This window comes from Coleofasciculus sp. H7-1 (assembly GCF_057473865.1).
Map to the genome: position 1 here is coordinate 80,675 of NZ_JBYCCT010000026.1, position 57,149 is coordinate 137,823.

The following is a 57,149-nucleotide window of genomic DNA, read 5'->3' on the forward strand; positions in this document are numbered from 1 at the left end:
TCTCCCCTGCTACCGGACTAGAATCGCTAAAGCGTCGAATCGCTTCCCAAGTAATGCCGCCCATCGCCACGAGGAGGATAATCGCGTTTAACAGAGCAATCAAAATAGAGGAACGACGCAGCCCGTAAGTATAGCGTTGGGATGCCCGACGACGGGTCAAAATGCTTGCTCCCCAAGCTAGCACCAGACCCAGGACATCGCTTAAGTTGTGACTCGAATCGGCAAGAAGCGCCAGAGAATGAGCAAGAACCCCATAAACTGCCTCAACAATTACGAAACCCAGATTCAGAATTATGCCAATCGCAAAGGCTCGATTGTAATTGGCGACACCATGCTCGTGCCCGTGATGTCCGTGTTCGTGGCTGTGTGCCATCAGTTTATACTCACTATTTGGCAGAACGTAGCACATAGATAGCATTCTGCATTTTAGTACATACTTTTTTAACCTATGAACATAGGTTCAGATATTGCCTTAACTCAAATGAGAGCCAACGGTTGTATTCGCACGCTTAAGGCGAGGAGTTGCAACCATCTTCATGCCTTCCGGTGCTGCTAAAGTCAAACCCCGACGCACCGGAATAACCGGACGCTTATTAACTAGCGACACTTGAAAACGCGACAGAATTGTTGCCAGCACCAATTTCATTTCATACATCGCAAATGCCATCCCAATACAGCGACGATTCCCGCCACCAAAGGGCAAATATTCATAAGGAGAAAATTGCCGTTCCAAAAAGCGCTCTGGCTTGAATTGCTTCGGCTGTGGGAAAGTTTCCTGCCGATGGTGGGCTAAATAGATACTGGGGACGATTACTGTTCCTGGCTCTAATTTGTAGCCTGTTATCTCGATTGGCGATCGCACAACCCGAATAAAGGTATTGGCAGCAATTGGGTAAATGCGAAGCGTTTCAGAGCAAACCGCCGTTAGATAGGGTAGTTTGGCAATGACACTCGGATCTGGATCGGCATCAAGAGAGTCTAACTCTTGGAGCAGTTTGTCGCACACCTGCGGTAATTGGTCAACCCAGTACAAAGCCCACGTCAGCGCAGAAGCCGTGGTTTCATGTCCGGCGACTAGCAGAGTCATTAACTCATCGCGTAACTCTACATCCGTCATCGGTTGACCCGCTTCATCACGAGCAGACATCATTAAGCTGAGGATATCTTGCCGATTCGGGTTAGCTTCCGCCCGACGTTCCCCGATCTGAGCATAAATCAGTTCGTCAATTTGTTTGAGTTGGCGCAGCATTCGACCCCAAGGACTCCAAGCGCCTAAATCTTGTTGGAGAAACTCAAAAAAGAAGGCGCTGGAGTTGAAGCGGGAACTCATCAAGTCCAGCGTTGAACCGACTAAGCGGCGTAGTTTTTCCAAACGCAGTCCCTCATCCAGTCCAAACACCACCCGTAAGATGACGCGCAGGGTGATTTCTTGCATCGACGCACGGACGTTGAAGGATTTGCCCATCGTCCACTGATTCATCACCTGCTCGGCGATTTCAGAGATAATCTGACCGTAAGCCCGCATTCGATCCCCGTGAAAGGGAGGGGTTAAAAGTTGTCGTTGGCGCTGATGGCGATCGCCATCCAGTAGTAGCAGAGAATTTTCTCCCAATAAAAACTCTAAACCGCTGTTCCCCCTCCCGGCGTCTAAGTGAGTAGAATCGGCAGTGAAAATCGTTTGCAGTGCTTGTGGTTGGCTGAAATACACAATGGGAGTACCTTTGCTTCCCTGGATGGTGAAGGTGTCACCATAGGCTTTGGCATAATCATCCAGGTACTTTATGGGCTGAAAAATAAATTTCATTAACCGCAGCGATCGCGGAGTGTTTGGCCCTTTAGGTAGGCTGTTAGTGAGTTCCATTGAGGCGTTTCGGGTTCAGAGCTATTCGATTCTATTGTGGCGAGTTTAGAGGGCGGAGTGTTGGCTCAGTTCAACGCCATGTCCTCAGAGGGCGATCGTTCGCTTCGCACGCCAAGCGGTTGACAAAGGTAGCGCCAGTCAAGCCCTATGCTAACGCACAAAAAACTCCTCTCGATCCCATTAAGCGGTATATTCGGTGGAGTCAGCATCACAAGCGAGCAGTGCCAAGAATAATTGCTATTCTCAACGGTAAGGGAGGAGTCGGTAAAACCACTACAGCAGTCAATCTGGCTGCAACCTTCTCCGAAGAAAAACGGGTTCTTCTGGTCGATGCAGATATTCAGGGTTCGGCAACTTGGTGGGTTGAGCGTAGCGAGAAAGGAATGGGCTTCGATCTCGTTCAAGAGACAGATCCAAAACTTTTAGGTCGTTTACGTAAGATAGAAGGCTACGATTTAGTAGTGGTGGATACGCCTCCAGCATTGCGATCGGAAGCATTAGCGGCGGTAGTAGCGATCGCTGATTATCTGGTTTTACCCACGCCCTGTGCGCCGATGGATCTGGCTGTACTCATTGAGACAGTAAGGGAAGCCGTCATGCCAGTTGGAATCGCCCATCGGGTACTTCTGACGAAGGTGGATGCGCGAAGTTTGGGGGAAGCACTGGAGGCTCAAAACACACTTCAAGAGCTAGGAATTCCGGCTTGCCATAGCTTTGTCCGTGCCTACAAAGCCCACGAACGAGCGGCTCTTGAGGGGGTGCCGATTCATCAATGGACGGGGAAAAAGGCACGGGAGGCGGAAGCAGACTACCGCCGCGTGGCTAATGAAATACAGCGTGATTGGAGGAACTAAAAATAATGGCTAAAAAACGTCTTTCAGACTTACTACACGAAGAAGCACAAAAATCGCCAGATTCAGAAGCTGAACCTGTTCTAGAGGCGACCGTTGAGGAAATTATAGAAGTGGAGGCGGAACTCGTAGATGAATCATCAACAGATACGCCCGATAAAACTCCTGCGAAACACTCAAATTCAACGAAGACTGACTTAGAAGCAACTGTGACAGAGTTAAAAACAACTTTGGAGCAAGCACGCCAAAGGGAGGAATCTCTACAGCAGCAAATCACCGATTTGCAATCCAATTTGGATGAGCAAAAATCACTTGTTACCGAGTTGAAAGGTGTTTTGAAGGAAACACGCAAAGTGGAAGCCTCTCTACACCAGCAAATTGCCAATTTGCAGGCAGATTTGGATGAACAAAAAAAACTGCTAAATAAGCACCAAAAAGCTCAAGATCAAGCCAAACAGATGAAGACAGAGCTGGAGCAAACCAAAAAAGCAGCCATGCAACTTGCAGAAGCGAACTCTAAGCTGATTGAAGAAGCCAATGCTCTACACAAAGAGCAGGAATCTCAAGCACCGAAGCACAAAACATCTGAGCGGACATCTAACAACTTCCCTCAACCTCAGCCTCAACCTCAAACCGATGAGCCTGCTGATTTTGCCGCAAAAAGTTGGTTGTTGTAAATACACTCAGTCTGACAATCAAAAGATACGGTTGGTTAATTCGTGAGGGAACTGACCTCTCCCCGACTGTATTCCAGACGCGATATATCGCGTCTGGAACGTTTTCTTTTTACTCGTAATTAAGCTAAGGTCAGCAGCCTTAGTTTGTATAGAAGTAGGGGCAGGTTATCAACCCGCCCCTACTTCTAAGCACACTTGTTATGTTAGTTAGCTGAATTCAAAATCCGAAATTGATTAAGCAGGATTTGCTTGCGCTTTTCTCTGGAGTAAGTTGAGAATCGAAGCTTTTTCCAGAAGTCCGACTAGCACGCCGTTTTCACGAATGACGGTAAGCTGAGTAAGCTTTTCTTGTTCTAGCAGTGTCACCACTTCTAGTAAGGATTGATCGGATTTGACGGTTGTGGAGAATTCGACGGGTTTGGTTAGCTGTGCGACCGATATTTCAGTCCACTGAGAGGTCGGAACGGCTTTGAGATCGTCAACTGCGATCGCGCCCACTAATTGTCCCTCTTCATTGGTGACTAAGAACCGCGACGCTTCGCTTTTGCCAATGATGTACTCGTTAACAAACTCTCTCAGGGAAAGCGACTCAGAAACAATTGGGCTATCGGTCATGACTGCATCTTCTGCGGTCAAAGCGGCTAGTTGTTCTTGCACTCTAGCAGCCTGGGTGGCTCGACCAGCGTTTTGCAGCAAGAACCAACCGATTAACAAGTTCCAGAAGTTAAGACCGCCGCCAAATAGTAGAGGAATCAGACCAGAAGCGATCGCTATCCAACCAATGATTTGACCGGCGCGACCCGCAAACACAACACCTTTATAAGGATTGCCGGTGATCTTCCAAACCAACGCTTTGAGGATATTACCACCATCCAGGGGCAAGCCAGGAATCAGGTTAAATAGCGCCAGCACTAAGTTGACGTAAGCCAGCACTCCGAGAATCGCTGCAAACGGCCCGGAAATGCCCGTGGTAAAGCCAATCGCGCTAATTAGACCAAACAGCGCCAAACTGACTAAAGGTCCGGCGATCGCCAGCCAGAATGCTCCTGCGGGGGTTTTTGATTCTTTTTCTAGGCTGGCTAGACCACCAAACAGAAACAAGTTGATAGATTTAACTTCAATTCCCTGTTTGATAGCGACAAAACTGTGTCCGAGTTCGTGCGCCAAGACGGATGCAAACAACAGCAGCGCCGCAATTAATCCCAGTAGCCAGGGTAATCCCCCGCCTAGTCCGGGAAATTGAGCCGCTAGTCCACTGCCATAGCTCACCGTCACCCAAGCCAGGACAAAGAACCAGGACGGATGTACGTTGAAGGGAATTCCGAATAAATTGCCGACGCGAATCGTGCCGTTCATTACGCCACCTCTGATTTAACATCTGAGAGGCTTAAATTGAACCTCTCTTTCTTGCACCTCTTTATCGTAATGAAATGTAACGAGCATTTTAATCTTTCAGCTACCGTACTATCCGTCCATTAAGGTTCGGTTTTGGAATAGCCTGGTGTGAGGCATTCTGACTATTGCCTCGGCATAATAGAATCAGTACTGCTCTTGAAAGGCTGACTTCTGCATCACGTCCTTGGGGCAGAAAAGCTCTCCCAACCTCGATGACCGCAGGTGCCTCCCTATGCCCGTCTCCGAAACTCAAATCACCCGCTCCTATAATCAAGAAGAGATCCAGCAAATTCTCCAGATAGCGATCGCCCGTCAAACTGACGACACAGAATTTACCCGCGAACAGCTACTAGAAATCGCATCTGAATTAGAAATCTCCCCAGAGTGCCTTCAGGTGGCAGAACAGCAGTGGCTAGCCAAACAGGGAGAAATCCAAAAGCGACAGGATTTTAATCTCTACCGGCGCAGCAAATTACAGAAACAAGCGGGCAAATATACGATCGTCAATTCGTTTTTGATGCTGCTGAATATAGTAAATGTCGGTGAGCTTTCTTGGTCTTTATATATTGCCTTATTCTGGGGATTAGGGCTGGGGCTTAATGCTTGGAATACCTTTCAATCTGGAGGCGAAGATTACGAAAAAGCCTTTCAGAGATGGTATCGTCAGCACCAATTGAAACAATCACTTACTACTGTTTGGGATAAGGTTCTCAAAGCTTGGCAGACCTAAAGCATATCCAGGGCTATTTCATTCTCCTGAAACCCGCCCGTGGACTTAAGTCCACTGCCTAAAAGCCCAAGTCGTCTAAAGACGACTCAAATACTAATGTACAGTCGTCTTTAGACGACTTTAGCTATGAGACAGGGGTTTCAACCCCTGGCAGATTATAGGTTTGAGAGAATGAAACAGCCCTGAAAGCATATCTCTCTAGCGAAGAGGAAGTTGTGGCTACGCAAAGGAAGTGGGTTGAAAATCAGTTTTTATGAGCGAGAATTTTGTGTAGAAACTATGCAACGTCTCTAGATTCGCTAACGCTGATCTTGGCAGATCTGCCAAAGGCGCGATAGCGAAGCGCTGACTTGTCAGTTCGCGAAGCGCTCCAAAAAGTCAGTTCGCATTTTTTCCCCAGTCAGCACATCTCCCACAGGAACAGCTTTCGTTTGCCTTAAAATAATCCTGTCGGCTTGGTTCAACTAACCAGACCATTACGGCTAGACAAGTTCTCTCTGCATTCTTCCTGCATTAGATATGGTTCAGTACACTCTCGCACAAAGCCCAGAAGTCATCTTGACTGTTCCAGGCAAAGATTCAAAAAAAGCCCGTGAGAAAGCGATGGAGCAGCTCATGGAACTCATGGATGCAGACAAGCTACCCACAGAGCTTGAAGATGGATTTAGTCCGCAACAACTGATTGAAGTCAAAGAGCTGGAAGCGGATGGGACTAGCGATGAAGACGCCGTAACCCAAGCTGTACAAGTTCTGAGCAACCTTGCCACACTAAAGCTGAAGGTACAGGAGTCACGCGCCGAGGCGCTCAAGGTTCGCGCTCAAGTAGATATTCTGTTTTCAGAAAAGTCGGTGAGTGAAGAGGAAATCGCTCAACTCAAAGACGGTTTTAAAGTTCTCAAAACCTTTGCACAAGTGAATCTGCGCTATCACGAGGCTCGATCGAAAGCAGAGCAAGCTCGTAGCGTGCTAGATCAAGCTTTAAAATCTCCTGAGAGCTAATTTCTCTGCTAAGGCGCATCTGAGGACAGCGATCGCTTCTGAGAATCCAGACTTGATAAGCGATCGCGCTAGGAGTTTTTCTCTGATTCGCAGCGCCAAATGCATCTGTAACCACCCAAGAAGATAAGCAATGATTCAATTTGGTAAAACTCCTTCTGATTCCGGAGAAAAGAACTGGCGAAACCAGCTCGCTCAATTTGTCAAAGCCAATCAGCAAGAATTGGCAGCATTATCTTGGGGATTGTGGTTAGAAAATGGAGATACTCAGGGGAGTTTGGGGATCGATGTGAAACCGAAGCCGCATTTCGTCTATTGTCCAAAAGAGGCAATAGAAACACTCAATAGTAAAGTCGAAAATCAGCTTCAGGAAATGTTAGGAGTTGTGGATGCTCATAACCCTGAAGTGGAGGTTCTCGTCATTGGAATTGGTGAGGGACAGATAAAGCTGATTCAGTTTCAACCCGAACCTCCACCTCCCGCTTGCTTTGAGCAAGTCGCCGCAGATGTCAATACATTGCTAGAGCGATTAGAGCAGCAGATGGGCGAAGAGATACAAGGCTAAATCCAGAAAGCGATCGCGCATTTCGTATGCACTCTTAGTGCTGTTCGCACGCTTGCTAGTGAGGGGAAACGCGAGCGCACTGGCTACCATCCAAACTCACTGAATGTGAGTAGAAATATCCGTTAGGATGAATTTGTGCCAATATCTACGCCATCAAGCTTTGTAGCCTTTAACTTCGCCATACCATTTAGGTAATTTAATAATTTGCAAACGATCGAACGGGAGTGGAATTAAAATCAGAGAATGGTGAGCTAGTGAAAGATAAGCTATGACAACCATCGAGATTGTTTCAGAAGCCAGCGCCGAGCAAACAATTTATCGGGCAATCTGTGGAGTACAACAGGCTACTGGTGCAACACCCGGTCAGGCACTGGATATGCTTGAGAAGGAACTAGCAACACAAGGGTTTAGAGAGAGTGGTAACACAGTAATCATCGTGCAGCGTTTTCGTCCCGATAATTTCTTTACCGCAGACCAGCAATTACGGCTTGGGGAACTGATGGATCGATTTCACCAAACTAGCGTTGTCGGGGAGGCATTTGCTCCCGCCGAAAAGCAAGAATTGGAGAGATTAGTTGAGGCTGAATGGAACGCTGCGATAGAAAGAGCTAAAGAAATTCTCAAGGGAACTCAAAGTGAAAAACAGTAGCCTTGTATATTTCTTTGAGACGCTGTGAATCCTAACTATCTCCTCGTAGCACAACGGGCCAAACATCAGTGTGAATACTGTCATGCACCAGAAGTTATCTTCAACGTTGCTTTTGAGGTGGATCACATTATTCCTATCTCCAAAGGTGGCTTGGATGAATCCCCAAACTGGGCGCTTGCCTGCCGTGTTTGTAATCTCCGCAAGTTAGATTATGTAGATGGGTTTGACCCAGTTAACCAACAACAGGTACGTTTGTTTAACCCTCGAACCGATAGTTGGTACGAATACTTTGCAGTGCAAGGAGAAGCACCTTTCCTACTAGAAAGCACAACATCTATTGGTCGTGCTACTTTGGATCGGTTACAGATGAATGCACCGTTGCAACTCAGAGCTAGAGCGCAATGGATAACATTAGGAATTTTTGGATAATATTACTATCTCACCAGCTTTTAGGGCTGGGATTCCTGTATAAGCGATCGCGCATTTCGTATGCACTCTTAGTGCTGCTCGCACGCTTGCTAGTGAGGGGAAACGCGATCGCATCTTTCATCAACTAAGCTCGTTAGTTAATCAGAACGCCTAGATGCCATCTGCTCGTCCAAACTCACTGGCCCAGAGCCAACATAGTACACCATGAGCAATCCCCCGATAATGGCTAAGTTCTTCATGAACGCAATCACCTGCATGGAATCATCAAAATTGCTGTGAAAAATTAGCGTAGTCGGAATCATGAAGATAATTAACGCGATCGCTCCCCAACGGGCTTTGTAACCTAGCAATACGGATAATCCGCCAGCCAGTTCAATAATAATTGCCGCGACTAGCAACAGCCCCGTCAGCGCTTCCGGGATGCCCTTGCTTGCCATAAACTGTTGCGTGCCACTGAAGCCGGGAATTTTATCAAAGCCGGACTTCAAAAAAATGGCGGCTAAGAAAGCTCGTGCTATGAGGGGGATGTATTTTTCCATATTGACACCTGCGATCGCTTCGCCTTTAACTTACAACAACATCCGGTGGTAAGCAAAGTAATGGTATAAGCGATCGCTACCGTCACCGCCGATGACATCCTTAGCTTCGACTACCCGAACCTTTAGCCCTGGCGGATTAACAACAGTGCCTTGCTTATAACAACATTCCCGCGATCGCAGCTGTCATAAAACCCGCAAACAAACCGCCTATCATCGCCCTGACACCCATTCTCGCTAAATCTTTCTGACGGTTCGGTGCCATCCCGCCAATCCCACCAATTGTGATGCCAATCGAGCCAATATTGGCAAAGTTGCACAAAGCGTAGGTGGCGATAATTACAGCCCGTTCGGATATCGCCTTCTGCTCAATCAGCGTCTTCAGATCCACATAGGCGATAAAATCATTCAAAATCGTCTTTTTGCCTAACAACACCCCCACCTGGGCGCAGTCAGCCCAAGGCACTCCGAGCAGCCACGCAACGGGGGCCATTAAAAAAGATAACATCCACTCCAACGACAACAAAGGCACGCCGAAAAGTCCCCCCAACCATCCCAGGAGGGCATTGACAAAAGCCAATAACCCCAAAAAGGCAATAATCATCGCCGCTACATTAACTGCCAGTTTCGTCCCTTCAATCGCTCCCCCAGCCGCTGCATCAATCGCATTCACAAAGGTACTCTCCACATCTATCTGTGCCTTGCCAACCGTCTTGGGAACTTCCGTTTCCGGATAAAGCAATTTTGAGGCAACCAGGGAAGTCGGGGCAGTCATGAAGAAAGCGGCAATCAGGTGTGCTGGTGGAATCCCAAAGGAGAGATATGCCCCTAATACGCCACCGGCAATTGTGGCAAAGCCCCCCGTCATCACCGCATGAAGTTCTGATTGCGTCATCGTCGCCACATAAGGCTTAACCAGCAGCGGTGCCTCAGTTGGTCCTAAAAAGATGTTGGCAGCACACGATAAAGACTCAGCCCCCGATGTTCCCATCGTCTTCATCATTACCCACGCCATCACATTCACCACTCGCTGTACAATGCCGTAGTGGTATAGCACCGTGATGAACGAAGAAAAAAAGATAATCGTGGGCAGCACTTTAAAAGCAAAGAAATGATCGACAAATTTATCTCCAAAGACAAATTTGGCACCAACATCAGAGAATTCTAAAAAGCGGCTAACGACATCGCCGAGAAACTTAAATACAGCTAAACCGCCGGGAGTTTTCAGAATCAGCAGTGCAAAAATAAACTCTAACCCTAGCCCCCAGAATACCGGACGCCAACGCACAGCACGCCGGTTCACTGAGAAGGCATAAGATAATCCCACAAAAACAGCCAATCCCAGTGCTGAAATCACCCGCTCCATCGACTCTCTCAGGGCTAAGTTACAATACGGCGTATCATAGCCTGGATGTGTGGGCAAGAAAGTATCGGTTGAGCCTCCGGATTCTATCTTTGTGGGGATGGATCGGAATGAATCACTACAACATTCAAGGCGATTAGAATTCTGGGGAGATTGTAAAATGGTACGGATTTTTCTTTCCGCTGGACATGGTGCTGGCGATCCGGGCGCACAAGCTGGAGGTACTACAGAAGACAGAGAAATGAGGCTTACCCGCGATGCGGCGGTGCAGGAAATGCGATCGCGCGGTTTAGAGGTTTCCTCTGTTCCCGATACGCTGAGTTTGAAGGAAACGATTGCTTGGATCAACGCCTACTCCCGCCGTGGCGATGTCGCTTTAGAAATCCATGCCGATTCTGTCGGAAACACCAGTATCCGGGGTGCCAGCGCCTTCTATACTGACGGCAACGAGCAACGCGAAGCCGATGCCCAGTTGGTGCTGCAATCCTTACTTAAAGCGGTTTCAGGATTGCCGTCTCGTGGAGTTAAATCGGATACCGCTACGGGTGTCGGTAGTTTGGGTTTCTGCCGTCAAGTGGATATTCCCTCGATGCTGATGGAGTTGGGGTTTGTCACGAATCCAGGCGATCGCTCTTTACTTCAAACTAAGCGTCAAGACTTTGCCCGTGGATTGGCTGACGGTCTAGAAGCTTGGAGTCGCAAGGAAGCTCAGAGGCAGGGCTTAACGCCTCCCCCTCCTCCTAGCTACCCAGTTATCAGTGTGAAAATCAACGACCAGATATATAAAAATCAGGGAATTTTGGTCAATGGGAATGCTTCTATTCCTATTGTTTTCCTAAAGTCGTTAGGAATCGATCCAAGTAAAGTCGCTGACTTCCGCACCCTTACTCACCGTAATCTCGAATATATCAAAGCGGTGGATTTACAGCCATTTAGAGTATCCGTTAAATGGGACAATCCAAGCCGGACGGTCATTTTAACCACCCAGTAATTTGCTTTCAAATGAATGCATCCTCGGCTGTATCGGTGACAGCAATTGTTTTGGCAGGTGGACAAAGTTCTCGCATGGGACGCGATAAAGCCTTAATTTCTGTTAACGGCGTTCCCCTGATTCGGCAGGTTTGTGAAGTTGCCCAAGCCTGTGCTTCAAAAGTGTATGTGGTAACGCCGTGGAGCGAACGATACCAAGATATTCTACCTAGCCGTTGCTCTCTGGTTCGAGAAGTTCCTTTTCAAAAGCATGAACCCGAAAAGATGAATGAAGAATTAATTCATCCTAACCTTGGGGAAAGGGAAGTGCCTGCATCCTTCATTCCTCATCCTTCCCACGGGCCACTCATTGGCTTTGCCCAAGGACTCGCGCCAGTACAAACAGAATGGGTGTTGTTACTTGCCTGCGATTTGCCCAATTTGAAAGAGGAAATTTTGCTCAATTGGGTACAGCATTTACCAGAGGTGCCAGAAGATTGTATTGCCTTTCTCCCCCGACACCCCAAAGGCTGGGAACCGCTATGCGGTTTTTATCGCCGCCGCTGTTTGCCTAGCTTGACTGAATTTATTAATAAAGGGGGCAGATCCTTTCAGCAATGGTTGTCTCAACATCCCGTACAAGAACTGCCCCTAACCGAGCGATCGCTCTTATTTAATTGCAACACACCGGCTGACTTGGAAGAATTAAAAATGCAAAATTAAAAATTAAAAAAAGACTCTTAATTTTTAATTTTTAATTTTTAATTTTTAATTTCTTTGGGTTCTGCTTCCAAATTTGGCAAAGGTGCCAACTGAGGGAGAGGTGTCAGTGGCGGCGTAAAGTCAGGCGTCGGCTTCGGGGGTGGCGGTGGCGCAAAGGTGGGGGATAAGTTGCGGGGCAAATCATCTGCCGAAATGCAGGTATCCAGCGCTTTGGCGGCAGAAATCTCCAACTGGCGATTCAAGCCGACAACGCATTCAGCAAAGCGGACTGGTAAAAGGCTACGACGACAGGATTCGAGTACCTCCAGCAGCGGCGGGTTTTTGGCATCTTGGGAAATATTAATCACGCACCTGCCTAACTCGATGGGACGTCGCACCCGGAGACAGGCAGCCAGAGCGTCTCGTGAGGCAATCTGAGTTTCTCGGTTAATATTAAACACGCAAGCTGATAAATCTGTGGGTTTGAGGGCATCCGAACAGGTAGAGGCAGCGAGTTCTGTGGAGATACCAACCGCCCTTAACTCAGCAGCGCAGTATTGAAAGGGGCTGAAATGGGTGGCGGTGGCAGGAACGGTCTCAACAGCGATCGCAAATAATCCTGCGGTAAGGGCTAGCCCAGTAGTGGATAATCGTCGGGAACGAGACAAGGCACGTTCGCTACTTTTGTTTTGCATGATAGTTCTACATAAGTAGGTCACAAGCTATCCTACTTGGACATTGGTAGCAGTTTGCACCTTTGTACTCAGTGCAATGCTATCGGCTGCGACTAAAAATGCGATTGGGGACGCGATCGCTTTTCCAAAAGCTAAAATTATCGAACCCCACATCCGCAACCAAGAAGTTAGCAAGTTGAAATCTAGACAAATAGAGACGTTCCCACAGAACGCCTCTATCGAAGGTTACTAAATTCAAAGCTGCAACCTTTTTAGTATTCAGGCACCGAAGGGTCAATTTCTCGACTCCAAGCGGTAATTCCGCCTTTGACGTTGGTGCCTTCAATTCCAGCTTCTTTCAGAATCCCCAGCGCCTTCGCAGAACGTCCACCCAGCTTGCAGTGGGCAATCAAGCGATGACCGTTGAGCAATTCTTTCACTTGGGCAACACCCGCACCGTTTTCAATATCTGGTAACGGCACCAAAACGGCACCCGGAATTCTAGCAATTTCGTACTCGTTAGGATTGCGAACATCAAGCAGTACAAAATCATCTGCACCGCTATCTAGCAATTCCTTCAATTCCCGAACCGTCATTTCTGACATTTCCATCTGCTGTTTCGCCTCTTCTGCTTTTGCTTGTGGGATACCGCAGAATTCTTCATAATCAATTAACTTTTCAATGACTGGTCTTTCTGGGTTCGGACGCAGTTTCAGTTCCCGGAACTTCATTTGCAAGGCATCATACAGCAACAACCGCCCGCTGAGAGTTTGACCTTGACCGATAATAATTTTGACCGTTTCTGTTGCTTGGATAACGCCAATAATTCCTGGCAAAATTCCCAAAACGCCGCCTTCAGCACAGGAAGGAACCATTCCGGGTGGTGGGGGTTCCGGATAAAGGTCGCGGTAATTTGGGCCATTTTGGTAGTTAAATACCGTCGCTTGCCCTTCAAACCGATAAATGGAACCGTAGACGTTAGGCTTATTTAACAACACGCAAGCATCGTTAACTAGATAGCGCGTAGGGAAGTTATCGGTGCCATCTACTACGATGTCGTAGGGTTCGAGAATTTGTAAGGCATTTTCGGCACTTAGGCGTGTTTCGTACAAGTCAACTTGGCAATAGGGATTTATTTCTAAAATCCTATTTTTTGCCGACTCAATTTTCGGTTTACCTACCCAAGAGGTGCCGTGAATGACTTGGCGTTGCAAGTTGGAATTATCGACGACATCAAAATCAACAATACCAATTCGTCCGATACCAGCAGCGGCGAGATACAGCAGTAGAGGCGAACCCAGTCCACCTGTACCAACACACAGGACGCTTGCTGCTTTGAGGCGTTTTTGCCCTTCCAGTCCTATTTCTGGCAGGATCAGGTGGCGAGAGTAGCGTTCGTATTCTTCTTTGGAAAGCTGGATTTGATCCAGATTGGGATTGAGCATGACCTTTTAGTGAGGGCAGACAGAGTTAACAGCCTATCAAAGATACAATAGTCTTTGGATCTTTGGGTCTTAATCGTTTTTAAAGTTAAGTTCTTAATCTAGGTTATTTCAACAATTATCATTTCTTCAGGCTGAAACTGGTGGGCGTCGTCGAGACTCCAGTTGCGGAGATCGCCAGCTTTGCCTTGTTGAACTGACACAATAATATACGAGTATACTGACCACGCACACGCTCGATCGAATTCAGAAGGAATTGCTGGATGGTCGGGATGGGAGTGGTAGATTCCAATGATATCAAGTTGGCTGGGCGAAGCACTCTCGCGTCCCTGCTTTTGTACTTTAAGCATATCTTCGGGAGCGATCGCGTATCTGTCTCGCTTATCCGAACCCAGTTTCGCGGAACCTTCAATCTCTGGGAACGCTTCTACTGCTTGTGCATCCCAACTGTTCTCGGTTGGCATTACTTCCACCACAGTTTTGCCATCTTCCGCCAATTTACCTAGCAGCAAGCCGCAGCACTCTTCGGGATAGGTGCTTTCGGCATGGGTGCGGATGGCTTGCAAATGCTGAGGGCGGAGTTTTAAAACTGCCACGATGCCAATCATCCTGAGTGAGACGTGGAACTATTGTATGCCACTGAAGTCTCTCATTCTTCTTGTCTGACTATTTTGGTTTTCCTGCACAATAGCATTGCTTCTACAGTAATTTTGAAGAAAATATTTTCTTTTGTAGCTGCTGCCTTTCCTGTCAATTCGTTGAGATTGAAGCCATAGATTTTATAGCGAATTAAATCAAAAATATTTTCAATTTCAGGGGGGTTGGTGTAAGATTTAATAAAGTTAATTGTATTATTGTTGTTTAAAGCAATCTATCTGACAGCACAGATTTCCATTATAAAAGTATAGTACCGGAGCGAACCGGATTTGTCTAGTCCCAATTTCTTTAATTTTTAACAGCGTCAGAGCGATCGCAAAGAGTCAAGGCGTCCGCTCAATGCGTCAGTGGGCTTTACCTGCACCCAGATAGAGTTCTCCCACCTTGGGGTCATTCAAGAGTTCGGAGCCGGGACCTGAGAAGCGATCGCGTCCTGTATCCAGCACATAACCACGGTGTGCCATTCCCAAAGCTTTCCGGGCATTTTGCTCCACCAGCACAATTGCCGTACCCGTTTGATTAATTGCTTGAATCTGCTCAAAAACGTTATTGACCAACAGGGGAGACAGCGCCGCCGAAGGTTCATCCAGCAGCAACAGAGTGGGTTCCAACATCAAAGCCTTTCCCATTGCCAGCATCTGCCGTTCTCCCCCTGACAGAGTTCCAGCCCGCTGATGCCGCCGTTGAGCCAGAACCGGAAACGTGGCAAAGATACGATCCTTGAGCGGTTGCAAAGGGACATTGCGAATAAACGCGCCCATCTCCAGATTCTCTTCCACCGTCAGCGATGGGAACACATTAGAGATTTGCGGCACGTAGCACATCCCCCGCCGAACAATTTGATCCGACTTTAAGCCAGCAATATTCTCGCCTTTGAAAGTAATTTTGCCTTGATGAGAACTTAAGAGTCCAAAGATAGCCTTTGCCAATGTTGATTTCCCGGCACCATTGGGGCCAATTACGGCAACTAATTCACCGGGATATATCTTGAAATTAACACCTTGCAGGATATCCAAATCTTTGACATATCCAGCCCAAACATCTTCAACTTCTAATAAAGGTTCATTAGTCATTCGTTATTAGTTATTAGTTATGGCTCATGATTTATGGCAATTCCTGCATCAACCATGAACCATGAATAATCAACAATTAGGGTGTCTTTTGCAAATCCGGGCGTTCTTCGGGGACAATTGCCCCTTCCACAGGGCAGACTTGTAGGCAGATGCCACAGTCAATACAAGTGGCAAAATCAATCCAGTACCAGCCAGTCCCCTTAACATTCTTACCGGGACCTTCGTGAATACAGGCAACAGGACAAGCATCGACACAATCAGCGACGCCTTCGCAGGTATTGGTAACAATCGTATGCGGCACAGTGTTCTCTCTCTTGGGATTGGCAGACATCTGCTTCTCTAGACTACCAAAGTCTTCCGACTGATAGCTGAAACGAGACATTTTAAATGTAAAAGTACGCAAACTTAAGGTAAAATTTTGCCCAAAAAAGCACCTCTCCTTTGCGTACCTCTGCGCTTCCCTTTGCGTACCTTTGCGTTAAAAAAATCTAACTCAGCATCTCAATTTTAGTAGCACCCTCAGCTTCCACCCAGGCAAGGCGACGGATGTGACGGCTACGGGCATATTCTCGCACATCTTCAGGCGATCGCTCCCCTAAATCCATCTCCACCCGCACCAGATGAATAGAATCTCGCAGGGTTTGGGCGTAGGCAAAAGCTGCCATATAGGCTTGGGGGGATGAAGGAACGACTAACCAATCACTAGCAGGCGTTTCGCGGGGCATCCCAGCCTTCGAGAGCAAGACTTGGTATAAGTCTTCAATGTTAAGAGCAAAGCCAATACTGGGGTAAGTTTGCCCTTGGGGATGATAGAGTCCCAGCAATTGGTCATAGCGTCCCCCCTGAGCTAAAACCCGTGCTTGGGTGTCTGTATCGCTAACGACTTCAAACACAATGCCGGTGTAATAGTTAAAGGTTTGGATCAAGCTAAGATCCAGAGTCACGGGGAAGGTTTGCTGATGGGAGAAGCCTTCGTTTAGAAGATCGATGAGCGATTTCAGATTACTGACTGTTTTGCGCTCAGATTCTGCTAAATCTAGAGTAGAAACTCGTTGCAGCACATCAGCAGGGTGTCCCCGCAGCTCAAATAGAAATAAAGCCCGTTCTCGCAATTCGGGCGAAAGGGGCAGAGTTTCCAAAGTGATACGATCGAGATGCGCGATCGCGCGTCGCACTTTTTCTTGCAGATGAACTGGAAACGGGGAAAAAAGCGATCGCGTTAACCCCGCTTCTCCCAAAATTACCTGCCACTGGCTTAACCCCAGACACTTCAGGCAGTCTCCCAGCAGCAACAGCACCTCTGCATCTGCCAAGACACCACCCGCACCCAACAGCTCTACCCCTGCCTGGTAAAATTCCTGCTGACGCCCGTAATTGCTTCCCTGCGAACGGCGGAATACATTTGCGTTGTAGTAGAGGCGTTGCGGATAAGTAACACCAGCCATGCGCGTCACAGATGCACGGGCGATCGAAGCCGTCAGTTCTGGGCGGAGTCCCAGCGTCCCCTCCTCAGCATCCTGTATTTGAATCACTGTCGAGCGCTGGATTGCTCCGCCTGCCATCAAAGTATCCAACCGCTCTAGAGTGGAGGTGATAATCCGGTGATAGCCCCAGCGGTGATACACCTGCTGCAACCGATCTTCAATCCAGCTTTTTTGAGCGACATCGAGAGGCAGTAAATCCCTCGCGCCTGCCGGGGGTTGATAAACCATTCAGTCGTTGTTTTTTGTTAGTTGACAAGCGATTAGCAAGCGAAGTATTCGCGATTAGCGAGTTGACGGATTGACTCTAGCTCTCACCGACAACTGCCAAACATCTAATAGCCCAGTTGCTAACCGAAGAAATCGCTTTCTTATTTCTTCTTACCAAACATACCAAATAAACCGCCTCCAGACTTATCCTCCGGCTTGCCCTGCCCTGGCTTGCCCTGCCCTGACTTAGGCGGCGTCGTTGTCTTGCCACCCGCAACTTTTTGTGCCAGCTTGTCAAGTGCCTGTTTGCCCTCTAGCCCGATCGGGTCTTGAGGGTTTAATTTCAAAGCTTGGGTTATGTGTACCTTCGCCATTGTCACCTTAGGCGGAGTTTGCTTCAAATAAACCATCCCCAATAAGCTATGGCAATGGCTATTGTTCGGCTCCATTTTCAGGGCTTCCCGCAACTCTATCTCCGCCTTAGCAAACTGGTTCTTCGTTATCAACTCATCAGCGCGACGGAAATATGGCTCCGCGACTGATGTCTGAGCCGGTGACGATGGTGGCGGCGGTGGTGGCGGCGATGATGCATTGGGGCCAGCAGCCCCCGTGACAGGACGTTTATCTGACATCATTGAGGTTGCTACCCCAGAACTCCCCTTCCGCCGCAGGTAAACCATATTCAGTTCGCTGATTTGAGCCGTCACTTCCAGGACTTGGCTCAAAGATTCATACTGCGTTTGTGCTAGCTTTTGCAGTGCCGTTTTATAGGAATGCTCTAAATCGCCGCCAGCCTGAGCTAATTGTTTCGCGGTTTCACCTTGGGGTTGAACGTTCGCCGCTTCCCCAGCCAAGCGCTTACCCATGCGCCCGATCATAACGACGTATTCTGCCCGCGTGCGATCCTGAGATAGTTGTTCGTAGGCAGGATTTACCAATTTTGACAACATCTGGCTGGCACGCTGTTTTTCTGCTTCGTTTTCAGCCTTGCAACTATCCGGATGCAATCTCCGGGCGATTTTGAGATACCGTTTGCGGATGTCATTGACTCCTGCATCTACTGGCACCCCTAAAATTGCGTGGTGGTCTGTGAAATCAAACTTGAACAGTCCACGGTCGATCCGAAATGACATAGCCCGCTGTCCCACCATCAGAGCCGAGTATTGTTTCTAATATACTTCCCTTGCGAAAGCTATGTGTGACCTTGCTTACAGAGAAGCCTAATTTTCAGCACTTTGCCATCTACTTAGAGGTGTAATTTGCAAAAGTTCTTGACTGAGTTGTGAGTGCAGATAACCATTTGTCGCCAAAATCCGACCGGAATGAATCGCTAAAGGACTCCCATCGTAGGCGCTGACTTTGCCCCCGGCTTCCTCTACGATTACCACTCCGGCTGCCAGATCCCAAGGTTGTAAACCCCGTTCCCAGTAGCCATCCAGGCGTCCGCAGGCAACATGAACGAGATCGATGGATGCGGAACCGCTGCGCCTGACGCCCTGGGTGAGATGGGTAAGGTGACAAAATTCAGCGTAGTTATTGTCCGCTGTTTCGCGTCGATCGTAAGCAAAGCCGGTGACGAGCAAGCTTTTGCTCAACTCGGCTGTTTTGGAAACCCGGATACTCCGCCGGTTGCAAGTGGCTCCTAAGCCTTTGGCAGCGCGAAACAACTCATGATGAAATGGATCGTAAACGACACCGACTTGGGGAACTCCGTCAATCAGTAACCCGATTGAGGCGGAGAAAAAGGGATACTGATGAGCATAATTCGTGGTGCCATCCAGGGGATCGATTGCCCAGAGGTATTCGCTATTAGTATCTCCCAGTTGCCCGGATTCTTCTGCCAGGATTTGATGGTGGGGAAAATGGCGATTGATGACTGAAAGAATTGTGGCTTCGGCGGCTTTATCTGCTTCGGTTACGAGGTCGCCTGGGCGTCCTTTTTCTTCAACGGCTTCTAATTTGCCCCAGTAGCTTTGCAAGATGGCACCAGCAGCTAGCGCCGCCTCGGTGGCAATATCTAGAAAAATTTGCAGTTGGTCGGGGGTATGGCGAGTCATATTTTTAGCTAATGGCTAATGGCATTGAACAATGAACAATTAGCCATTCGCAATCAGCTGTTAACGATTTTGACGCCGAAACTCCGCTGGAGTCAAGCGCATGGGTTTTTCTGGGTTCCAAATGCCTTTGCCCATAATTCGAGCATATTCTTGAGCGGTGGTGAGCCGTTGGTCATATTTGTTGTTGAGCGATCGCGGCACAAACACATACCCTTCTACCACCATCTGCTCGTTCAGCAATACCCCATCTTTCCACACATAAGCTAACCGGCGCTCAAACTGGTCTTTGCTTGACCCATCCGACTCTAACAAAACGGATTGCCCACCAATCAACTGCTTGAGCCGCTCTTGAGCCGCCGCTCCCCAAGGCTGCTGTTTCATATCTGGTGCTTCGATTCCCAGCAGCCGCACTCGCTCTACCAAAGCCGATTGCTTGCTGGTATCCAGCACTTCCAGGGTTTGTCCGGTGACAACCCGCTCCACCTTTACGGTTGCGCCTGTCGGAACTTCTTTAGCTTGGCAACCCACCAAGAAAAGGCAAAAGGCAAAAGGCAAAAGGCAAAAGAGAAAATTCTTTTGCCTTTTTATTTTGCGCGATCGCCTTTCGTTAGTCTTCATCCAGAGGTAAACCGAAACGGACTTTGCCTTTGCCAAAATAGCGACCGAACTGGAGTTCGTAAACTTCATCCTCATCCTGAGTTTCCACTTCCAAGTCGGAGCGGGGATAGCTCACGCATAATAGAGCATAGCCTTTGTCGCGCAGTTGTGGAGAAAGCCCCATTGCTTCTGGCTGATGGATTTCCCCTGAGAGGACGCGCACGGCACAGGTGGTACAAGCGCCATTGCGACAGGAAAAAGGCAACTCGACGCTCTGATGCTCGACGCTAGATAGGATATAGCGATCGCTTGGCACCTGAAGGTCGTGATGAGTACCTGTATGGCGATTGTGTATGCGAATGGTGTAGTAATCAGTCATAAAAATAGTGTATTATTAAAAATCGCAGCTTTGAGTTGCACATTTCAAAATAAATAAGCCTCTGGAGAGGTGGCCGAGTGGTTGAAGGCGCAGCACTGGAAATGCTGTTTGGGGGCAACCTCAACGTGGGTTCGAATCCCACCCTCTCCGTTGAAAATCAAGACTACACAATGCTTTGAGACTAATCGCCCCAGAAGAATCTTCTGGGGCGATGGTTATTTTTGGCGATCGCCTGACTATCAGCGAGTGAATACACAGCGCGATCGCCTCGCCATCAAATAAACTTACAATCAAAAGTAAACTATTACTATTAAACAAGAAGAATATCGCATGACCCAACTATCTAATAATTGCACTCCCCGTCTTGGAAGGGTATTTCCAGAACGCCAACTATCTCCAGACGAAAAAGCCAAACTCAGGTCTGAAGACGAAGCCTTTTCTAAGCGTTGTCGCGAAATTTTTGACCGAGTGCAACCAGAGTTAATTAAGGAGCATTACGATTGGTTTATCATCATTGAGCCAGTCAGTGGGGACTATTTCATCGATCCCGATAAAACAGTTGCCAGGGCAAAGGCTCGTGAGAAGCATCCTGATAAAAAGCGCCTTATCATGTGCCTAAACGAAACGGGAACCTGTGGCAGAATATGATTTCAGGCGAGTTTAACAGTAGGGGCGAGTTATTCTTTGAAACCGGTTTAATGGCTGCTGATGGTGATATTATTCCAGTCAAGGCATTATTAGATACAGGATTCACTGGTTGGCTGGCAATTGATAACCAAGATGCCCTTAGTCTAGGGTGGGATCAAGAAGATGAGCCGCAGGAGATGCAGACGGCACAGGGGGACGCGCAGTTTAATCTATATGAAGGAACTGTGCTTCTGGATGGACAGGAGTTCGCAATTGAAGTATTGGGTGGAAATGGACTGGAAAATATTCTCTTAGGTGTACGTTGGCTTCAGACAAAGCGATTGTTAGTTGATTTTGCGGCGGGAGTATTGACGTTGGGGTAAGAGCGATCGCATCTGCAATTGACTAGAGGAGAAAGACGCGATCGCCTAGTTATTGAATACGCTTATAATAAAAAACAAACCATTAATATTAAACAGATATAAAATCATATGACTCAACTATCTAACAACCGCACACCGCGTCGGGGCAGAATATTTCCAGAACGCCAATTACCACCCGAAGAAAAAGCCAGACGTAAAGCTCTTGATGAAGCATTTTATCAGCGTTGTCGGGCGATTTTTGAACGAGTTCAACCAGAACTAATCAAAGATCACTACGACTGGTTTATCGTAATTGAGCCAGACAGCGGGGATTATGTCATCGATCCAGATGAAAAGGTTGCAAGGAAAAAAGCTCGCGAGAAACATCCTAATAAGATGCGCCTCATTGCCTGTATTAATGAAACTGGAACTTGCGGCAGAATATGATTTCAGGCGAGTTTAATCGTAGGGGCGAGTTATTCTTTGAAATTGGATTGATTGCATCTGATGGAGATGTGATTACAGTTAAGGCGCTCTTAGATACAGGTTTCACGGGTTGGCTGGCAGTTGACAACCAAGATGCCGAAAGTTTGGGCTGGGATATTGACAGTAATGAGCGCCGTGATATGCAGACTGCACGGGGAGTAGCACGGTTTAATCTTTATGATGGTAGCGTGCTTTTGGATGGACAAGAGTTCACAGTTGAAGTTTTGGGAGGGGATGAACTGGAAAACATTCTCTTGGGTGTACGTTGGCTTCAGACAAAGCGATTGTTAGTTGATTTTGCGGCGGGAGTGCTGACGTTGGGGTAAGAGCGATCGCGCTGCAATTTGACTATAGGAGAAAGACGCGATCGCCTAGTTATTGAATACGCTTATAATAAAAAACAAACCATTAATATTAAACAGATATAAAATCATATGACTCAACTATCTAACAACCGCACACCGCGTCGGGGCAGAATATTTCCAGAACGCCAACTATCTGAGGAAGAAAAAGCCAGACGTAAAGCTCTTGATGAAGCATTTTATCAGCGTTGTCGGGCGATTTTTGAACGAGTCCGCCCTGAATTTATCGAAAATTACTACGGCTGGTTTATAGTTATTGAGCCAAACAGCGAGGATTATATTATTGATCCTGATAGAGATGCTGCTTTGATAAAATCTCGTCAAAAATTTCCCCAAGGAAGACTGATTATCTTCTGTTTGAATGAGACAGGAGTCTGCGGCAGTATATGATTCAAGGCGAGTTTGGCAGCAAGGGTCAGCTACTAGTTGCGATTGATTTGATTGATGTTGAAGGAGAGCCTATTCAGGTCGATGCACTACTAGATACAGGATTTACCGAGTGGGTGGCAATTAATAACCAAGATATAGAATCATTCGTCCACAAATTTTACGGTTTATACGGATGGACGAGGCTCTACCATCCTCTGTGTCTTTGTTCTAGTGTTTGTACATTCTTATACTACTGGGAGAGTGACAAAACAGGGTTAAAGGCGATCGCATCTATATTTCACCGATTTGTATCTAAATTTTATATCTAGCGATCGCGCCTTTTGCATAAATTAGAACTCTCCATAAAAAATAGGGTGAGCATTGCCCACCCTACGACGAATAAATTAACTAAAAGGAGCGTTTATTTTGCGGGTTGCGCCTTGTTTTGAACCAGCAGGCGCTCAAAACTTAGGGAAAATACTCCCAACGTCACCAGTACGATGCCGAAAATTGATATGGGCTGTAAAGCATTCTGAGCGCTGGGAATAATCAAAAATGCCAAAACTGCTGTTAACACAGGACCACTAGAGGCGATGATCGAGGCTCGTGCGGCACCCAAGAAGCGAACGCCAAAGTTATTTAACAAATAGCCCGCTAGAGTCAATATTCCCAAGACAACGCCGCTGATAATCAAACCCAGCCGCTTATCGGGGATGACCTGAACAGCTAAGTTTTCTGGTAGTGGCAACATCAGACTGATGCTAGCCAGGACAAAGATGGTTGTAAACTGAACCAAGCTGACGGGGACGGGGTGAAGCTTTTGAAAGCCAAGCTGCATAAAAATCAGGTAGAAGGCAAACGCGATTCCTGAGGCGGCGGCGGTGCCAACTCCCACCCCGGAAATGCTCGCCATCCCACTATTAACCGCTGGGAAGATTTTAGGCCAAGCCGCGAGGATAACACCCAAGGAAATCGCGCACATCACTCCAACGCGCAGGAAGGTGGGGCGATCGCCAAAGAACAGCCACGCCAGCGGGACTGTAATAATTGGATACATAAACAGAATTGTCACTGCAACCCCTGGGCCAATTTGCGGGATGGCGATATAAATCAGCACTTGCGACAAAAACAGAAAGAAGCCACTCCCGACTACAGTCAAAAGCCCGCGCCTGTCTGGATCTAATAAAAACTTCTTGATGTCCCTCCATACGTTGGGATAGAGAATGATGGCGAGTAATGCCATCAAAGGCAGCACCACCATCATGCGGAACCACAAAATTAACAGCGAGTTGCCCAAACCCAGCTTGATGAATCCTCCCAAGGGAAACAAGTTAAAGATTTGGCTTTCTCTGCCGATGATCTGGACAACAACGTTGTGAACCGACAGCGCCACTGTGGAAATTAGAATCAACAATAAACCTAACTGACCTTGGGAGCTTGGTTTAGCTTGGCTTGGTAGAGGTAGCGGTGCAGCCGGAACCGCGAACGGGATCTCATTCGCTTCTGGCGGCTGTTTGCGATCGCTATAAGCTTGTCCTCCAACCTCTGATGATGGCTCTACTAATGGCAGCGCACCGCTTTCTGCTTGCAGTTGTTCGTGCAGGCGATTGACAAGAGTTTCTAAAATTGCTTCTCCTTGTTGCTCCAAGCTGTGCATCCGCGACAGCTGCTGGGAGAACGAACTTTGATAGCTGCTAATGTCTTGTTGCAGTGTTTTGAAAGTCGTTCTCAGGGTTGTATCCAAGGAAGAGAGAATTCGGTAGGCACTGTCGTTGTAGTCATTTGCCGAGGGTGGCAAATTGGCACTGCTAGTGCCACTCAGCGGGCGATAGGAGTTGCCTGGTTGCTGGGACAGTCGCTGCATCAGCAGGTCTTGCAGGTGTTCGGCGATCGCTTGGGTGAGTTGCCCGACTAAATATTGCTGCTGATCGATTTGTTCTTGAGGCAGAGGGCTTTGGGACGAGGGTAATTGCTGACGCTGAGCTTGTAAATTGTTGATCTCATCGACCAACCGGGATTTTTCAGCCTGGAGCCGCTCAACGTCTTGATTCAACTGGACGATGAGATTTTGCTTCAGGTTCTCAAGTTCCTGCGTCATCGCCCTCAAAAGAGCCTCTGCTGCCGTAGCATTTCCGGTGTTGTGGTTTTCCGGTAGATTGTCCAGTTGCCCCATTAGCGTATAACCTCGGTGCGATTGGCTATAACGAAGTGTGATTGTAACTTAGTCTACTTAAGCCTTGTTAGTATTTCTGATATTTTGGCAGATCCACTTCAGCAATGGATGTGATTTGGCTCAAATGGGTATTGTTTCTCAGATGAATGATCGGGTTTGATTTTTTGGCATTAATCCTGACAGATTATTCCAAAATTCTGGTGATTTTTAAGAGATTTTTCTGGTGAATTTAATTTTGTTCTAGAGCTGTTGAATCTTGCAGTCACTGCAAGAACAGCCACTTTGACACCATCCTCCAGCAACACATTGAAGAACCAAGAGGCAGTTTCTTCTTCCCCGCAAACTAGAGACTTTATGGGGGGTTTAGACAACTTTTGCCAGAAGTCTAGTGTTTTGATCCCCAAATCTCCGACAAAAGAGGGCAAAAAAGCTCGCGCCACGTTTATAAGCAGAGGTTCGAGCGCGTGCAACACGCGGATGAAACAGCGCCGTGTCCCCCTGCCAGAAAGCCAATTGATCGCTGGCATTTAGGATCGAGTTTTTGGACGCAAACGCATTTTCCGCAACTGGGCAGCAGATGCCGCCTAGAAACTCCTTCCAGAAAGAGTGTATCCCAATCGGGCAACTGGAGAGGGGATGTAAAGTTTTAAATTTAACCAATCAAGTGGAAAATTCCGAATTGTCCCCCTAGCTGACGGGTAACTAGAAAGATAATTGCCCCCAAACCCGCACTAATGGGAAGGGTAATTAGCCAAGCCAGTCCAATCGATTGCAGGGTTTGGAAGCGGATGGATTTCCAGTCTTTAACTGCACCAACGCCAACCACAGCACCGACAAGGGCGTGGGAGGTGGAGACAGGCAAGCCCAGCCGGGAAGCAAGCAAGATGGTAGTGGCGGTTGCGAGTTCGGCGCAGAAGCCACCGCTCGGCTGGAGGGCAATAATGCCTTCTCCAATCGTCGCAATGACTTTTTTGCCCCAGACGGCAAGACCGGCAACGATACCGGCACCGCCCAATACTAGAATCCAGAGGGGAATGCTAAAGCCAGTGATGGGAACGGAACCTGTACGATTAATATAGACGATCGCAGCTAAGGGAGCGATCGCGTTGCCAACATCATTGGAACCGTGGGCAAAGGCAACGAAGCAGGCACTTAATAGCTGAAACCGTGCTAGCTGGCGCTCAATGGGATTTTGGATTTTAGATTTGGAATTTGGGATTTCGCTGTCCTGCTGATTGGCTCCAGCGATAAGCCTTGTGTCTACAAGCTGCTCCTCTGCTTCCTCCTGGGCTAATTGTCGCCAGATGAACCAGGTGAGGGCAACAGAGGCGATCGCGCCAATCAAGAGGGGGATATCGTGGGCAGGGAGGTTGATGCCGAAACTATCTGTCAGCCAAGTGTCTATTGGTTGACTCACAGAGGGTAGAACAATCACCCCAAAGACGCCCAACAACGTCGCACTCAACCAGGGAATCCACTCGCGCAGTTGAAAAAGTGGATTGGGTTGATCGAGAATCCAACGCTTGACAACGCTGTAGAATAACGCGGCAATCGTGCCACTGATTACCGGCGTTATCACCCAGGCGAAGCTGATTAGACCAATTAATGACCAATCGATGGCACCGACACCCGCAGCCACCCAACTAAAACCGGCGATCGCGCCGACTACCGCATGAGATGATGCGACTGGCAAGCCTTTACTTGTGGCAATTTGCAGCCAGACGCCACAGGCTATCAGCACCGAAACCATGCCAATCAGTAGCATCTGAGGTGCGGCAGCGAACAGTTCTGGATTGACAACCCCGGTTGCCAGCGTCTCCGATACGGAACGACCAAACACCACCGCACCTGTAAATTCTAAAACCCCGGCAATGACCAATGCCTGCCGCAGGGTGACAGCCTTCGATCCCACCGACGTTCCCATCGAGTTAGCAACGTCGTTTGCGCCCAGATTCCAGGCAACGTAGAAAGCTAGCAGGGCGACAAAAACAATCATGTCGTAAATATAGATATCGACACGGCTAGTTTAGCCGGTGAAGGATCGCTGAAAACAGGCAACGCTTCAGGTTGTGGATAGTAGATCGGAATTTGAAGCGACAATTTTTACTCTGATCGAGGCAAAATTTGTGTCATTATCGCTGCGGATAAACGCGCCCAACTCTGTATAAGTATCTATTCAACTATTTGGGAAGACCGACTTCTCGATTCGAGCGGTGTGAGTTTAGTAGGGCTAATTTATGCGTTTTCCTAGTGTTGCTGTTTGTACTTTAGCTGCTTTTGTGGCTGGAGGGATGACAGCCCAAGCAAGTGAAAGTCCGAGTTCCGAAGGTTCTCCCCAGGAAGCCGTGACCGATGATGGGAGTGTTGGCACCCCGATGGTGACTCCCAGGAGTATGGCAGCGATCGCGGCACCAGAAATACAACAAGAACCACTATTGATATCCAGGCAGGAAGTTCTGCGATCGCCTTCTCAGAATGCCCCAGGATTAGCTGCAAGGCAACTTCCGGCATTGACAGCCGCCCCCCAAACCGATTTGGCAGAAATCCCAGAAGCTGCGGCGCTTCCCCCAAATAACATCCTCACAGAGTTATCAACAGCTTCTGATGTTAACCAGCCTGCATCCGATGAGTCCGCGAGGAAAGCTTCTGACTTAGCTTCCTTCCGAAATGGGGAAACCGTTAACGAAGTGGCTGTGAATGAACGAACGATACCCAGTGGAGATGCATTCACATTCAAGGCTGAAGCACTCCGCCCAGATCCGGCGATCGCTCACTCGTCAACGGCTACAACCAGCCAGTTAATCGCAAAGACGGAACCGAAAGCCGGAAATACCTGTGCCTCGCAAAGAAACAAGAACGTTAAATCCTTAGATGATGCAACTTATCAGGTTGCACAAGAAGTAACCACACCGGCTACAGAACGCTGTCCGAGTCCGGAACCTGTTGCGCCGCTAGCGTTGCCAGCACCCATCGAGGAATTTGAATCTTCGCCAGCCCTGAGCATTTATATCCCAGTTGGCTATGGTGCAGATAGAAACACCGCCTTTATCAGTGGCACCTATCAACCCACCGTGCGAGAAGATAGCGGTTCTGTGGGCGCTGCGGGGATAGGCATCGGGTTAGGCAATGCCGATAAAGCCGTGGGCGTAGAACTATCCTACGCCTTAGCGACAAATGACAGCTTCGGCGAAGGTGGCTTTAATGGCAAGCTGCATCGTCGATTTGGGGGAGATGTATCCGCAGCATTAGGCTGGAATGGCTTTTTAAATATTGGTCGCAACGACTTTGAACAATCCAAATATGGAGTTGTTACCAAAGTATTCCGAACGCGAGAATCTCTCAATGATGCTTTCAGTCGCGTTGCTTTTACGGTTGGTGTCGGCGATGGACAGTTCCGTTCCGACGGTGCGGTTGATGCTGGTGAAAACAATATCAACGTGTTTGGAAATTTGGCAGTTCGAGTTGTTCGACCTGTTAGTTTGATTGCGGAATGGACAGGACAGGACTTAGCATTAGGTCTTTCCATTGCTCCCTTCAAAAACTTTCCTTTTGTGATTACTCCAGCCTTACGCGACGTTGCGGGTGCGGGTGACGGCTCTCGATTTGTATTAGGTGTTGGGACAGCATTGAAGTTTTAAGGAGGAGTACCCCAAATGCACACCATAAAATCTCTGGGTTGGGTTGTTGGTTTATCAATTGTGGCGCTGGGTATTGCTGCGCCTGCTAGAGCCGACCGTAGTTATTCTGACATCACGGGAACTAATATCTGGAACAACACGGCACCCGTCTTTGATACTGATGACAAGTTAGATCCGGAACTAACTGCAAATATTACTCGGCTCAACCAAGAGTCAGAAGCAGCTTTTCAAGCCTGCGGGGCAGCCCTGACGGAGCAAACTCCCTCTGTCCGCCGGTTTACTCGACAGCCTCAAACACCACCCCCGGTTCCCCAGGCGTGTCAGCGGCTAGAGGAGTTAAGGACAGAAGTAGAAAATTTGAGAACTACTTTGCAGCAAAAAGACATTTCCAGAGCCAACTCCGGTTTGCGGACTTGGTAGAGGTTCGGTTGTCAGTTGCACAGTCATTCTAGTGTGAGCAGGAGCAAGAATACGATGAGGCAGATGAAGCGTAAAAACGGTAGAACCGCCAGGTTCAAGTGGCTACTGGGAGCGATCGCCGCTGGGTTTGTGGGTGCTTTGGCAACGCCCGTTCACGCTGAAGATGTGTTTGGAGAAGCTGTCCAGTTCCCGGTGGATACGACGATTGAATTTGAATTCAAAGAGTCCCACGGAGCTTATCGATCAACGCTTGGCGTTGTCAATTTAGATACGGGTGAACAGACAGTGCTGTTTCAGGAAGTCAAACCCTATGACGGCTTCGGAAGCGAACAGCCTCAGCCTTCCTCGCCCGGTCAAAATAATATTGGCACGGCAATCGATTTTCTGGGGACAGTTGATGGGGGAGCCGTAGAAAACCGACTCAGCGAATATACTTTTAAGGCGAATACCCGGTATGCTTTCTACCTGGAATCTGTTAGCCCTACGGGTCAAACTCGACGCAGCGTCAGATCCACTAGCAACTTGGCAGCTGCGTTTAATGGCAGTTTGGATGGTGGCACGAACGAAGAAATTACTGGCGTTCGCATCGCTTGGGATGATACAGGACTACCCCAACCTGGAAAAGATGAGGATTTCGATGACTTCGTGATTGAGGCGGGAGGGTTCCCACCTGTTCCCTGTCCGCCAATCCGCTAATCGCAATTTCATTATTTTGATCCCCCAGCCCCCCTGAAAAAGAGGGGTAACAGTTGGGGGATTTTGTTTTGAGTAGATTATCAATTAACGAGAGCGATAGCGAAGCGCCGACCTGTCGGTTCGCGCTTTTATAGAGATGGGGATGCGATCGCTCTTATCTATTAACAGATGAATAGAGATACCGAGCGTGAATTTCCGCCTCTGTAGCCAGAAAGTCACTAAATCTTTCATGGCTTCTAATGAAAGAAGTTTGATTTGTTCCTTCGCAGTAGGAGTAAGTCGGCGGATTGTCTCCTTCCGAAAGTCTGAAAAAGCTGAACTGATACCCCTGGTGCATTGAGAAAACAAAGGTATCTTCTGGCAGAGATTCGCAAAAGTTATTTTCCTCTAATAACTCAATTGCCCACTTTTGCAGGTAGGGCAGATGTTCAAAGAAACAGTCCGAACCCCGTAAAAATTTACCTGCACCATACCCCATAGATAAGAGAAATTCCCGATAGGCTTTTGGTAGGGAAATCCCCAACTGCCGCTCAAGCTCAATTACTTCATCTTGGGTACAGCCCACCTGTTCATCTGGCGATGCGATTTTTAGTTCTATCAGTTGTTTTTTTACCTTATCTAGGTACATGGCTATTAACTCTTTGAAGCCTCGCATTTATAATATTAATATCTTTTACTGTTAATCACTCATTACTAAAATTGGGGAAGTAGGAAGGTGGTGCGGGGACATCAAGCCATTACCCCCTCCCCCGTCCCCCTAATAATAAGTGTTCAACCGGAAACGATATAATTAACCATAGTTAACCGTCAGGATAATGTTTGGGAACCGCCTGCGAAATTGCTGAATAACATTGCTACAGGAATCACAGGGCGGTCGTTCTGTGAACAGATTGATAATGCCTTCAACTTCTGGAGTCTGAGCATATCGGGATGCCAGTTCCTCAAGAAGTTTGTATTCACTATCATAGCCTCGTGAATGTCCAGGCGGGACTTCAAAAGTTTCAAATAAAGGCTCCTGAAGTAAACCAACGGTTCCTGAACGATTAGATTGACCGCTAATAGCTATCAGTTCGCCACTGTCACCGTCAATCTGGAAGTCAGCAAAGGCAATATTTTTGAACGGCGACACCTTTAACTGTTGCCGAACTTGATCAACTCGATTGAGTGATTCTGCCGGATTGGCATTATCACTGTCTTCCATATCTTTAAACGGCTCTCTAAATTGAATAGCAGAGCTTTTATGGCTTAGGTTTCCCATTATTATTTCTAGGTAATTAATATAGTAAATAAAAATATATATAGCAGTCCTAAATGATTCGTGAAGGCAAGATCCCCGACTTATTAGAGAAGTCGGGGATCTGAACCGCTGGCATCTCACAATTCAAATAGGATTACTATATATATATTATCTTTTAAAGTTAAAATTGTCAACCTATTTATAAAATTTCAGTCGCGCTCGCATAGGAGAATGTCAGGTGGTAAGTGAAATCGCGCCCAAAAGCCTTGCCAATTAACGATTTGCCCTAAAGTCGTGGCGGCGATTGCCTTCACTTCACCATTCAATAATGATGGTTTTTGTCAAGCGCGATCGCGCTCATTCTGCTAATAGATTGATAGATGTATTTATCTGAATTAAAAAAGCGATCGCATCTCCTATTTCCGCCTCAATTGAAGCGCGATCTCTAACTGCTACCTATTCCAACTGATCTGGATCGATATTCAACTCGCGTAGTTTTGCTGCTAGCCGTTCAGCGCGTTGCTGGGCGGCGGCGGCTTCCGCTTGGGCGGCGGCGACTTCCGCTTGGGCGGCGGCGACTTCCGCTTGGGCGGCGGCGACTTCCTGCTGGACAGCTACAACTTCCTGCTGGGCGACGGCGGCTTGTTGCTGGGCTTCTTCACCCGGAGTTAGAATTAACTCTGCGGATGCTGTAAACCACCTTAACCAAGTTCGTTCAATATTTTCATAACTACCTTGCCACAAACCTAAACTTAGCTCTAACTGAGGAATTAACAAACGTCCATCAGTCAATTCTGTTCGTTCGTAAGCACCAGCCACCAGACGAAATGCTTGCATCTCATTTGTATAGCCGCTGAAAACAATGTAGTAAGGAACCCTCAGAATCTGCTCGTAAACTTGCCATTTAGTGGGTGGTTTTCCTCTCTCGGAAACAGTGCGCCCTAAGTCTTCATCCTCAGTGCTTGGTGACAATAACTCAACGACAACAAACGGACTGGCTTGTTCTTGCCATAGAACATAGCTTAAGCGCAATTTGTCACCATCGTAGAGTCTGGGAACTCCCAAAACGGCAAACCAATCTGGGCGTTTATACCAATTGGGATGGCGAAGCTCGTAATAAATATTCAGATCGGCACCGATGAAAATTTCCTCTGGAGTAAAGTTAGCTGGCTTGAAAGTTTGTCGTAACAGCGACGGCTGATATCCGTGATATTCGTCTGGCAAACCAGGTTCCTCTGGATCTTCGCTAGGTAAATCGTACATCGTCGGCAATGTCAGCCTGGGTGAAAGAGGCGGATCGGTTTGAGGGGGTAGGCGACTTGTGTTAGTCATGGTTCTCTCTTGGGCATATAACTTTAACTTAAATATGCCACAAAGCTAATATTTTTACCCTTAATTTGGGGCGCGATCGCTCTCATCTTCTAATTGATAAGTAGATATATTTAGCTGAATTCCCAAAGCGATCCAGATGAGCTAGCGATCGCCTTTATAGGATAATAAACATAGTATTATTGATGTTGCCGATCTGTCTCCTCGTCCGTACCAGGTGGCAGGGCGAAATTGCCCCAATAAAGTTTCGTTGTCGTATCAATATCTAGCAGAAATAAGGTTAGAGAAGTTTCTGGTTGAGAAATGACAGCAACGTGACTGGCTATCCCCAGCGTGTTAGCGTGACGAAAGGATTCGGGTAAGACTCGGATAGTGGATAAGGGTACATCTATCAAAGCGGGAACGGTTTCTACGGAGATACCATACAATTCGCTTTCTGTATTTTGAATAACGATCAGGTAGGCTCCCTGAAGGTTTTCGTGGGTTGGATTGGATGGAAATAACCGCTGCTGTAGATCCAAAACGGTTACTTCGCGATCGCCTACATGAGCAATTCCTACCCCATTCAGTCCGCTTCCATAAATCTGGGTAGAATTCAACACTTTGTAGATAGATTCAATCCGCAAACCCAAGTTTAAGCTACCAATGCTAAAGACAAGCACTTTGATAGCGGGTACAGCAGCGGAAACATCTAACCGATCAAAATCCGGGGGAGTTGAGTTGATTAAAGTACTGTTCATGCCTTTTTTTCATGGGAAAGTAAGATTCATCCCTCCCCATTCACGGAGAGGGTTGAGGTGGGGTTCTGAACTGAAATTGATGTTTTTAAAAACATTGAGATGCTCCCATTATGATGAGCCAAGAACGGCAGTTGCTCCTAAAGATTCACTTTTGTCAAAGAGGGCTTTGAGTGCTGCTAAAAATTCTTGCTCTAAGTAAGGTTTGCTAAAGTAAGCACTGGCTCCCAAGTGAGTTGCTAATTGTCGATGTTTTTCACTACTGCGGGAAGTAAGCATCGCTACGGGTATTTTCGATAGCTGCGGATCTTGACGACGATGGTTGAGAAATTCAAAGCCATTTAGGTTAGGCATTTCCACATCGCAAACCACCATTTGAATGTTGGAATTTTGCTGTAACTGTTCGATGGCTTCCCGCCCATCTCTTGCTTGTAAGACGCGGTATCCTGCTTTTTGTAGTGTTAAAGCTAAAGTTTGTCGTAGGGTGATCGAGTCATCTACGATTAATATTAAAGGCGATTTGGCAGCGATCGCTAATACTTTAGTTTTGTCAATTAATGCAGTTTTGATGGGAGAAGCAGTTGGCAGATCGGTGAAAGTAGTTGTAGCGATCGCGTTCTTACTTTGCCCCATCATCTGGCTGAGAAGCATTGCACCATCAATCACCGGAATCAGGCTCCCATCTCCTAAAATAGTGCAACCGTAAATATAACTTGGCGGCGCGATCGCAGCACCAAAGGGTTTAATCACCAATTCTTGCTCTGTGACCAAGCGATCGATTTCTAAGGCAAGAATTTGGTTATCTCGGCGGATTAGCAGCATCGGCGGTGCCCAATCTTCGGGAGTAGGAACGGCGACTAAAGCTTGGCTGGGAATTGATTCGGGCAACGGACAACTATAGTCTAGTAATTCTGATAAGTGATAGACAGGAACGATTCGCTTGCGCCAGTGCAAGAATCTCTGTTTTCCAGAGTGCTTCATCTGGTCAGCTTTCGGAATTACGATTTCTTCAATGCTGTCAGCGGGGAAGGCATAAGCGGCGGAACCGACCAAGCAGACGAGTAATTTGGCAATCGTCAACGTCAGCGGGATGCGTAACGTAAAGGTGGTACCTCGTCCGGGAGTGGTGGTGACGGTGATGGTGCCTTTGAGCGATCGCAACTGCGATCGCGCCACATCTAATCCCACACCTCGACCAGACAGTTCGCTGACTTGAGCCGCAGTAGAAAATCCTGGCTCAAATAGCAAATCTAAAAGTCGAGTTGTTGGAGTTGTAGCCACTTGTTCTGGTGAAATCAACCCTAACTCTAGCGCTTTCAAACGGATGCGTTCTAAGTTGGCTCCTTGACCGTCATCCCGCACTTCAATAATCGTGTGACTTCCCTGATGATAAGCCTGAATTTCAATCTGACCTCGCTCCGGTTTCCCTTGCTGACGGCGTATTTCTGGTGGCTCAATGCCATGATCGAAGGCATTTCGGAGCAAGTGCAGTAAAGGGTCGTTGAGTTTTTCTAAAGCTGCTTTATCAACTAAAACTCCCGTCCCACTTAATTTCAGATCGACTGGCTTTTTGTATTTTGTGGAAAGGTCGCGCAATACTCTAGGAAAACGACTCAACACTTCGCGCAGGGGAAGCATCCGCGCCCACATCAAATCATCCCGCAAGTGGGCGATCATTTGACGTTGACCTTCTAGAGTTTGGCTTGACTGTCCAGCTAAGTGTGCCACATCCCCGACGATTTCTTCGAGTTGCACCATTTCTTCAAGACTTTCTTGCAGCATTGAGTGTAATTCTCCATAGCTGTCCATCTCTAGGGAGTCAAAAGAAGAAATTAGGGGTGTATAGTTACTGGAAGAAAGGGTATTTGGCTCTACATTTTCTCCGATTCCAGACGCGGTGAATCGCCTTTCTACACCCGGTTTTCCTGCTCTTTGAGATGCGATTTGTAAGTCTGGCGAAGTAGAATGGCGTTCTGGAGCCACTATCATTTGGTCTGATAAATCGCGCAGATGATTGGCGATTTCCTGAAATTTAGCAAACCGCCGCAGCAGTTCTTGCACAGTTGCTTGCAGTTGTTCGTTTTGTAGGGAAAGACCATTTCGGTTAATGGCAAGTTCCCCCACCAAATTATTCATTCGTTCCAGTCGATCTAGGTCAACTCGAACAGAAAGTTGGGGAGTAGAATTGGTAGTAGCTATGGTTTCTTTTTTGTCTTTGGCAACAGGCGATTTAGCTAGTCTGGAGGCTTTAGACGCTGGTTTTTCGCTTTCACTCTGAATTATCTGAGGCGAATTTTCTTTGTTTCTTATATTGACAGGAAGCTCGGTTACGGAAGGCAAACTGTCAAATACTTGCTCAATTTTCTGAACGATTTCTTGAATATTCTCTGGCGATTTTGTTTCAATTAATTCTGAATGCTGTTTTGGAGTTAGCGGTAAAAATTCTTCAGAAACTAGCTCTAATTCAGGAATTTCCTGAATGATTCCAATCGGCTCCGATACCTCAAAAGAGGATAAGTTTTCAATTTCTAAAGCTGGCGATGAGACAAAGCTACCAAAAATATCATCTAGAGAAGGAGTGGTAGTTAGTATCTCTTCTTGATTCAATAACTCAATTTGTGGATCTTCCTTGGCTGCGGGTAGTGCCGGAAGTTTGAGTCCATCAAAAGAGGAAAAGTTAGCAATTTCTGTTGTTTTCTGATTTGAGTTAGAATCAGGAAAAATTTCATCCAGACAAGAAATTGAAGTGAGTTCCTCTTCTTGGTAAATTAACTTAGTTTCAGGAATTTCTTCAGCTGCGAATAGTGCCGAAACGTCTAGGAAATCTTCATTTATTTCAGATGTGAGGACAGAGCTACCAAAAATATCATCAATAGAAGAAAAGGAGAACGCTGATTCCTCTTCATCTTCAGTCAGTAGCTCTAATTCGGAAGCCGGTTCTATGACTGTAACTGCTGCTACGGGCGTTTGAACCGAAGAAGGAGCGGCAAGTTTTGTTAAAGCGGGGGATGTCGATCCGCCAAGCGAGCGATCGCCTGCGAGTACGCCTTTCCTCCCTGCCAGAAAATCAACTAATGCCAGTTTAGCAATCTGCAAGGCTTGTTCGGGATGAGCATCAAGAGCCACCAAAGTAGTTTGAGCGATCGCTCCAAATCCTGGCAAATTTAATAATTCTGCGATGCCAATAAATACATCGGCGAGTGCCCGCAATTCTCCGGCTACTTGATTGCTTTCAGGATGGGCTAAAACATTGGTGAGACGCTCTAGTTCCTGCGCCACGTCCACTTCAAATATCGATAAGGTTATATCGATTCCCAATTCTACCGAGTTGGGTAAAACTTCCTCTCCGGTGAGGAAATCTCCTAATTGCGCCTCAATTTTAGCAAACACGGGTTCTGCGATCGCCATTGCCTGTTCTGCGTTGAAATGACCCGCCATAATCTGCTCCATTAAAGGGAGGCGAAGACAATCATAAGCTTGCAGCAACAAGCTTTCTAGTTCGGCATCAATCTCTAACTCTTTGTTGTGGAGCGCCTTAAAGATATCTTCGAGGCGGTGAGCGATCATTTTGATCGTTTCCAGTCCCACGCAAGCAGATCCCCCTTTAATCGAGTGAGCCGCACGCATGAGACTGTGAACTTTAGCGGTAGTCCGCTCTGTCTTAAGCGTCAGCAGTTCCGATTCGATGACCTGCAACAGCTCTGGAGCTTCTTGAATGAAGAACTGATAGGCTTGGTCGCGGATATCAGAGTCGAGCGCCATAATACTAAATTGGTAATTGGTAATTGGTAATTGATAATTGGGGAAAAGGCGTATGGGGATTGGTAATTGGTAATTGATAATTGGGGAAAAGGGGTTTGGTAATTGATAATTGGTTGGATTCTTACCCCTTCCCATTACCGATTACCCATTACCGATTACCCATTACCGATTACCCATTACCGATTACCCATTACCCATTACCGATTACCCATTAGCTGACTTTAAATTGCCCCACGTTTGCTTGCAGTTCTTGCGCCAACGCTAGCAATTCCTTAAAGGATGCCGATACATCAGTGGCTCCCGTTGAGGTTTTAGTGGCGATCGCTGCCACGTCGGTCATGGTTTTGGTGACTGCATCGGAAGCTTTGGATTGCACGACAGCCGCTTGGGCGATCGCTTCCACCAAGGCGCTGATCTGGGCGCTGGCAGTCGTAATTTTGTTCAGGCTTTGGCGGGTTTCATCCACCAGTTTCGTACCTGTGACGACCTGCTCGGTGCCTGCTTCCATCGCCGCTACCACCTCATTGGTTTCTGCTTGAATGCCTGCAACCAGCTTTTCGATTTCCGCCGTTGCTGCCGCCGATTGCCGCGCCAGCGATCGCACTTCATCCGCAACTACGGCGAAGCCTCGACCCTCTTCCCCAGCGCGTGCCGCCTCAATTGAAGCATTTAGCGCCAACAAGTTAGTTTGAGCAGCAAATGTGCCAATCAGGTTCACCACTTTGGAAATCTTTTGCGAAGATTCGCCCAAACGCTTGACTTTTTTGGAGGTTTCTGCAACCGTCTCCCGAATCGCTAGAATCCCGTCCACCGTGCGGTTCATGGCAGCATCACCCTCCTTCACAATCTGCGTCGCTTGTTGAACCGCAGCTTCCGCTTGTTCGGCATTGGCAGCAACCGCTCGAATCGAAGTGGACATTTCCTGAATTTGATCCAGCGCCGCTAAAATTTCCTCCGATTGCCGTAAAGCTTCTGCCGATAGCTCTTGGACAGAGACTTCATTGCTGCTGGTGGTTGCCGCCACTTGTTTGGCGGCAGTTTGCACCTGGCTGACAATTTTCCGCAAGCTACCGATCGTGGCATTGTAGGAGTCAGCAATCGTGCCGATTTCATCCTCAGTCACTTGCGCCCGAATGGTGAGGTCTCCTTTACTGACGGGATCGACTTCCAGCAGCAGTTCCAGCGCTCGTTTTTGGAGGGCTTCCTTGGCTGACCTTTGCTGTTCGGCATTTGCAGATTGTTGGCGGGTCGCTTCCTCTTGCGCTGCCAGCAAAGTTTGAATCTGTTCCAGCAGCGTCGCTTGGTTGAGGGCAATCCCCACTTGAGTTGCCAACTGGATGAATAAATCGATTTCACCCTTCTGCCAAATCCGAGTCCCCGAACATTGATGAGCAATCATCAAGCCGAATAGCTGGTTATCTACCACGATGGGCACGACCAAGTTGGCTTTGACTTGAAAGCGCTCCAACATCTTAATGTGACACTCGTTCAGACCCGCTTGATAAATATCGTCAATCGCACGAATGCGCCCTTTGTTGTAGCTTCCCCCTTGGGTCTCTTTCAAGCAGGTATCTTCGATTCTGACCCCTTGAGTTGGCATCCAACCCGTCGCCACAGATTCTGCAATTACCATCCCATCCCAGCTCGCATCGAAGCGATAGACGATCAAGCGATCCGTTTTAAATGCGCGTCGCACCTCTTGGACTGCTGTATTAAGAATGTCTTCCAGCTTCAGAGTTTCCCGGATGCGGAGGGTAATCATTGACAAAAGTTGCGATCTCGTGGCTTGAGCTTCTTTCTGTTCCAGATAGCTGATGCGGTCTATCGCCAAACCAACTTGATTGGACAACTGCGTGCAGATAGCGACTTCAGACTGCTGCCAAGTCCGAGGGGTTGAACACTGCTGGATACACATTAAGCCCAGTAATTTATCACCGCTGACAATCGGGGCGATGACATTGGCTTTGATTTTTAATCGCTCGTACAACTCAACGTGACAAGGGGCGAGATTCGCTTGATAGATGTCATCGATAACAAACACGCGACCTTTGCGGTACAACTCCACCCCCGCCTCTGAGTCGGTGAAATAGGTATCTGCCACTTTCATGTTCATGCAGGTCGGTAATCCGGGCGTCACCGCTTCCGCAACAACATCTCCACTCCAATCTGGGTTGAAGCGATACAAAAACACCCGTTCTGCATTTAGGATTTGTTGAGCGCCAACCACTGCTTTCTCGAAAACCTCTTTAACATCGAGAGATTCACGAGCGCTGTTGGCAATATCTGCAAACAGTTGTGTCAAATTGGCTTCGACTTCTCGCTGTTTTGTTTCCGCTTCCTTCTGTTTGAGGAAACTGATCCGGTCTAAAGCTAAGCCGACTTGAGTAGACAACTGCGAGCAAAAATCGACTTCATACTGCTGCCAAGTCCGAGGATTAGAACACTGCTGCGTACACATCAAACCCAGTAATCTGTCACCGCTGACAATCGGGGTAATCACATTGGCTTTGATTTTTAATCGCTCGTACAACTCAATGTGACAACCTGTAAGATTGGCTTGATAGATGTCATTAATGACAAATACGCGACCCTTACGATACTTTTCTACCCCCACATCCGAGTCGGTGAAGTAGGTATCGGTAACGGTCATTTTTAGGCACGAAGGCAAGCCTGCCGTCACCGCTTCCGCAACAACATCTCCACTCCAATCCGGGTTAAAGCGATACAAAAACACCCGTTCTGCATTCAGGATTTGTTGAGCGCCAACAACAGCTTTCTCAAATATTTCCTTGACATCTAGCGACTCACGAGCGCTAGTAGCAATATCGGCACACAACTGAATGCGTTTGGCTTCAACTTCTTGCTGTTTTGCTTCAGCTTCCTTCTGTTCTAAGAAACTTATTCTGTCTAGAGCTAAGCCGACTTGAGTAGACAACTGCGAGCAAAAATCGACTTCATACTGCTGCCAAGTCCGAGGATTTGAACACTGCTGCGTACACAGCAAGCCCAATAATTTATCACCGCTGACAATCGGGGTAATCACATTGGCTTTAATTTTTAATCGCTCATACAACTCAACGTGGCAATAAGTCAAACCAGCTTGGTAAATATCATTGATGACAAATACGCGACCATTGCGATATCGTTCTACCCCCACATTCGAGTCGGTGAAGTAAGTATCGGTAACGGTCATTTTTAGGCAGGAAGGCCAACCGGGTGCAACTGATTCGGCGACTACATCCCCACTCCAATCCGGGTTAAAGCGATACAAAAACACCCGTTCTGAATTCAGGATTTGTTGAGCGCCAACAACGGCTTTCTCAAATATTTCCTTGACATCTAGCGACTCACGAGCGCTAGTAGCAATATCGGCACACAACTGAATGCGTTTGGCTTCAACTTCTTGCTGTTTTGCTTCAGCTTCCTTCTGTTCTAAGAAACTTATTCTGTCTAGAGCTAAGCCGACTTGAGTAGACAACTGCGAGCAAAAATCGACTTCATACTGCTGCCAAGTCCGAGAATTTGAACACTGCTGCGTACACAGCAAACCCAGCAATCTGTCACCGCTGACAATCGGGGTAATCACATTGGCTTTGATTTTTAATCGTTCATACAACTCAATGTGACAACCCGTAAGATTGGCTTTGTAGATGTCATTGATGACAAACACGCGACCATTGCGGTATCGTTCTACCCCCGTTGGAGAGTCGGTGAAGTAGGTGTCCGTGACGGTCATTTTTAAGCAGGAAGGCCAACCTGGTGCAATTGATTCGGCGACTACATCTCCACTCCAATCTGGGTTGAAGCGATACAAAAACACCCGTTCAGCTTTGAGGATTTGTTGAGTTCCTTGAACTGCTTTCTCAAAAATTTCTTTGACATCTAACGATTCCCTGGCGCTGGTGGCAATATCGGCACACAACTGTAATCGCTTGGCTTCAACTTCTTGTTGTTTAGCTTCAACTTCCCGCTTTTGCAAATAGCCAATCCGGTCTATCGCTAGACCTAATTGAGTGGAAACTTGGGTGCAGAAATCGACTTCAGACTGCTGCCAAGTCCGGGGTGTTGAACACTGTTGCGTACACATCAAGCCGAGTAGTTTGTCGCCGCTAATCAGCGGGGTAATTACATTGGCTTTGATTTTTAATCGCTCATACAACTCAAGGTGACAAGGGGTGAGATTGGCTTTGTAGATGTCATCAATGACAAACACGCGACCCTTCCGATATAGTTCTACTCCCACCTTTGAAGATGTGAAGTAGGTATCAGCCACCTTGATTTTCATGCAGGTTGGCAATCCGGGCGCAACGGCTTCGGCAACAACATAGCCACTCCAGTCAGGGTTGAAGCGATAGATGAATACTCGTTCTGCGTTCAGGATTTGTTGAGTGCCTTGAACTGCTTTCTTGAATACTTCGTGAGTATCTAGAGATTCCCTGGCACTGGTAGCAATATCGGCACACAGTTGTAATCGCTTTCCTTCAACTTCTTGTTTGTTTAACAAGTCTTTAACTCGGGCCACCAAGTTATTAAAGCTGACAGCTAGAGTTTGGGTTTCAGTAGTACCGCGAGGTTCAACGTAGGCATCCAAATTTCCGGCAGCAACCTGCTCTGATGTACCCGTCAATTCTTTCAAAGGAGCGGACCAGCGGCGTGCTAAACTCACCACAATACCTGCACCTACGGCTCCCAAGGAAAGAAAAATTAGGATAAAAATTAGTCCATGCTCATTTCCGGCGGCAGCAATTTCAGAAAGGTCAATTGAGCTGACACTGACCAAATCGATGCCGGGAACTGCGGCAAGGCTATATTTTCTGCCGTCCCGATCGAAGGAGGTACTCAGAACTAATTGTCCCTGTTTGTGAACGTAAGGGATAATGGTGAGTCCCTGGAGCGAACCTGTAGTTGCAACGTAGCTTGGCTTTTTCCCTGGGGTGGGGTTTTCCCTAAAATTAGCCTTTTGTACTTCGAGTTCTGCTAATAGAGCCGTTGCTTTTTGTAAAATCGGATCGCCACCCAGCACTTCTGTCTGAGCGATCGCGCCATTAGATGTAATGGTACTAATAACGGCTTTGCTGACTGGAGCCAAAATCTGAATTTTTTCAGAGTTACTCAGTCCCACATGATCCAACGGCACCGCCAAATCGTCAAAGTTGGCAGCACGAGCAACATTAATAGTTAAGGGATTTTCTGCCAAAGACGACGAAACTCTTAAAGCATCCTTGACTTTTGTGCCAGCCAAATCGGAGGATAGCATCGCGTCATTCCATAATTTCGCCTCCGTGCGCCCAGCTGCTTGATAATTGGTAATCGCCCAGCTCACCATACCAGCGATCGCTAGCGGTGCTAGTACCACAGGTAAGATTGTTCTCAACAATTGGCTGCGGAGCGTGCGGCTTTTGGGTACATTCAGTTGTGGCGACGGCGGGTTAAGGTTGCCTTGCTCTGTTTGCTCTAGTTGACCTTTAACCTTGTTCTCTACCTTTTGCTCAAGATTTTGAGAGCCGTTTAAATCTTGTTGGTTAGGAATGAGCTTAAGAGGAGGGGGTTGATGGCTAACACTTGTCTTTCGACCCCTGAGGCGACGCTTAATATTGGCTTTTGTTGTATTGGATTGAGGATCGGAAGGTGTCTTCATAGCTTTAACTTTGCTAAAGGTAGATGAGTGTGGCGAGTTGAATTGATTAAGGGATATAGAGGTTAAAAAAAATGAAATTCCAGACTGAAAGAAAGAAATCTGGATATTCAAACAGCCATTCAAACTTCTGGCTTAGGCATTTCAGCCATGATGGATTCTCCCTCTAGAACCACCAGTATTTCACCATTTGATTTCAGCCAATATCCACGTAAAAATGGCACCAGTTCCGGGGTGACAAATGATTGTGGGGGAGATTGAATTAAATCTGGAGCGCAACTTTCGATGTCTTCCACTCGATTCACAACCAATCCCAGCATCTTTTTTCCTGTGATTTGGCTACCAGTTCGCTGTTTGCCAAGGATTTGCTGTTCCCCATGAATCACAATGACTGTGTAGGTTGCTCGGTTAATTGCCTGTAAGTATAAGGGAGTAAGCCCTACCAAATGACCGAGATCCGCTATCCATAAAATCTCACCGCGCCAGTTATAAACTCCCATCACCCAAGCTGGCATATGAGGAATGGGGACAATTTGACCAACTGGAATTGTCAGCACCTCTGTCATCTGATGCATGGGGAATAGTGCGGTAATGTCAGGAAAAAGATGAAACCGCAAAAATTGCTCTCCCACTACTGCTTTATGTTCTGCGGTTGGAGTTTCAAATTGTTCAATTAAAGTTTTTCCAGACACAAATTCAGATTCCATTGCTTATCTCTTGACGGTGCTGACGAAGATTTTCCCTAACCTTTAATTAATTGATTAACAGTACGCAGTAGTTCCTCTTGATCGACTGGCTTGGGAATGTAGGCATCTGCTCCTTGTTTCATGCCCCAAAATTTATCCAAATCAGTGCCTTTTGTGGAACACATCACGACTGGAATTTTGCTAGTTTCTGCATCTGCTTTGAGTTCGCGGCAGAGTTCAAAGCCGCTACGACCGGGCAATACAACGTCTAGAATGATTACATCAGGTTTATGATTACTGATTTTTTCTAAGGCTTCTTCTCCGGTATTTGCTGTTAAAACATTTAATCCACCTCGCCGCAAGCAGCTAGCAAAAGTTTCCCTTTCAGTTAAAGTATCTTCAACGATTAAAGCAGTATGCATTGTATTAACCTCCTAGGAAAAACAAAAATCAACTAACCACGAGGGAACTGTTTTTGAGGTGCTTGAGGTACTTGTTTGTTACCGCTAGTACCTTTTCTGCATTGACGGGTTTCCCCATGAAATCTGAAGCTCCGACAACCTTAGCCCGGACTCGGTCAATGATACCGTCATTTCCCGTCAAGATAATAATCGGGGTGTCTCGGAAAGCAGAAACTTTACGCAATTGGGTACAAATTTCATAGCCGTTAGTATTGGGCATTACCAAGTCTAAAAAGATGATGTGGGGTTTGCGGTTTAATAAAGTGGCGATCGCTCGCATCGAATCTGGTATTGCCAAAAATTGATACCCGGCTGACGTAAGGATCTTTTCCATGTTTTTGCAAACCAACGGACTGTCATCCACACAAGCAATCAGCGGTTTCCGAGTCGCCACTTGAGCGGGTGTTATGCCTGAAGAAGTCGGAGGATTTTTAACAGGTAATCCTGAAGAAGTCGGAGCCAGCGGATTTGCTAAATCAGAAATATCACTTAACTCTACTAATCCAGTTTCAATGTAAGGCAATAGGGAACGGGTTACTTCCGCAACATTGCGCTTAGTTTGAACTGCAATATCTCGCAAGGTTCTTTGCCCATCTAATAACAATGTCAGAGATTTATAAACGGTAGGCGATGTTTTTTGCTGGAGTTGTTCTGGTTGCTTGATCGACGGCGCTCGATTGGGAAGCACATCAGAAATTTTGGCGATTTTCCAGGCTTGCCAAATTTCTTGAGTTTTAGCGATCGCTTGTTCGGCATCAATCAATAATAATTGGGGAGCTAAGGGATTTTCTTGCTTGATTTGTAACGCTTTTGGTATCTCTTGAGTGATATCAAACAATACTTCAATAACGATACCTTGAATCATTTTTACAACTTGTTCGCGGGTAATTCGTTGTTGCTTTAACCATAAACACAACAAATAATATTCCCAAGAAGTCTTGCCAGCTTCAGAAGAAAATTTAGAAATATCAGCCGGTAAGTTTAGCTGATTCAGGCTAACATTAGAACAATGAATTCCTAAATGTCTTTGCCACCTTCTAACTGGATGAGTTCCTCCAGTCGCGTACAAAATCCGCCCCAGGTAGAAGTAAAGAGTCCACTCTTGCCCCAAAGTACCTTTCAGGAACAGCCGCCCACTAAAGCGAGCTTGCTTCAAAGCAGTCAGCTTGCTAGCAAAAGCAGTAATCGTCATAGGTTGGGCGGTCATAATTCTGATTCCTTCTTGCAAAAGTTCGCTTTACTTTAGCGAAAACTGGAGTTTACATTTATAAATAGTTTTTATAAAAAAGCCTATTAATTTAATTAATAACACTATATAGAAATAACAAGTCTCAGTATTTTCACTGAAATATTTTTAGAATTCTAGACGATCCGTAAATTTACTAAACCCCCTATTTCAATAACTTTTATTAAGATATTATTAAACAGTTGAATTCCCTTTAATAATGATAAATTAAGCCTTCTTTGAGCAAAAATCAAGTAGTTTACCGAGCGTAAAACGGAATAAAAAATCCCCCTGGTTGCATCAACTAGGGGGAGCTTGCTCCAAAAGCAGGCTGCTACTGGGTATTGGGAATTAGCCTGCCGCAGGGATAGGTTGCTACAGGTTGTTCAGAAGCATTTTCGACAACGGCGGGAATTTCATCGGAGGGTTGAGTTTTAGCTGCTTGATAGTCCGTCCGCAATTTTGAGAACATTTCTTCTCGACGATCGTACAGGCGCTTCAGGGGGCGGGGCTGACATTGGTTCATCACGTAGGCGGCGATGAGGGGCAGAGCTATTGTGCTGTCGGTGTAACAGACAATGGTGCTGGGTAACTCTTCGGGGTCAATCTTGCCCCAGCTAACGGCTTCGCTGGGTGTTGCACCAGAGAGTCCGCCGGTATCAGGACGAGCATCGGTGACTTGTACGAAGTAATCGTGACCTCGTTCCTCTAGTCCCAGCACTTCGTGAAGTTGCGGTTGGGTTTGCAGCAGGAAGTTTTTGGGACTGCCACCGCCAATAATCACGGCGGCGCTTTTGCCCTCTACGTCTGGGTTGCCGGTTTCACGAGCGCAGTAGGCGATCGCTGCTGTCTCATTCACATCGATGGCTGGATCTAGCACTAAGTTTGAGCCTTCCAGGGACAATGCCGCTACGTTCATCCCAATCGAACTATCCCCCGGAGAAGAAGTATAAATGGGGACACCGCATTCATAAGCTGTCGCTAACAAGCAGGAATTTTTCACTCCCAACTGCTTTTCCACTTCCCGGACATACTTGCCGAGCAGGTAGTGAAATTCAGCAGTTCCCATCCGTTTTTGGAACGGTTCTGCTTGCAAAATCTTTCGGATGAAGGCATCAGTTTCCAGCAGCACATCGTAGCCAAAGATAATGTCATAAATGCGAATGGTGCCTTCTTGGCGCAATTTCACATCATCTGCAAACGGATTCCCCGCGTAGAGGTCGAAACCTAACCCGAAATGCATATCGTGGTAAAGATTGGCACCCGTGCTGATCATCCAGTCAATAAAACCGTTGCGAATCAGGGGAGCCAAAATTCCCACACCCATTCCAGCTGGGGTCATCGCGCCTGATAGGCTGACTCCGACTGTGACGCCCTCGCGCATTACCTCACGGCTGAGCAAGTGACACATTTCCCGCAGACGAGCTGAGTTGTAGGCGCTGAAGTAACCATCAATCAGATCGACAACATTAATTGCCGTCGGCATCGGGGCGGGTGCGATTTTGTTACCGGGCAGTTGTGACATTTTTTACTTTTAAAAGAATGAACCGCATTGTCAACTATAACCAGCAAAAGCGAGCGAGAAATCCAACTGGAGCCGGAAAAATATAAGTGTGGGGAAAATATAAATGAGAGCTAGCGCTAGAGCACTCGTTGCATTCTCACGCAGATAATTTTGTAGGGTAAGCAGTGAGCGCGATCGCTCCATCCATTGTCTGACTCAATTCTACTTAGCATAGCCGGGGAGACCCCGTCCTTACAGCACTCAGGATTTTTTCAGGCGATCGCTACCTTGTCTTAAATAATTTCTTTCATCGCAGCCGAGTAAGAATTATAAGCACTATCCCCAAAGCAAACGAAAATCGCCTGCTCTACTGAGGTAGTGCGCTCCAGAAACTTCTTAACCTCAGTTACAGCAATTCTGGTGGCGCGTTCCATCGGGAACCCATAGACACCCGTGCTGATAGCTGGGAAGGCGATGCTGCGTATCTCAGATTGCTCCGCCAAAGCCAGACAGTTGCGATAACATCTGGCTAGCAGCTCATCTTCCTGGCGATCGCCCCCCCGCCAAATTGGGCCAACTGTGTGAATTACCCACGCGGCGGGGAGATTGTAACCTTTGGTAATCTTTGCTTCACCAGTAGCACAGCCCTTCAGATGGCGACATTCTGTCAACAATTCTGGTCCAGCGGCGCGGTGAATTGCCCCATCGACGCCGCCGCCACCCAGTAAGGAGGTATTCGCCGCGTTGACAATCGCATCTACCTTTTGCTGGGTAATATCACCTTGAATGATGGCAATTTTGCCTAAAATCATGGGATTTTTTCCTTTACCACTAAAGAACTGACGGTGGCGGGCTGAGATTTCATAATTGCCATCATACGGGTGTTGCGGAGATCCCTGCGAACATAGCAAAAGCGATCGCCACAATTCAATAAATCTAAAATTTTTGTAAACTGGAAAAAGGTCATTCTCATGGCTTTAATCCAGAGAAGGATTTTGTCTCAGTCCAGTCAATACGACAAGATGGCAAGCAATCTTTCCTCTCGCAATGCAGCTAGCGTTCAATCAGCATCTCAGCTCCAGCACCATAACCATTGGCCTACTTTTGAGGAAATGTTGCAACGGCTTCATGCAGAAGGTTTGTACATTCATCCCGATCATCTGGCAGAATTTATGCTAGCGCACGGTATACCTGTCAACCTCCGCTATGTACCCGAACATTTGAAGAGTAAAGCGATTTTCGTTAACGAGAACTACCAGGGGGATATGGCTCGTTTAGTTGAAGAACCCGACGCTGCTTCTAGTCAGTTTCCGTGGTTGAATTAAGACAAAATAATCGCTAATAGCTAATCGTTCATGGCTAATTGTTAAAAGTTATGAGCGATTAGCAATCAATTAGGTATGCAAAATCAAACATTAAATTTCTCCCCTAGCCCCTGCAAGGAGAGGGGCAGGGGGCAATACGGTTCGGTTAGAGCGAAAAAACACTAAAGTTCGCGTAGAGAAAGGTTGAATGTTGCCGTTTTTTTACCTCTACAGGACTTACGCAAAGCTTATACATATAGCGTTCTTGTCGGTTCAATCCCCCTGTGGTTGCCCTCAGATGTCGCGCAAGTTCCGTAAGTCCTGCTCTATTTACTGATAACAGTTCTGATATAAATTGCACATGGCGTTAAATTTATTCACATGGGCAGGGCAACACTCACAATGGTTTTTTGAGCGGAAATACTCTCAATTGATAATTCTCCAGCGTGTAGTTCGACTAGGCGTTTAACAATGAGCAATCCCAAACCAGAGCCTTGCTGTGAAGCGAGTTTGCGCTCAAATCGCATATAGGCTCCAATTGTCGCAATTTGCTCTGGTGTCATCCCCTGTCCGAAGTTGCTCACAGATAGTACAAAAGCGCTATTTTTACATCGAGTGGCAACGCGAATTGCGGTGTTGGGAGACGAAAATTTACAGGCATTGTCTATCAGTTCTTCCACAATTTTTCGCAATTTTGGCTCTGAAATGAAGACGGCAGCTTCTTGGAGGTCTAATTCCAAATCCATTTCCCGAAAAGCCTGCTTGGCTTTTTTAATTGCCGCTTCTGCGATCGCGCTCTTAGCTGAATCAGTTCGGCTGTTTTGTCGGAGATCCGCTATCTGAAGCGGATCGGTTACGATTACCTCTAATTGAGCGTAGAGTAAAAAATTCTGGACTAACTTAGATAAACGTTCGGCAGAGGTACGAATATCGACTGCCATTTCTAGAATTTCTTGCGGTTCTAAGGAGTCGGCTTCATCAATGAGCATTTGCGAAGAACACAAAATGCCATTGAGGGGAGTATGGAGTTCGTGAGGGAGGGAGAAGGAGATATTGCTGCGTAAATCATCGAGTTTTTTTTGCGAATGTCGCTCAATCGCTGCCTGTTTTTCCATCCGCGCCGCGATCGCTCCTAGTAATTCCGCTCTAGTAAACGGCTTGGTAAGGTAATCGTCTGCACCCAATTCCATCCCTTGACGCCGATCGGTTTTAGCCGCTTTGGCGGTGAGAAAGATGAAGGGAATCGTCGCGGTGACAGGGTTAGAGCGAAGTCCCTTCAGAACGCCATAACCGTCTAGTTCAGGCATTAGCGCATCACAGAGAATTAAATCGGGGATTTCTGTTTGAGCCAACTGCAACCCTATTTGACCATTTTCGGCTTCAATGGCGTCAAATCCCTCTGCTTCTAACAACTCCAGAATGTTCTCTCTGATAGAGACTTCATCTTCAATTACCAGAATCTTTGTCATATCAGCGATTGGCTAGCAGGTAAGCAATTAACAATTAAAAATTAAAAATGTAAGTTCCCAGGAGTGCGGACAAGATGTTCGCTAGGATTGTTCAATTTCAATGCACAACAGCTTATCAGCTTTAATGAGTTTTGAGTTTGTTAGGGGCACTTTCTTCAATACACCCAAACTTTCCTTTTAAATGAATACTTCGGACTTTCTCTTGCAAGAAAGCCTCACTTAGCACGGGCGGGAAGACCTCGCCCCTACAGCACTCTTCAGTGGTAGTCTTACTTTAAATTTGGTGCCTACACCTACTTTACTCTTAACGGTAATCTCACCCCCGTGAATATCCACACACTTCTTAACGATTGCCAACCCTAAACCTGTTCCAGGGATGTTGCCGACATTCGTCGCTCGATGGAATAATTCAAATAAGCACTGGCGATCTTGCAGAGGAATACCAATTCCCTTGTCTTCAATTTGGAAGACTATTGCATTTTTTTGCTGGGCGATTTCAAATCTAACCGGACTCCCTTCAGGTGAATATTTTATAGCGTTTGAAAGGAGATTGCTGAGGATATGTCGCAGCAATTTCTCATCTAGAAAAAATGAGATAGATTTGCAGTGATTAATTAAGTTTATCGGACGAGAATTGCCCTCATTCAGTTGCAATTCTTTCACTAATTCAATACAAAATTCTTCCAGATGCAGCGGTTCAGGTTTGAAGTCCGACCGTCCGGCTTCGGCTTCACCAATGACTAATACATCATCAAGCAGTCCAATCATGTGCTTAACAGCGATTTGAATGCGATGCAGGTGGATGAGTTTTTTCTCTTCAGACCAATTGTTGCTGTAGTGTTCCAATAATTCGGCAGAAGAGAGGATCGTACTCAGGGGAGTGCGGAATTCATGGGAAGTCATGGAGATAAAGCGAGATTTTAGGTTGCCGAGTTCTTTTTCTCGCTCAAGCGATGCTCGCAGTTTTTCTTCTAATCGCTTGCGTTTGGTAATATCAATTCCCACTGTGACAGCAGCTTGATCTTGATTGTATTTCTGCGCCACCATGAGATAATTTTTGATATTGCCGTCAACTTCTGCGGTCACTTCCTGAGAGGTTGTTTTAGTCGGGGAAGCAAAAAATTGCTCCACAAATTCACTAAAGTTGGAGCTACTGTCAAAACAGCTAAGTTCCTGACCGACAAATTCCTCTGAAGACAAGTTAAAGGATGCAGCTAAATGCTGGTTGACGCCCAGGTATTGTAAATCGGAACTAATCCAGGAGACAAATCCAGGCACGGCATCTAAGACGGCTAAAAGTTGGTTTTTTGCCTGTTGCAGCGCCAATCCCATTTGCTTATACGCTGCCATTGTAATTTCATGCACCTCTGACTGAGCCAGCAGAAGTTGATGCACGTCTAACAATTTATAAATTCCGGGTGCTGTTTGTACGATGATCGGTTCATAGATCAATTCAGGCGATCGCCTCAAAGACTCCCGTACCGCTGCGGTAATGGAAGTATAACTGGGAAAAACCAGAATTTCGGTATGGTTGAATTCATAGAGCGATCGCAAACTTCGTTTCGACAGTAACTCCAAGCTGTAACGACGGCTCAGATATTCAAAAAAACGCCGGCGACTGATCATCCCAACCAGTTGGTTTTTATCCATAAGGATCAAACCCGGTAGTAGCGGGTTTTCCTCGAAAAGCCTGAGAACTGCTGCGGCTGTGTGGTTGTATTCAATGCAAGCCTCATACAGGGTTAATCCCTGCAATGTGGACTCCAAATTAAGATTAAGTTGCTCTACACCTTGTTCAGAAGGCATTGATAAGGTTAAAGACATAGGTTTTAAATGAAGGTGAGTAAATTTATACTGAAATCAGTGTTGCTGAATTTATAGGCAAAATGGAAGGGGGGTTATGCCCTCCGATCTTGAAGTGATGACTGGGAACAATTCCCTCCAATGGGAATAAATTGCCGATGGCCGATCCTGATGCATATCCCTTTGGGGCTATTTTAATAGGTATGAAAGTTTTTTCTAGGCAGACTTGATGACAACTCCTACCCCGACCGATGTAAATAAAAATTTAGAATCTGCTGACTTACCTGAGACAGAGACATCATCACTAACTCCAGAACAATACCAGCGCAAGATGCAGCGGCGCAAGGAAGTTCAAGAGCAGCGGGTGGCAAAGGCATCTCAGGAGAAAGGCTTAATTATTGTTAATACAGGCAATGGCAAGGGAAAAACCACTGCTGCTTTGGGGATGGTATTGCGATCGCTTGGTCACGGCTATCGAGTCGGGATCGTACAATTCATCAAAGGAGCCTGGGAACCCGCTGAGAAAGCTGTCCTCGGTCGCTGGGAAGGTCAGCTAGAGTTCCACGCGATGGGAGAAGGCTTCACCTGGGAAACTCAAGACCAACAGCGAGATATCCAGAAAGCGCATCAGGCTTGGGAAACTGGACTAAGCTTTATCCGCAATCCTGAATTTAAGCTAGTGCTGTTGGATGAAATCAACGTAGCTTTGAAACTCGGCTATTTGAGCGTTGAGGAAGTGCTAGCTGGGTTGGAGGATAAGCCTGCGGATTCTCACGTTATTCTCACCGGTAGAGGTGCCCCAGCAGCCCTGATTGAGCGAGCTGACTTGGTAACGGAAATGACGCTCGTTAAGCATCCGTTCCGGGAACAGGGCGTCAAAGCGCAGCCAGGAATCGAGTTTTGAAGTTCAAAAAATCAAGAAACCCGTTTTCTTCAAGAAAACGGGTTTTTAGAGGAGTTAATTGTTTTTTGGTCATTGGTTAGTAGCAACAACAGGACTTACGCAAAGCTTATACATATAGCGTTTTTTCGGGTTCAATCCCCCTGTGGTTGCCCTCATAGATGTGGTGATGTGCGGCGAGTCCTGAACAAACTACTGACAATTACCAACCTTGAACAGAGTTACTTTGATTTCCACCGCCAAAGCTTACTTATTGTTAGAAGTTAGCTTGACAAGCTTTCAACATTTGCTGGTCGTTAGCGCTAATTTTGTTAATTGGGTGATATCCCTGGAGTTGTAAACTATCCTCAATTGGCAACCGGCTATCGACTGAGGCGACTGGGGGGGCTTCGCTGAGGGCAATTGAGTGAGAATAGGTTGTACTGTCGTAGGGATCTTGAACGGTTAGATTAATTTGCTGTGCCTCAACCTTGCCGGAAAAACAACTATATTCTGAGGAAGGCATATAAAACGCACCCCTTACTTTTCCCTGACGCGCCTCAAATACTAGATATTCTTGACCAATCTCTTCTGGCTTTTGGGAGCTACCATACACATAAATTCCGTCACCCACTGAGGTGTCTGATGCTGGCACTTGTGCAAGAGCAACGGAATTTGTGCCAACTATTCCCACTTTACTTAAGGATGTTGGTGCCTGCAAAGCAACTGTACTGGTTGCGAAGCTCATGGTTAGAAGTAATCCTAGGGCAGGTACTTCAAGCGGAAGCCGAGATATAAATTGCTGATATAACTTGTTAAGCACCGTAGTTTCCCCCTAGCAATTAAGAGCAGATACCCTCAAGCATCTAGTTAAAAAGTAGCTAATTTCTCAGGTGTAAAGCTTCACCCATTTGAATGAATCGTGGGTCATCCGAAAGGAGTTTTTTTGTTAAGACAAGCGACGCATTCATCTTTGATTCCCGGACATTAAATCGCCTTCTGGAATCAGAAGGCGTATTTATACTCACTTTATTCACCCGTTTTATTAGCTTTCCCAAATTGCGTCAGTGCGGGCTTGTCTCTTAACTGTGGATGACTTCACCCGCACCAGTTTGAGTTCCCGAAATGCTTTACGAAACTTTACAAAAATACAAAAAAGAGCGGTAACGGTTTTTAGACTACTGCAAAAAAATTTCAGCAGGTAGGTACATCTACTCGACAGTGACTCAAAAATGCGGGGATTGAAATGACTGAAAAACCCGCCCTTACTTAGTTGTAAGGACGGGTTTAGGAGCGATCGCTATGGGATGATGTGGGAGGCAGGAGCATAGCCGGTCAATCCCGCCTCTACAATTAACTAGCAGCAATATACTCGCGGACATTCGCCTGACGACGGCGCAGATGGGCGAGGGCTTGGTGTTCTAGCTGGCGTACCCGTTCGCGGCTGAGGCTCAGGCGTTCGCCGACTTTCGCCAGAGATAGCTCGTTGCCATCGTCCAAGCCAAAGCGCAGGGTTAGCACTTCCCGCTGCTGTGGGGTTAGTTCTGCCAGAAGATCGTCCAGGTCTTGCCGCAACGACTCCTGGGTCATATAATGGTCAGGGGTTGGTCCCTCATCTTCCAGAAGGTCTTGCAGTTCAGTATCCTGGTTATCGCCGACGCGCACATCCAGAGAAATCGGTTGACGGGCGATATTCAAGTACTCGCGGATCAACGCGGGTTCTAAATCCAACGCCTTAGCGATTTCACCGGGGGTAGCGCTGCGACCAAGCGTCTGGGCTAGTTCGCGTTGCACCCGCTTAATTTTGTTAAGCTTTTCGGTGATGTGGATGGGTAAACGAATCGCCCGTGCTTGCTGAGCGATCGCGCGAGTAATCGCTTGGCGAATCCACCAGTAGGCGTAGGTCGAAAACTTGTAACCGCGCATCGGGTCAAATTTCTCGACGCCGCGTTCCAAGCCTAGAGTACCTTCCTGAATCAAATCCAGGAATTCCATGTTACGCTTCTGGTACTTCTTGGCGATCGCTACCACTAGACGCAAGTTAGCTTCTATCATCTTGCGCTTCGCCCGCGTTCCCAGGTTGATTATCCGGTCGAGTTCGGGTTCACTCAAGCTAACATGGTCTGCCCACTCTTGATGAGTCGGTTCCCGCTGCAATGTCTCAGCCAAGGTCTCCTTCGCCTCCAGCAGCGCCATCATTTGCTGCACCTGCTTGCCGAAGACAATCTCTTGTTCGTGGGTCAGCAGGGGCACGCGCCCAATCTCATGCAGATAGGTGCGAACCATATCAGCCGTAAACGTGGGTTGTTTAGTCGTCTTTTTTTGGGTGTTGGCAGTGGGCATGAGTGAGTGGTGACTCCGTAAACAAGCAACAATTCTGTAGCAGGGATTGACCTTAGCGGGAGATTGCCAGCTCTTACAATAAGAGTAGCTAGGTCAATCGGTGGAACACATCCTGCAAAAGTTGTAAAGATAGCCTACCCAGTTGAATAGGCAAACATAACACACGAAAAGCGAATCGTCAAGATTTCGGCTGGGGGATGCCTCAAAGAGCTGGTATCGACCCCCATTTAGCCACTCCTGATAGGTAACAAAGGCTAAAAAGTCAAAGTCGGTATGAGTTTGCTTTACATTTCTATCGTATCACTAATGATAGACGACGCTCCAGGTTGAAAGGTTCATCCGATTGGGTTAAACTTGCTGCTCTGGCAAATTCCTGTTAACCCTTAAATGCCACCCGGAAAACCATTAGCTAAAAGCGTCCTATCTTTGCCCTATATATATAATCATCCACGGAAAACCCTTCAATGGGTACTCTAGCCGTTGTGGGATAACCGAACTATTTTTATCTAGAAGTCCGTAGTCAATAGTCATTTGATTATTGACTACGGATTAAAAACCAATATCAGCTTTAGCCGCTTCAGCCGCAGCGAACACTTCATCGTCTGGCATCTCTTCCCAGCAAGTATCGCCAATTTCTCTGTAAAACGTTTCATCGTAAGGACGAGTCCGCACCACGACCGGCATCGGAACCGCGTGACCCAAAATTAAAGCTTGTTGCTTAGAATCCAGCTTTGACAGAACGGAACGCAGACTCATCCCGCCAGAGACGCCGGTAAAAATGGCGTCGATGTCTTTGTCATCGTTTAGCAAAGCAGTGATGCGAGTACCAATCTGGGACATCACCTCATTATCAATTCCAGAGGGACGCTGATCTACCACCAGAAGGGTGACAAAATATTTTCGCATCTCGCGGGCAATCGTACCAAAAATGGTACTTTGCACAATGGCTGAGTCAAGGAAGCGGTGGGCTTCTTCTATAGTAATGACTAGCTGCTGAGGACGATCGATCGGGTTTTTGGTCTGCAAAAACAATTCAGATTTGTTCACATAAGCTTTGTGAATGCGGCGGGTGATCATATTCGTCACCAGCATATAGGAGAGCATATCTGACTGAGAACCAAACTCAATCACTACGTGCTGACCCGCATCAAGGCATTGCAAAATTTGATTGACGTAGTTGTGGGGACAGGTAGTTCGCAGATATTTGAGATTTTCCAGGCGCATCAGTTTGCGCTGCAACGCCATAATTGAACCCTTATGACCCTTCTTCTCCTCGCAGAACATCTGGATTTCCTCGTTGGTCATATTCAACAGTTGGATAATCCAGGAGTTGCCAAACTCGGCGTGGAGAATATTGGCATTGTCCAAAGCCGCTTCGGAAAGACCTAACTCATTCCGCACCAGCATGATGTCTTGGACTTCAATTTGGTCGTAGCTGAGGTAAAGTTCCTGGGAGTCACGCACACCCCGCCGCTTGGTAGATTGGGGGTCGAGGGTGTAAATTTGCACCTGTCCGGGGAATAGCTGCCGCAAGCCTTTGACAGTGCTGAAGTGTTTGCCTTCGCGGACGGCTTCCCAGCCATATTCCGAGTGCATATCAAAAATTAAATTGACCGCTGCCTGCCTGCGGATGATGCCAGACAAGAGTAGGCGGGTGAGAAAGGATTTGCCGGTGCCGGATTTCCCGAAGACGCCGTTGCTGCGTTCCACGAATCGGTGTAAATCCAGACATACGGGCACATCCATATCCAAGGGTTGACCGATGGCGAAGTTGCACCGAGTGGGGTCATCTTCCCAGCCAAAGACGGCGCGGAAATCGCGTTCTGTAGCATCATAAACCTGGCTGAAGTGACTGGGAATTGTCTTAACGGGCATCAACTCCATCTCAGCATCAGCGCTACTTTGCAGTTGAAAGGATGCGATTCCACCGTTGGATTTGGCGTTGGGATTTTCGGCACCCACCACATAAGCGCCTACTGACTTCGTTACTTCTCGTGTCAGCATTAACATCGGCGTCAGATTGATGGTGCCATAGGTGCCACTCCCGGCTAGAACCGCTTGCAAAAAAGTGTCCTCAGGACTGGGAGGATTGGCGACAATTCGCTGGCTGGAGGTGCCCAGCGAAACGTCGGTGAGCATACAGAAGAAGTCTGAACGGGCACCTTTGACTACCAGAAATTTGCCAACCCGCATATCTTCAACAGAAATATCGGGATGCAGTCTTACTTCCAGCCCCTGACTGAGGGAGCCTTGAATCACCGACCCTAATGGCATTTCCATAATTGCTTCTGGAGTCTTTTAGCTGTGTCGCTTCAGAACACTTAGGCATCCAAAGTTTACCCTAATTCTCGGAACCTAGCTATTTGTTCAATTTTAGATTTTGGATTTTTAAGCCAATCCAAAATCTAAAATCTAAAATGGATTGCCTAATCTATATCAATTGATGTCGGTGTTGAGCCAGTGGCTCCGGCGGTTGTGTTGGCACTCAGGGGTTTGCGATAATCGGCATAAAGGCGATCGCGCCAGTTGAAAAATGTCTCGTAGGCGACACGGTCAGCTAAACCAGGAATTCCTTTGCCTCTAAGGGTTTCGGGAAGGTCGAGATAGGGGCCAGAGGGGAATTTAATCAGCATACTCAGCCCAGCGACGGCAAAATCTGCCAAGGTTGGATAGTCGCCGACTAAGTAAGGGCTTTCCAGTAGTAGCAGGGATAGGCTCTCTAGGTCTTGCTGAAGATCCTCTGTCGCCGATTGTACGGCATCGGGGCCGTATCCGACACCAAGACCTAGAAGATTCAGCACTTCACCAGGCACTGCCCCCACGAGAGTCTTGACAGCATCTGGCGTGTTGCTGGGTAAAATCGAGGTGCGGAAGTTCTGATTTTGGCTGAGTGCCCCAAATAACACCTTACGACTTTTGAGACCGATAGATACATCTGCCCACGCTTCGATCAATAAGCACAGTCCCTTTTGTTTCGGATCAACTGGGATCAGCGGTCGGTCGGGATATTGCTTGTCGAGGTACTTAGCGATCGCTGTCGAATCAGCAATTACCGTATTGCCATCCTTCAGGACGGGTACCTGTCGTTGACCAGATATCCGGAACAGTTCCACCTGTCCCACTCCTGGTGTTACCTCAATTTTGCGGTATGGCAGACCTTTATAATCCAGCAGCAGTCGCACTTTTTCGGAGTAGTGGGATAGCTCAAATTGGTATAACTCCAGCATTTTTTATCTCCTTCTATTTTTAAGCAACACTGTTAATTTAACGCTTTTAGCCTACTGCCGTTACTATTTGCATCGGTGAAACTAAAAGCAAAAATTATGTTTTTGGCGATTATAATCAGTA

General features: G+C 47.1%; 57 protein-coding genes and 1 tRNA gene (1 of these 58 cut by a window edge). 23 read left to right on the plus strand and 35 right to left on the minus strand.

Going from position 1 to position 57,149, the window contains the following annotated elements:
* Window positions 1-373, minus strand: the 5' end (the start) of a protein-coding gene (locus AC2VDX_RS07180; protein WP_378177764.1) for a cation diffusion facilitator family transporter. 545 nt of this gene lie to the left of the window's left edge; 373 of the gene's 918 nt are visible here — the first part of the coding sequence; it begins with the start codon at window positions 371-373; its stop codon lies off the left edge, out of view.
* A 99-nt stretch (window positions 374-472) separates the two neighbouring features.
* On the minus strand, window positions 473-1,861 hold the full coding sequence (locus tag AC2VDX_RS07185) for a cytochrome P450 (RefSeq protein WP_378177761.1): 1,389 nt from the start codon (window positions 1,859-1,861) through the stop codon (window positions 473-475).
* 221 nt (window positions 1,862-2,082) lie between these two features.
* On the opposite strand from AC2VDX_RS07185, the gene AC2VDX_RS07190 reads away from it, so the two are divergent.
* Both AC2VDX_RS07190 and AC2VDX_RS07195 read left to right on the plus strand, forming a co-directional pair.
* Window positions 2,083-2,715, plus strand: a complete 633-nt coding sequence (locus tag AC2VDX_RS07190; RefSeq protein WP_378177983.1) for a ParA family protein — start codon at window positions 2,083-2,085, stop codon at window positions 2,713-2,715.
* A 5-nt stretch (window positions 2,716-2,720) separates the two neighbouring features.
* Window positions 2,721-3,389, plus strand: coding sequence for a hypothetical protein (locus AC2VDX_RS07195; protein ID WP_378177759.1), 669 nt, complete (start codon window positions 2,721-2,723; stop codon window positions 3,387-3,389).
* 234 nt (window positions 3,390-3,623) lie between these two features.
* Here AC2VDX_RS07195 and AC2VDX_RS07200 read toward each other — a convergent pair whose 3' ends face one another.
* A complete protein-coding gene (locus AC2VDX_RS07200; protein WP_378177756.1) occupies window positions 3,624-4,745 on the minus strand; it encodes a site-2 protease family protein in 1,122 nt (373 codons plus the stop codon).
* Between the two features lie 271 nt (window positions 4,746-5,016).
* On the opposite strand from AC2VDX_RS07200, the gene AC2VDX_RS07205 reads away from it, so the two are divergent.
* The 5 genes from AC2VDX_RS07205 (at window position 5,017) to AC2VDX_RS07225 (ending at window position 8,153) form a co-directional block, all read left to right on the plus strand.
* Complete coding sequence (locus AC2VDX_RS07205) at window positions 5,017-5,514, plus strand: 2TM domain-containing protein (protein WP_378177753.1); 498 nt, start codon at window positions 5,017-5,019, stop codon at window positions 5,512-5,514.
* Between the two features lie 519 nt (window positions 5,515-6,033).
* Window positions 6,034-6,513 (plus strand): hypothetical protein, encoded by a 480-nt coding sequence (locus AC2VDX_RS07210; RefSeq protein ID WP_378177750.1) that lies wholly within the window; start codon window positions 6,034-6,036, stop codon window positions 6,511-6,513.
* A gap of 130 nt (window positions 6,514-6,643) precedes the next feature.
* Window positions 6,644-7,075, plus strand: coding sequence for a beta-carboxysome assembly chaperone CcmS (gene ccmS / locus AC2VDX_RS07215; RefSeq protein ID WP_378177749.1), 432 nt, complete (start codon window positions 6,644-6,646; stop codon window positions 7,073-7,075).
* 268 nt (window positions 7,076-7,343) lie between these two features.
* Window positions 7,344-7,724, plus strand: a complete 381-nt coding sequence (locus AC2VDX_RS07220; RefSeq protein ID WP_378177746.1) for a hypothetical protein — start codon at window positions 7,344-7,346, stop codon at window positions 7,722-7,724.
* 24 nt (window positions 7,725-7,748) lie between these two features.
* The gene (locus AC2VDX_RS07225; protein ID WP_378177743.1) at window positions 7,749-8,153 is read left to right on the plus strand and encodes an HNH endonuclease; all 405 of its coding nucleotides are present in this window, start codon (window positions 7,749-7,751) and stop codon (window positions 8,151-8,153) included.
* 137 nt (window positions 8,154-8,290) lie between these two features.
* On the opposite strand, the gene AC2VDX_RS07230 is transcribed toward AC2VDX_RS07225, so the two are convergent.
* Together AC2VDX_RS07230 and AC2VDX_RS07235 are read right to left on the minus strand one after the other, a co-directional pair.
* A complete protein-coding gene (locus AC2VDX_RS07230; protein WP_378177741.1) occupies window positions 8,291-8,692 on the minus strand; it encodes a DoxX family protein in 402 nt (133 codons plus the stop codon).
* A 154-nt stretch (window positions 8,693-8,846) separates the two neighbouring features.
* Window positions 8,847-10,055 carry a NupC/NupG family nucleoside CNT transporter gene (locus AC2VDX_RS07235; RefSeq protein ID WP_378177739.1) on the minus strand — a complete coding sequence of 403 codons (1,209 nt, stop codon included), beginning with the start codon at window positions 10,053-10,055 and terminating at the stop codon, window positions 8,847-8,849.
* A 157-nt stretch (window positions 10,056-10,212) separates the two neighbouring features.
* Between AC2VDX_RS07235 and AC2VDX_RS07240 the strand changes: the two genes are divergently transcribed.
* Both AC2VDX_RS07240 and AC2VDX_RS07245 read left to right on the plus strand, forming a co-directional pair.
* Window positions 10,213-11,043, plus strand: coding sequence for an N-acetylmuramoyl-L-alanine amidase family protein (locus tag AC2VDX_RS07240; protein ID WP_378177736.1), 831 nt, complete (start codon window positions 10,213-10,215; stop codon window positions 11,041-11,043).
* Between the two features lie 11 nt (window positions 11,044-11,054).
* A complete protein-coding gene (locus AC2VDX_RS07245; RefSeq protein WP_378177733.1) occupies window positions 11,055-11,744 on the plus strand; it encodes a molybdenum cofactor guanylyltransferase in 690 nt (229 codons plus the stop codon).
* A 38-nt stretch (window positions 11,745-11,782) separates the two neighbouring features.
* Here AC2VDX_RS07245 and AC2VDX_RS07250 read toward each other — a convergent pair whose 3' ends face one another.
* Complete coding sequence (locus AC2VDX_RS07250; protein WP_378177730.1) at window positions 11,783-12,418, minus strand: hypothetical protein; 636 nt, start codon at window positions 12,416-12,418, stop codon at window positions 11,783-11,785.
* 76 nt (window positions 12,419-12,494) lie between these two features.
* Between AC2VDX_RS07250 and AC2VDX_RS07255 the strand changes: the two genes are divergently transcribed.
* Window positions 12,495-12,650: a hypothetical protein gene (locus AC2VDX_RS07255; RefSeq protein WP_378177727.1), complete on the plus strand. Its 156-nt coding sequence runs from the start codon at window positions 12,495-12,497 to the stop codon at window positions 12,648-12,650.
* Window positions 12,651-12,669: 19 nt separating this feature from the next.
* Here AC2VDX_RS07255 and moeB read toward each other — a convergent pair whose 3' ends face one another.
* From moeB to AC2VDX_RS07300, 9 genes are all read right to left on the minus strand, one after another.
* Window positions 12,670-13,842, minus strand: a complete 1,173-nt coding sequence (gene moeB, locus AC2VDX_RS07260) for a molybdopterin-synthase adenylyltransferase MoeB (RefSeq protein WP_378177724.1) — start codon at window positions 13,840-13,842, stop codon at window positions 12,670-12,672.
* Between the two features lie 98 nt (window positions 13,843-13,940).
* The gene (locus AC2VDX_RS07265) at window positions 13,941-14,435 is read right to left on the minus strand and encodes a M67 family metallopeptidase (RefSeq protein WP_378177721.1); all 495 of its coding nucleotides are present in this window, start codon (window positions 14,433-14,435) and stop codon (window positions 13,941-13,943) included.
* 405 nt (window positions 14,436-14,840) lie between these two features.
* Window positions 14,841-15,569 (minus strand): ABC transporter ATP-binding protein, encoded by a 729-nt coding sequence (locus AC2VDX_RS07270; RefSeq protein ID WP_378177718.1) that lies wholly within the window; start codon window positions 15,567-15,569, stop codon window positions 14,841-14,843.
* Between the two features lie 76 nt (window positions 15,570-15,645).
* Window positions 15,646-15,870, minus strand: coding sequence for a ferredoxin family protein (locus tag AC2VDX_RS07275; protein ID WP_378177980.1), 225 nt, complete (start codon window positions 15,868-15,870; stop codon window positions 15,646-15,648).
* 187 nt (window positions 15,871-16,057) lie between these two features.
* Window positions 16,058-17,281, minus strand: coding sequence for an ATP phosphoribosyltransferase regulatory subunit (locus AC2VDX_RS07280; protein WP_378177715.1), 1,224 nt, complete (start codon window positions 17,279-17,281; stop codon window positions 16,058-16,060).
* 140 nt (window positions 17,282-17,421) lie between these two features.
* Window positions 17,422-18,393: a J domain-containing protein gene (locus AC2VDX_RS07285; RefSeq protein ID WP_378177712.1), complete on the minus strand. Its 972-nt coding sequence runs from the start codon at window positions 18,391-18,393 to the stop codon at window positions 17,422-17,424.
* Window positions 18,394-18,480: 87 nt separating this feature from the next.
* Complete coding sequence (locus AC2VDX_RS07290; protein ID WP_378177709.1) at window positions 18,481-19,317, minus strand: inositol monophosphatase family protein; 837 nt, start codon at window positions 19,315-19,317, stop codon at window positions 18,481-18,483.
* 60 nt (window positions 19,318-19,377) lie between these two features.
* A complete protein-coding gene (locus tag AC2VDX_RS07295; protein WP_378177706.1) occupies window positions 19,378-19,935 on the minus strand; it encodes a thermonuclease family protein in 558 nt (185 codons plus the stop codon).
* Window positions 19,925-20,293, minus strand: a complete 369-nt coding sequence (locus AC2VDX_RS07300; RefSeq protein ID WP_378177703.1) for a 2Fe-2S iron-sulfur cluster-binding protein — start codon at window positions 20,291-20,293, stop codon at window positions 19,925-19,927. The genes AC2VDX_RS07295 and AC2VDX_RS07300 overlap by 11 nt, the downstream gene beginning before the upstream one ends.
* Window positions 20,294-20,356: 63 nt before the next feature.
* Here AC2VDX_RS07300 and AC2VDX_RS07305 point away from each other — a divergent pair.
* The 8 genes from AC2VDX_RS07305 (at window position 20,357) to AC2VDX_RS07340 (ending at window position 22,828) form a co-directional block, all read left to right on the plus strand.
* Window positions 20,357-20,443, plus strand: a tRNA-Ser gene (locus AC2VDX_RS07305).
* Entirely contained in the window at window positions 20,444-20,575 is a 132-nt protein-coding gene (locus AC2VDX_RS07310) for a hypothetical protein (protein WP_378177700.1), read from the plus strand.
* A 48-nt stretch (window positions 20,576-20,623) separates the two neighbouring features.
* Entirely contained in the window at window positions 20,624-20,941 is a 318-nt protein-coding gene (locus AC2VDX_RS07315) for a hypothetical protein (RefSeq protein WP_378177697.1), read from the plus strand.
* Window positions 20,938-21,303 (plus strand): aspartyl protease, encoded by a 366-nt coding sequence (locus AC2VDX_RS07320; protein WP_378177694.1) that lies wholly within the window; start codon window positions 20,938-20,940, stop codon window positions 21,301-21,303. The genes AC2VDX_RS07315 and AC2VDX_RS07320 overlap by 4 nt, the downstream gene beginning before the upstream one ends.
* A gap of 108 nt (window positions 21,304-21,411) precedes the next feature.
* Window positions 21,412-21,729 (plus strand): hypothetical protein, encoded by a 318-nt coding sequence (locus AC2VDX_RS07325; protein WP_378177691.1) that lies wholly within the window; start codon window positions 21,412-21,414, stop codon window positions 21,727-21,729.
* The gene (locus tag AC2VDX_RS07330; protein WP_378177688.1) at window positions 21,726-22,094 is read left to right on the plus strand and encodes an aspartyl protease; all 369 of its coding nucleotides are present in this window, start codon (window positions 21,726-21,728) and stop codon (window positions 22,092-22,094) included. The genes AC2VDX_RS07325 and AC2VDX_RS07330 overlap by 4 nt, the downstream gene beginning before the upstream one ends.
* A gap of 108 nt (window positions 22,095-22,202) precedes the next feature.
* Window positions 22,203-22,520, plus strand: coding sequence for a hypothetical protein (locus tag AC2VDX_RS07335; protein WP_378177685.1), 318 nt, complete (start codon window positions 22,203-22,205; stop codon window positions 22,518-22,520).
* Complete coding sequence (locus tag AC2VDX_RS07340) at window positions 22,517-22,828, plus strand: hypothetical protein (RefSeq protein WP_378177683.1); 312 nt, start codon at window positions 22,517-22,519, stop codon at window positions 22,826-22,828. The genes AC2VDX_RS07335 and AC2VDX_RS07340 overlap by 4 nt, the downstream gene beginning before the upstream one ends.
* Window positions 22,829-22,920: 92 nt before the next feature.
* Here the strand turns inward: AC2VDX_RS07340 and AC2VDX_RS07345 are convergent, their stop codons facing one another.
* The gene (locus tag AC2VDX_RS07345) at window positions 22,921-24,672 is read right to left on the minus strand and encodes an EamA family transporter (RefSeq protein WP_378177680.1); all 1,752 of its coding nucleotides are present in this window, start codon (window positions 24,670-24,672) and stop codon (window positions 22,921-22,923) included.
* A gap of 652 nt (window positions 24,673-25,324) precedes the next feature.
* Window positions 25,325-26,668: an inorganic phosphate transporter gene (locus AC2VDX_RS07350; protein ID WP_378177678.1), complete on the minus strand. Its 1,344-nt coding sequence runs from the start codon at window positions 26,666-26,668 to the stop codon at window positions 25,325-25,327.
* 241 nt (window positions 26,669-26,909) lie between these two features.
* Here AC2VDX_RS07350 and AC2VDX_RS07355 point away from each other — a divergent pair, with 241 nt between their 5' ends.
* Genes AC2VDX_RS07355 through AC2VDX_RS07365 form a run of 3 tightly spaced genes read left to right on the plus strand, consistent with a single transcriptional unit; the run spans window position 26,910 to window position 29,426 of the window.
* Window positions 26,910-28,310 carry a hypothetical protein gene (locus tag AC2VDX_RS07355; RefSeq protein WP_378177675.1) on the plus strand — a complete coding sequence of 467 codons (1,401 nt, stop codon included), beginning with the start codon at window positions 26,910-26,912 and terminating at the stop codon, window positions 28,308-28,310.
* A 15-nt stretch (window positions 28,311-28,325) separates the two neighbouring features.
* Window positions 28,326-28,730 (plus strand): hypothetical protein, encoded by a 405-nt coding sequence (locus tag AC2VDX_RS07360; protein WP_378177672.1) that lies wholly within the window; start codon window positions 28,326-28,328, stop codon window positions 28,728-28,730.
* 54 nt (window positions 28,731-28,784) lie between these two features.
* Window positions 28,785-29,426 (plus strand): hypothetical protein, encoded by a 642-nt coding sequence (locus AC2VDX_RS07365; protein WP_378177669.1) that lies wholly within the window; start codon window positions 28,785-28,787, stop codon window positions 29,424-29,426.
* Between the two features lie 154 nt (window positions 29,427-29,580).
* Here the strand turns inward: AC2VDX_RS07365 and AC2VDX_RS07370 are convergent, their stop codons facing one another.
* From AC2VDX_RS07370 to AC2VDX_RS07425, 12 genes are all read right to left on the minus strand, one after another.
* The gene (locus tag AC2VDX_RS07370; RefSeq protein WP_378177666.1) at window positions 29,581-30,054 is read right to left on the minus strand and encodes an SMI1/KNR4 family protein; all 474 of its coding nucleotides are present in this window, start codon (window positions 30,052-30,054) and stop codon (window positions 29,581-29,583) included.
* Window positions 30,055-30,216: 162 nt separating this feature from the next.
* Complete coding sequence (locus AC2VDX_RS07375; protein ID WP_378177662.1) at window positions 30,217-30,627, minus strand: deaminase domain-containing protein; 411 nt, start codon at window positions 30,625-30,627, stop codon at window positions 30,217-30,219.
* A gap of 492 nt (window positions 30,628-31,119) precedes the next feature.
* Window positions 31,120-31,995 (minus strand): Uma2 family endonuclease, encoded by an 876-nt coding sequence (locus tag AC2VDX_RS07380; RefSeq protein ID WP_378177659.1) that lies wholly within the window; start codon window positions 31,993-31,995, stop codon window positions 31,120-31,122.
* A 176-nt stretch (window positions 31,996-32,171) separates the two neighbouring features.
* Window positions 32,172-32,732 (minus strand): chemotaxis protein CheW, encoded by a 561-nt coding sequence (locus AC2VDX_RS07385; protein ID WP_378177656.1) that lies wholly within the window; start codon window positions 32,730-32,732, stop codon window positions 32,172-32,174.
* A 108-nt stretch (window positions 32,733-32,840) separates the two neighbouring features.
* A complete protein-coding gene (locus AC2VDX_RS07390; protein WP_378177653.1) occupies window positions 32,841-36,491 on the minus strand; it encodes a hybrid sensor histidine kinase/response regulator in 3,651 nt (1,216 codons plus the stop codon).
* A gap of 211 nt (window positions 36,492-36,702) precedes the next feature.
* Window positions 36,703-42,129 (minus strand): GAF domain-containing protein, encoded by a 5,427-nt coding sequence (locus AC2VDX_RS07395; RefSeq protein WP_378177650.1) that lies wholly within the window; start codon window positions 42,127-42,129, stop codon window positions 36,703-36,705.
* A 119-nt stretch (window positions 42,130-42,248) separates the two neighbouring features.
* Window positions 42,249-42,833: a chemotaxis protein CheW gene (locus AC2VDX_RS07400; protein WP_378177647.1), complete on the minus strand. Its 585-nt coding sequence runs from the start codon at window positions 42,831-42,833 to the stop codon at window positions 42,249-42,251.
* 35 nt (window positions 42,834-42,868) lie between these two features.
* A complete protein-coding gene (locus AC2VDX_RS07405; protein WP_378177644.1) occupies window positions 42,869-43,234 on the minus strand; it encodes a response regulator transcription factor in 366 nt (121 codons plus the stop codon).
* A 28-nt stretch (window positions 43,235-43,262) separates the two neighbouring features.
* On the minus strand, window positions 43,263-44,480 hold the full coding sequence (locus tag AC2VDX_RS07410; RefSeq protein ID WP_378177641.1) for a response regulator: 1,218 nt from the start codon (window positions 44,478-44,480) through the stop codon (window positions 43,263-43,265).
* A 352-nt stretch (window positions 44,481-44,832) separates the two neighbouring features.
* Window positions 44,833-46,023, minus strand: coding sequence for a homospermidine biosynthesis protein (locus AC2VDX_RS07415; RefSeq protein WP_378177638.1), 1,191 nt, complete (start codon window positions 46,021-46,023; stop codon window positions 44,833-44,835).
* A gap of 272 nt (window positions 46,024-46,295) precedes the next feature.
* Window positions 46,296-46,814 carry an O-acetyl-ADP-ribose deacetylase gene (locus tag AC2VDX_RS07420; protein WP_378177635.1) on the minus strand — a complete coding sequence of 173 codons (519 nt, stop codon included), beginning with the start codon at window positions 46,812-46,814 and terminating at the stop codon, window positions 46,296-46,298.
* Window positions 46,811-46,975, minus strand: a complete 165-nt coding sequence (locus AC2VDX_RS07425; protein ID WP_486928130.1) for a hypothetical protein — start codon at window positions 46,973-46,975, stop codon at window positions 46,811-46,813. The genes AC2VDX_RS07420 and AC2VDX_RS07425 overlap by 4 nt, the downstream gene beginning before the upstream one ends.
* Here AC2VDX_RS07425 and AC2VDX_RS07430 point away from each other — a divergent pair.
* Window positions 46,974-47,327 carry a hypothetical protein gene (locus AC2VDX_RS07430; protein WP_378177633.1) on the plus strand — a complete coding sequence of 118 codons (354 nt, stop codon included), beginning with the start codon at window positions 46,974-46,976 and terminating at the stop codon, window positions 47,325-47,327. The two genes, AC2VDX_RS07425 and AC2VDX_RS07430, sit on opposite strands and share 2 nt — an antisense overlap.
* Window positions 47,328-47,683: 356 nt before the next feature.
* Here the strand turns inward: AC2VDX_RS07430 and AC2VDX_RS07435 are convergent, their stop codons facing one another.
* Both AC2VDX_RS07435 and AC2VDX_RS07440 read right to left on the minus strand, forming a co-directional pair.
* Entirely contained in the window at window positions 47,684-48,775 is a 1,092-nt protein-coding gene (locus tag AC2VDX_RS07435; protein ID WP_378177631.1) for a hybrid sensor histidine kinase/response regulator, read from the minus strand.
* A gap of 219 nt (window positions 48,776-48,994) precedes the next feature.
* Entirely contained in the window at window positions 48,995-50,599 is a 1,605-nt protein-coding gene (locus AC2VDX_RS07440; RefSeq protein ID WP_378177629.1) for a sensor histidine kinase, read from the minus strand.
* Between the two features lie 208 nt (window positions 50,600-50,807).
* Between AC2VDX_RS07440 and cobO the strand changes: the two genes are divergently transcribed.
* Complete coding sequence (gene cobO, locus AC2VDX_RS07445; protein WP_378177627.1) at window positions 50,808-51,482, plus strand: cob(I)yrinic acid a,c-diamide adenosyltransferase; 675 nt, start codon at window positions 50,808-50,810, stop codon at window positions 51,480-51,482.
* A 253-nt stretch (window positions 51,483-51,735) separates the two neighbouring features.
* On the opposite strand, the gene AC2VDX_RS07450 is transcribed toward cobO, so the two are convergent.
* From AC2VDX_RS07450 to AC2VDX_RS07465, 4 genes are all read right to left on the minus strand, one after another.
* The gene (locus AC2VDX_RS07450; protein WP_378177625.1) at window positions 51,736-52,206 is read right to left on the minus strand and encodes a hypothetical protein; all 471 of its coding nucleotides are present in this window, start codon (window positions 52,204-52,206) and stop codon (window positions 51,736-51,738) included.
* 605 nt (window positions 52,207-52,811) lie between these two features.
* A complete protein-coding gene (locus tag AC2VDX_RS07455; protein WP_378177623.1) occupies window positions 52,812-53,801 on the minus strand; it encodes an RNA polymerase sigma factor, RpoD/SigA family in 990 nt (329 codons plus the stop codon).
* A 549-nt stretch (window positions 53,802-54,350) separates the two neighbouring features.
* Window positions 54,351-56,081 carry a helicase HerA domain-containing protein gene (locus AC2VDX_RS07460; RefSeq protein ID WP_378177621.1) on the minus strand — a complete coding sequence of 577 codons (1,731 nt, stop codon included), beginning with the start codon at window positions 56,079-56,081 and terminating at the stop codon, window positions 54,351-54,353.
* 146 nt (window positions 56,082-56,227) lie between these two features.
* On the minus strand, window positions 56,228-57,028 hold the full coding sequence (locus AC2VDX_RS07465) for a glutathione S-transferase (protein ID WP_378177619.1): 801 nt from the start codon (window positions 57,026-57,028) through the stop codon (window positions 56,228-56,230).
* Between the last annotated feature and the right edge of the window lie 121 nt (window positions 57,029-57,149).

Coding starts and splice junctions, on each gene's coding strand:
- AC2VDX_RS07320 (WP_378177694.1), top strand. CDS start 20,938: ATGATTTCAGGCGAGTTTAACAGTAGGGGCGAGTTATTCTTTGAAACC.
- AC2VDX_RS07370 (WP_378177666.1), bottom strand. CDS start 30,054: ATGTACCTAGATAAGGTAAAAAAACAACTGATAGAACTAAAAATCGCA.
- AC2VDX_RS07315 (WP_378177697.1), top strand. CDS start 20,624: ATGACCCAACTATCTAATAATTGCACTCCCCGTCTTGGAAGGGTATTT.
- AC2VDX_RS07420 (WP_378177635.1), bottom strand. CDS start 46,814: ATGATTTTAGGCAAAATTGCCATCATTCAAGGTGATATTACCCAGCAA.
- AC2VDX_RS07280 (WP_378177715.1), bottom strand. CDS start 17,281: ATGGTTTATCAACCCCCGGCAGGCGCGAGGGATTTACTGCCTCTCGAT.
- AC2VDX_RS07240 (WP_378177736.1), top strand. CDS start 10,213: ATGGTACGGATTTTTCTTTCCGCTGGACATGGTGCTGGCGATCCGGGC.
- AC2VDX_RS07430 (WP_378177633.1), top strand. CDS start 46,974: ATGGCTTTAATCCAGAGAAGGATTTTGTCTCAGTCCAGTCAATACGAC.
- AC2VDX_RS07375 (WP_378177662.1), bottom strand. CDS start 30,627: ATGGAAGACAGTGATAATGCCAATCCGGCAGAATCACTCAATCGAGTT.
- AC2VDX_RS07285 (WP_378177712.1), bottom strand. CDS start 18,393: ATGTCATTTCGGATCGACCGTGGACTGTTCAAGTTTGATTTCACAGAC.
- AC2VDX_RS07290 (WP_378177709.1), bottom strand. CDS start 19,317: ATGACTCGCCATACCCCCGACCAACTGCAAATTTTTCTAGATATTGCC.
- AC2VDX_RS07465 (WP_378177619.1), bottom strand. CDS start 57,028: ATGCTGGAGTTATACCAATTTGAGCTATCCCACTACTCCGAAAAAGTG.
- AC2VDX_RS07220 (WP_378177746.1), top strand. CDS start 7,344: ATGACAACCATCGAGATTGTTTCAGAAGCCAGCGCCGAGCAAACAATT.
- AC2VDX_RS07425 (WP_486928130.1), bottom strand. CDS start 46,975: ATGAGAATGACCTTTTTCCAGTTTACAAAAATTTTAGATTTATTGAAT.
- AC2VDX_RS07330 (WP_378177688.1), top strand. CDS start 21,726: ATGATTTCAGGCGAGTTTAATCGTAGGGGCGAGTTATTCTTTGAAATT.
- AC2VDX_RS07460 (WP_378177621.1), bottom strand. CDS start 56,081: ATGGAAATGCCATTAGGGTCGGTGATTCAAGGCTCCCTCAGTCAGGGG.
- AC2VDX_RS07410 (WP_378177641.1), bottom strand. CDS start 44,480: ATGACCGCCCAACCTATGACGATTACTGCTTTTGCTAGCAAGCTGACT.
- AC2VDX_RS07400 (WP_378177647.1), bottom strand. CDS start 42,833: ATGGAATCTGAATTTGTGTCTGGAAAAACTTTAATTGAACAATTTGAA.
- AC2VDX_RS07440 (WP_378177629.1), bottom strand. CDS start 50,599: ATGTCTTTAACCTTATCAATGCCTTCTGAACAAGGTGTAGAGCAACTT.
- AC2VDX_RS07455 (WP_378177623.1), bottom strand. CDS start 53,801: ATGCCCACTGCCAACACCCAAAAAAAGACGACTAAACAACCCACGTTT.
- AC2VDX_RS07415 (WP_378177638.1), bottom strand. CDS start 46,023: ATGTCACAACTGCCCGGTAACAAAATCGCACCCGCCCCGATGCCGACG.
- AC2VDX_RS07195 (WP_378177759.1), top strand. CDS start 2,721: ATGGCTAAAAAACGTCTTTCAGACTTACTACACGAAGAAGCACAAAAA.
- cobO (WP_378177627.1), top strand. CDS start 50,808: ATGACAACTCCTACCCCGACCGATGTAAATAAAAATTTAGAATCTGCT.
- AC2VDX_RS07385 (WP_378177656.1), bottom strand. CDS start 32,732: ATGAACAGTACTTTAATCAACTCAACTCCCCCGGATTTTGATCGGTTA.
- AC2VDX_RS07210 (WP_378177750.1), top strand. CDS start 6,034: ATGGTTCAGTACACTCTCGCACAAAGCCCAGAAGTCATCTTGACTGTT.
- AC2VDX_RS07450 (WP_378177625.1), bottom strand. CDS start 52,206: ATGAGCTTCGCAACCAGTACAGTTGCTTTGCAGGCACCAACATCCTTA.
- AC2VDX_RS07340 (WP_378177683.1), top strand. CDS start 22,517: ATGATTCAAGGCGAGTTTGGCAGCAAGGGTCAGCTACTAGTTGCGATT.
- AC2VDX_RS07405 (WP_378177644.1), bottom strand. CDS start 43,234: ATGCATACTGCTTTAATCGTTGAAGATACTTTAACTGAAAGGGAAACT.
- AC2VDX_RS07350 (WP_378177678.1), bottom strand. CDS start 26,668: ATGATTGTTTTTGTCGCCCTGCTAGCTTTCTACGTTGCCTGGAATCTG.
- AC2VDX_RS07255 (WP_378177727.1), top strand. CDS start 12,495: ATGCTATCGGCTGCGACTAAAAATGCGATTGGGGACGCGATCGCTTTT.
- AC2VDX_RS07235 (WP_378177739.1), bottom strand. CDS start 10,055: ATGGAGCGGGTGATTTCAGCACTGGGATTGGCTGTTTTTGTGGGATTA.
- AC2VDX_RS07250 (WP_378177730.1), bottom strand. CDS start 12,418: ATGCAAAACAAAAGTAGCGAACGTGCCTTGTCTCGTTCCCGACGATTA.
- AC2VDX_RS07245 (WP_378177733.1), top strand. CDS start 11,055: ATGAATGCATCCTCGGCTGTATCGGTGACAGCAATTGTTTTGGCAGGT.
- AC2VDX_RS07200 (WP_378177756.1), bottom strand. CDS start 4,745: ATGAACGGCACGATTCGCGTCGGCAATTTATTCGGAATTCCCTTCAAC.
- AC2VDX_RS07230 (WP_378177741.1), bottom strand. CDS start 8,692: ATGGAAAAATACATCCCCCTCATAGCACGAGCTTTCTTAGCCGCCATT.
- AC2VDX_RS07360 (WP_378177672.1), top strand. CDS start 28,326: ATGCACACCATAAAATCTCTGGGTTGGGTTGTTGGTTTATCAATTGTG.
- AC2VDX_RS07270 (WP_378177718.1), bottom strand. CDS start 15,569: ATGACTAATGAACCTTTATTAGAAGTTGAAGATGTTTGGGCTGGATAT.
- AC2VDX_RS07325 (WP_378177691.1), top strand. CDS start 21,412: ATGACTCAACTATCTAACAACCGCACACCGCGTCGGGGCAGAATATTT.
- AC2VDX_RS07365 (WP_378177669.1), top strand. CDS start 28,785: ATGAGGCAGATGAAGCGTAAAAACGGTAGAACCGCCAGGTTCAAGTGG.
- AC2VDX_RS07205 (WP_378177753.1), top strand. CDS start 5,017: ATGCCCGTCTCCGAAACTCAAATCACCCGCTCCTATAATCAAGAAGAG.
- AC2VDX_RS07395 (WP_378177650.1), bottom strand. CDS start 42,129: ATGAAGACACCTTCCGATCCTCAATCCAATACAACAAAAGCCAATATT.
- AC2VDX_RS07435 (WP_378177631.1), bottom strand. CDS start 48,775: ATGACAAAGATTCTGGTAATTGAAGATGAAGTCTCTATCAGAGAGAAC.
- moeB (WP_378177724.1), bottom strand. CDS start 13,842: ATGCTCAATCCCAATCTGGATCAAATCCAGCTTTCCAAAGAAGAATAC.
- AC2VDX_RS07355 (WP_378177675.1), top strand. CDS start 26,910: ATGCGTTTTCCTAGTGTTGCTGTTTGTACTTTAGCTGCTTTTGTGGCT.
- AC2VDX_RS07345 (WP_378177680.1), bottom strand. CDS start 24,672: ATGGGGCAACTGGACAATCTACCGGAAAACCACAACACCGGAAATGCT.
- AC2VDX_RS07335 (WP_378177685.1), top strand. CDS start 22,203: ATGACTCAACTATCTAACAACCGCACACCGCGTCGGGGCAGAATATTT.
- AC2VDX_RS07295 (WP_378177706.1), bottom strand. CDS start 19,935: ATGAAGACTAACGAAAGGCGATCGCGCAAAATAAAAAGGCAAAAGAAT.
- AC2VDX_RS07185 (WP_378177761.1), bottom strand. CDS start 1,861: ATGGAACTCACTAACAGCCTACCTAAAGGGCCAAACACTCCGCGATCG.
- AC2VDX_RS07300 (WP_378177703.1), bottom strand. CDS start 20,293: ATGACTGATTACTACACCATTCGCATACACAATCGCCATACAGGTACT.
- AC2VDX_RS07380 (WP_378177659.1), bottom strand. CDS start 31,995: ATGACTAACACAAGTCGCCTACCCCCTCAAACCGATCCGCCTCTTTCA.
- ccmS (WP_378177749.1), top strand. CDS start 6,644: ATGATTCAATTTGGTAAAACTCCTTCTGATTCCGGAGAAAAGAACTGG.
- AC2VDX_RS07390 (WP_378177653.1), bottom strand. CDS start 36,491: ATGGCGCTCGACTCTGATATCCGCGACCAAGCCTATCAGTTCTTCATT.